Genomic DNA, 56,499 nt, shown 5'->3' on the forward strand with positions numbered 1-56,499 from the left:
CTGGCAGCTAGAATCTGCCGCCTAACAATTCGTTCAAGCCGACCCAGCTTCGCGGCGGCAATGTGCTAAGGTTGGGTCGTTCTTGTTTGCCGCCGCTACGCCGGTCGGCTTAACTCAGGCGTTAGCTGCCCATTGTTGCTGTTTCGCCATCCCGGGGAACTCGCATGACTCAGGCACCAAAGTGGTTCAGGGTTGCTGCCATCGTCGCCCTACTCTGGAATATCCTGGGCTGTCTTGCTTTCGTTGCTGACCTGCAACTCAAGCCCGAGGACATCGCCAAACTTCCAGAGGCCCAACAAGCGCTGTACGCGTCTCGTCCCGCTTGGTCAATTGCTGCAACGGCCATTGCAGTCTTTGGTGGCACACTGGGCTGCATCGGTCTCATCCTTAAACGCAGGTGGGCGTTTGTCCTGCTTCTGCTGTCCCTACTTGGCATCCTCGGTCAAGACATCGCAATGTTCGTGCTGGCCAATACCGCAGAGGCTGCGGGAACCTTCGCGGTCGTCCTGCAATCCGTTGTGCTCATCGTTGGTGTCTGGCTGGTACTCCTCAGCCGCAAGGCAATGGCCAGCGGCTGGATTTCAAAGTCGGGCAGCTAACAATTCGTTCAAGCCGACCCAGCTTCGCGGCGGCAACGTGCTAAGGTTGGTTCGTTCTTTTCTGCCGCCGCTACGCCGGTCGGCTTAACTCAGGCGTTAGGCGCCGCTGGTGAAAAAAATTTTGCAATACAAAGTGGGTGTTTTGCGTAGTCAGTGGTTTCGCCCGTGTAGTCGCGCATAGCCAGCGCCGTTTCATCGGGCGCGGCCAGCACAGCGCACGCGTTGTCAGCACTCTCGCTCAGGCTAGGCACGCTCACCACGCTACCTTCGCACTGCGTGTTTCAGGCTCGCTCACTCAGCACTTTGGCGGCTAAGCGCGTAGGCCGTACGTTCGGGCTCGCGCCGCACGTCACGCAGCAGGTCAGCGCCATCCAAGCACTGTGGCTGCGGCTTCGGTTCATCTGGCTGCGGCAGCAGCAAAATCGGCCAGCCCGCGCCTAACAATTCGTTCAAGCCGACCCCGCTTCACGACGGCAATTTTTTCAGGTATGTTCGTGCTCTATTGCCGCCGTGCAGCGGGGCGGCTTAACTCAGGCGTTAGGGCGCTAGGAATTGTCACGCAAAATCGGATTGACACCACCGGTTCGAATGAATACTATACGTAGCTATGACAAGATCCGCATTTGAAGAAGCAGTATCTGCACTCGGCCAACCTGCGTACTTGGCAAATCGAGTAGCGATCTATCATGCCGATTGCTTGGAGGCAATGAGCAACTTGCCTACAAACTTGGTAGATCTAACTGTAACGTCACCACCTTATAATATTGGGAAGGAATACGAGTTCATCGCTGATCTTTCAAACTATATTTCTTGGTGCGCAAATGGATTGCACAGATCCACAGATCTCAAAAGCTAATGCTGCATTTGAAGAAGCTAATCTCGGCTATTTGACGGTACCGGAACATGGCCTTGCGGTTCCAATCCCATACCTCTTATGGGATAAGACCCCATTTTACTTTCTCCAAGAAGTAGTCTGGAATTATGGCGCTGGAGTTGCTTGCCGAACACACTTTTCCCAAGCTGCTTTGGTATGTAAAAAACCCAGACGACTACGTATTTAACTTGGACGACGTTCGAGATCCTGACGTTAAGTATCCAAATCAAAAAAAGAACGGCAAACTAAAGTGCAATCCAAACGGTAAGAATCCGAGTGATGTTTGGCGAATTCCAAAAGTAACGTCTGGCGCAAACCGAGCTTCCAAAGAGCGTACGCCTCATCCCGCACAGTTTCCTATCGAAATGATCACAAGGATTGTGAAGGCGAGTTCAAACAAGTCTGGCCTGATCCTTGACCCTTTTATGGGGTCTGGAAGCACTGCTGAGGTGGCACTCCGAGAAGGTCGATACGTAATAGGTTTTGAACTGGAAAAGCGCTACATCAAATACGCGGCAGAACGTCTTGACGAAGTCTCTGAGCGTATCGAAATGGCTAAAGCGCAAGGCACTTTATTTCGCAGTGAAAAGCGTCTCGAACTTTAGCTGGTAGGTTTCAGGAGCGAGTCTGGCTTGTTGCCCGGTCGCAGCAGCCTGCCCAATCCAGTCGGTGTGATCTAACCACCCAAAGCGGATTAAAAGAATCCTTGGCGCTCGCTCGCCTGGCAAAAACTGTTCAAAATTAACAGCAAGATAATAGCCATCTTTACTCTTGCTCTTTCCCGTTGGCTTCTGGGCATAACTGCGATTCCCAAAGATCTGGGTTGCATTTGACGATGTCTTGAGCTCAATCGAAAACTTATCGTCACTAATGCAAACAATATCTTTATCGTCCTTTTCCTCTTCTCTACGCCATTTCTTTGGGTGGGTCGCAACAACCTCAGCGGGAACTAGCTCATGAAGCAGCGCCCCGATAATTTGAGGCTTAGGAAAAATATGCTTTCCAATTTTTAGCCCATGCTTCCCTATAGAAGAGCTGAAGAGCGCCTCCCAAGCTTCGAGAACAAAGCCAGAAATCTCTTTCCGTTTCAGTGGGTGTTGATCGATCAGCTCCGAGGTCACCGACTTCCAATCGGCCTTTTTTCTCTTAGAGTACGGGGAGGCCATGGCGTTCAAAGTCCAATAAGCAAATCTGCGGGGGTTGCCTTCAGAGCCCGTGCAATCGAGACGATATTTTGAAGGCTAATATTTCTCTCGCCGCGTTCGACGGAGCCAATGTAAGTCCTATGTAGCGAACAGGCATCAGCGAGCTCTTCTTGGGAGAGCCCTAGCTTCGCTCTAAGCTCACGAACTTTGGCACCAAATGCAGCTTGGGGATTAGTCATGACGCGCAGTCTGCTTTCTGTGATAACTATAGGTCTACAGACTATGAGTAGCGCCCTAACAATTCGTTCAAGCCGAACCCGCTTCGCTCCGGCAACAGCGTGGCAGGTTAAGCTTGCCACGCCGTTGCCGGAGCTACGCAGGTCGGCTTAACTCAGGCGTTAGGCACCCAAAGAAAGAGCCCGCCGATCAAGGCGGGCCTTTCCGTATTACGCCCTATTTCTTCCCAGGCTTCGTCGGAGGGGGACGATTATGCTCCTTCTCCGTTTTCGCCGGGTGCGCTTTCGCATACTGCTCAGTCACAAAACGACCATTCACAGCACTGCGATAGTCCGCTGGACCCTTTGCCTTGCTCATGCTTGATTCTCCATGCCACGACAGTCCACGGTTTCGCCAGTTGTTGCGTACTCGCCCAAGGCATGCAACATTGCTCGGACGTGAGCTACCACGTACGCACCACCATGTCAGTTGGTAAGGATGCAGCTGCCATGCATACCAAACCCCCGGCCTAGGCTCCTATAGCGCGCCAACGCTGCAGGAGACATTCAATTAGTATCATTACTACTAACAAGCATGGGGCGCACAATTCCAGTATGCAAGGCTTGACTCTTCACTTGATTTCTGGTAGGGCGGCGCCTAACAATTCGTTCAAGCCGAAACTGCTTCGCTCCGGCAACGGCGTGGCAGAGAAAGCTTGCCACGCCGTTCCCTGCGCTACGCAGTTCGGCTTAACTCAGGCGTTAGGTTGCAATGGCAGATTTCAGGCGGCTCAAAGTGCAGACATCCCCATCGGCCAGGTGCCTGTTTTCTTCCAGCGTCAGCCTGATTTCGCGCTTGAGCCTTTGCACTTCATCGGCCAGTTCGTCCGGCGTGTCGCAGCCAAGGAACGTAACGCCAGCGCGCTCGGCGGCAATACGCATCCGTTCCTCGTCTGCCTTCAATGCGCCGCGCAGCTCTCGACCCGCCATTTCGGCAATCACGCCTGCGAAGATCAGCATGCTTGTCGTCGTGACATATGTCCTGTCATCGCTTGGCCATTCAAAAAATGCGTCGGCCTCTTCTTTGATTCGTTGCTTATCCATGTGGTTTCTCGCGTTGCAACCTAACAACTCGTTCAAGCCGACCCAGCTTCGCGGCGGCAACGTGCTAAGGCTGGGTCGTTCTTATCTGCCGCCGCTACGCGGGTCGGCTTAACTCAGGCGTTAGCTACTTATGAGACTCCTCAACATCCTGTTGGCAACAGCAACCCTAATCATGAGTTCCGGCGCCCTAGCCGACGGGTGGCGAGACAGGGAGGGCAATCCAGTTCCTGATTCGGCTTCATCAAAATCCAAGGACGGGTTCGCAGCCATGTTGCTGGTGACGCCGGACAAGGACTGGCAAGAAAAATGGAATACACCACCAGAAGTAGCCCCGCACTTCTCCACCGCCAAGGAAGTAGAGGCAGGAGGTGAGGTGTTCATTCTTTCATTCCTCGCCAACCCACGGCTTGACGTGAATGGAATGGCAAACGTCACATGTGATTTCTGTCGTCATTCGACCGGATGGATCAAGCATCAACGAACTCGACATGCCTTGCTGTCTCAAGCTGACCACAGATCCGAAAAAGCGTCTATTTGTCGTCTGCGTCACTCAAGTACATAGCTGAGCCGCAAGATCCCCGTGGAAAGTGGCTAGTCAACGTCAAGTTGCGTGACAATATCCGCGGGATCGAGATTCCGTTAGAGACATCCTTTACGGTTTTGATAAGCATTAACTCCGGAAATATCTATATTCAAGCCGACGCCGCTTCGCGGCGCAAAACACTCAGGTGAGGCCAAAGGAAACTTCGTGGCAATGCAGGCTATTTCACGAGCAGTCACTGGTCATATCGGGCTTGGCGCTGCATTTACGTTCCTAGTTGTAGGTGCGGTAGCAATTTCTTTCGCACTGTCTGCAGGTATCTATCTCGCAGCAAAAGGCAATGGAGCATCAACGACTGCCGTCGGGTTGCTCTTGTTTAGCCCTCTGGTGGCTGGTGCGGCTCATTCAATCCTTTCTGCCCGCGTCGCCGTTCATTAAGACTTCCTCATCAAAACCGCCACTCATGCGCACGTTCGCAATATTTGCTGCTGGCGCGTATTGTTTGCTTCAGTTCGCAACGCTTGCTGTGGGCTTGTTTGCGATTCACGAGTTTGGCCTCTAACAATTCGTTCAAGCCGAACCCGCTTCACGGCGGCAAATTTTTCAGGTATGTTCGTGCTCTATTGCCGCCGTGCAGCGGGTCGGCTTAACTCAGGCGTTAGGCACTACTAATGAGCAATGACGTAATCTCACACAACGAAATGTGCCGCCGCGAGGGCGTAAGCCTTCAGCGTGGCATGAATTTCGGATTACGCGGCAATCACTCCGTGATCCTTGCCTCGGTCAGGCCAAACTCCCCTTATGCTGACCGACTCGAGGACGAGGGCTCTACTCTTATCTATGAAGGACATGACCATCCTCGCGGAGTAGCCTCCCCAAATCCCAAGCTCCTAGATCAACCGGAGTTCCTGCCCTCTGGCCGGCCAACGGAAAATGGAAAGTTTCATGCTGCAGCGCAAGCGTTCAAGCGCGGACAGCGGCCGCCTGAACGGGTTCGTGTCTACGAAAAACTAAAGAAAGGCATCTGGTCATATAACGTGTCTTCCACTTAGTTGACTCATGGGTGGAGCGAGACGCCCACCGAGCCGTATTTAGGTTTAATTAGTGGCCGTCGAATCGGACGAAAACTTTTGACCTGCCGCCAGGCCTACCGCCGAACATCGCCGGCTAATCCCTACCGAGGTTAAAGTCAAAGTCTGGAAGCGTGATGGCGGGAGGTGCCAAGAGTGTGGTGCCACCGATGAGCTGCACTTCGACCATGTACTTCCATTCTCACTTGGTGGGTCATCAATCACGGCTGAGAACGTGCAATTGCTATGCGCAAGGCACAACATCGCCGACAACAAGATGTCTAAGAGTGTAGTGCTACTTCACAATTCGTTCAAGCCGACGCCGCTTCGTGGCAACTCTCGCGTGCTTACGCTACGCTGGCACGTTCGCCGCCGCTACGCAGCGCGGCTTAACTCAGGCGTTAGCCCTAGGTGAGGCAATGAGAGCCGGTGACGAGAGGTGGCACGAGGTATTCGAGCGAGATCGAGGTCACTGCCGTTACTGTGGCTGCGACTTGCTGGCGACCTTCGAGCATTACTACTTCGCGGAGGTAAGACCATCTTCTCCCTTGGTCGGCCCCGGATAGAGATGCTCTGGTCAATCTTGTACTAGCTTGCCGCTTGTAATGGACGGCTCTCAAGAGCGCACTCTCTTGGCCACATCACATTTGAGTCGCGCAAAGCCTATCTTCAGCAAGACCATCTGAGCATCGGCACTAGGAGAATGTATGGGGTTCACCCCCGTTTTCACGGACACTTACGAGAAGGCCGATCGAGGCCCTGAGGAGTGTTCATGTCGAAGCGAAGGAAGTTCAGCACTGAGTTCAAGCGTGGTGCGGTTGAGCAAGCCAGCCGGCCAGGCGTCAGCTGTGCCCAGGTGGCGCGGGAACTGGGGATCCGGGATAACCTGCTGACCCGTTGGAAGCGGGAAGCCCAGATGCAGGGCAAGACCGCATTCGGTGGCACCGGGACGCCCCGGGACGAGGAAGTGGCGCGTCTCAAACGCGAACTGGCCCGGGTGCAGAAGGAGCGGGATTTTTTGCGCGAAGCGGCGACGTTCTTTGCCAAGGGATCGTCCCGAGGTATCGGGTGATCGAACGTTGCCGCGATGAGTTTCCGATTCGACTGATGTGCCGCTGCCTGAAGGTATCGGCCAGCGGCTACTACGACTGGAGCAAGCGCTTGCCCAGTGCCCGCCAGCATGACAACGCACGCTTGCTCAGGCGCATTCGGGAGTTGCACACGGACAGCCGAGGCACCTTGGGTGCCGGTCGGATGCAGGAAGATCTTGCCGATGAAGGCGAGACGGCAAGCCTGAACCGGGTGGCTCGGATCATGGCTGCCGACGGACTGCAAGGCTGGCCGCGACGAAACGGCGTGGTCAGCGCGGGAACCCGCGCGCTGACGCCCTTGGTGTCGCAGCCACCTGGAACGGGACTTCACCGCGCTGGAGCCGGAGACCAAATGGGTCATCGACATCACCGAGATCAAGACGGCCGAAGGCAAGCTGTACCCGTGCATCGTCTTGGACTTGTTCGACCAGCGCGTCGGGCTGGTCAGTACCGCGGCAGGATCGACAGATGGTGATCCAGATTGCGAATGTCTGGCAGCGTCAGGACAACCATCCGGTCATCCCTGCGCTCCGACCGCGGCAGCCAGTTCCGAAGCGGCGGCTACCAGAACTATCTGGTGGCAAACAAGCTCGTGTGCTCGATGAGTGCCGTGGGCCATTGTGGCGACAACGCCGCCTGCGAGGGGTTCTTCGGCCTGCTCAAGCGCGGCGTCATATACCGATCCAGAGTATCCAACGCTCGCTGCCGCCCGGGCTGGATGTGTTCGGCTACATCGAGCGACGCCATAACCCAAGGATGCGACGCAGAGTCATCAGACAAGATCAGAAGTTTTCAGCTCTTTCCAAACCGTCCGTGATTTCGGGGTAGAACCCAAGTTCTACTTCTCAGGTGTGCGCGATAGGGTGGAGCTTACGCATCGACCACACCTGGTTGATCGCGGTCGGCACCGCCAGCGGCTGCGGCGTCTCCCGCACCAGACGTTTCCTCGGCTTGATCCGCAGGTTCAACTCCAGCTCACGGTAGATGCGATACACGCGTTTGTGGTTCCAGCCGAAGCCCTTGACGTTGCGCAGGTGCAAGAAGCACAACCCGAAGCCCCAGTCACGGAACGCCGTGGTCAGTCGGAGCAACCAGTCGGCGATCACCGCGTCCTCGTCCGGACGCTGCGCCACATAGCGGTAGCAGGTCTCGCTGACGGTGAACGCATGGCAGGCCTGCCGGATGTTCATGGCCTTGTGTTCCACCGCCCATCGGGCCATCTCCCGGCGCTGAGATGGCCTCACCATTTTTTTGACATCGCCTCCCGAAGCACATCCGCGGTCATCTGTGACTCGGCGTACATCTTCTTCAGGCGTCGGTTCTCGTCCTCGAGTTCCTTGAGCCGCGCCATCAGCGAGGCGTCCATGCCGCCGAACTTGCTGCGCCACTTGTAGAACGTCGCCGAACTGATGCCGTGCTCGCGGCACAGCTCCGGCACGGGTGTGCCGACCTCGGCCTGCTTGAGTACGGCAATGATCTGGCTGTCGGTGAAACGGGACTTCTTCATGGAACCTCCTCGGGAAAGACTACGAGAAAATTCCACTTCTGACGTCAGCTAATTGGTGGGGGGATTACCCGGGAGCCGAACCGCGCAGACATAGCCGGTGCTGCGCTCCACCAAGGTCAGGAGGCGGGGGCGTTCTCTGCTGGGGCCCATGACCGTATCGCCTCCCCAGTGGCCAATCTCCTGTCGTTCCTCGACCGCAGCAGGGCGGCTGTCAATCATCGGCTTGCCGCCAAGTTCCCATTTATTTTTACGTTCGATTGCGGCGGCATTTGCCGCCTTGCCGGAGCTGTTTGAACAGGGCGTGCTTAGCCTGTCCCGCATGCAGCATGTCTGGAGTGTAAAAACCCCGATGTTCTATGCCCCCGGTTTGACACTGCGCCGCAGCTGCGTGGTCGCCGCTCGCATGCCTCCGGCGGCGCGAAGTTGTGCGTCCACGGCCACAACTGCGGTCATGTTCACGACACGGCGCGAACTGGAGGCCGGCGTCAGGATGTGCGCGGCTTGATCCAGGCCCATCAGGATCGGGCCGATCGCCACGCCGCCGGTCATCACCCGGATCAGGTTGTAGGCAATGTTGGCGGCATCAAGGTTGGGCAGTACCAGCAGGTTGGCGCGGCCTTTGAGCGTGGTGTTCGGGAAGATGCGCTGGCGCAGGGCTTCGTCCCAGGCCGTGTCGGCCATCATCTCGCCATCGACCTCGAGTTCGGGCGCGCGTTCGCGGAGGATTTCGCAAGCCCGGTGCATCTTGGTGGCACTGGCATCCTGGTGGCTGCCGTAATTGGAATGCGACAACAGCGCCACCTTCGGTTCGATCCCGAACAGCTTGAGCCGCATCGCGGCTTGCAGGGTGGATTCGGCAATTTTCTCCGCTGACGGTTCGAGATGTACGTGGGTATCGACGAAGAACCAGGCACCGGCGTCGTTGAGTACGCCGGTCATCGCGGCGGTGCCCTGGGTGCCAGGTTCGAAGTCGAAAATGCTGTGCAGGTAGCCCAGTTTCTTGTGGTAGCGGCCGACCAATCCGCAGATCAGGGCATCGGCTTCGCCGCGCTCCACCATCATCGCCGCGATCAGGGTCGGGCGCGAACGCATCAGGTTCTTGGCTGCATCCGGGGTCACGCCGCGGCGTTCGGTCAGGGCGTGGTACTGGCGCCAGTACTCGTCGAAACGTGGGTCATCACCGATGTTGGTCAACTCGAAATCCACCCCGGCGCGCATCCGCAGGCCCAACTTTTCGATGCGGCTTCCGATCACCTCCGGACGGCCGATCAGGATCGGGAACGCCAGCTTCTCGTCGATCACGGTCTGCACCGCGCGCAGCACCACGTACTCTTCGCCCTCGGCATAAACCACCCGTTTGAGGTCGGCGCGGGCGCGATCGTAGACCGGTTTCATCATCAGGCTGGTGCGATAGATGAACTGGCCCAGCTTTTCCGTGTAGGCATCGAGATCGGCCAGCGGACGCTCGGCCACGCCGGAGTCCATCGCCGCCTTCGCCACCGCCGGTGCCAGCTTGGTCAACAGGCGCGGGTCGAACGGACGCGGGATCAGGTACTCGCGGCCGAAGCGCGGAATTTCCCCGCCATAGGCGCTGCCGAGGTCGGACGCCTCCTGCCGCGCCAGTTCGGCGATCGCGCGCACGCAGGCCAGCTTCATCGCCTCGGTGATCTCGGTGGCACCGACGTCGAGCGCGCCGCGGAAGATGTAGGGAAAACAGACCGCGTTGTTGACCTGGTTCGGGTAGTCGCTGCGCCCGGTGGCAATGATCGCATCCGGGCGCACTGCAAGGGCGTCTTCGGGAAGAATCTCCGGGTACGGATTGGCCAGCGCGAGGATGATCGGGTTCTCCGCCATCGTCGCCACCATCTCCGGCTTGAGAATGCCACCCGCCGACAGGCCGAGGAACACATCGGCGCCCTCCACGATCTGCGCCAGGGTGCGCTGGTCGGTATTGCGCGCATAGCGCGCCTTGTCGGGGTCAAGATGGTCGCGCCCGACATGGATCACGCCCTCGCGATCGAAGGCCAGGATGTTTTCCGGCCGCATGCCCAGCGCCACCAGCATGTCGAGGCAGGCGATGCCGGCCGCGCCAGCGCCGCTGGTGGCCAGCCGCACGTTCTCGATCTTCTTGCCGGCCACGTGCAGGGCGTTGAGAACGGCGGCGCCGACGATGATCGCGGTGCCGTGCTGGTCGTCGTGGAACACCGGGATGTTCATTCGCTCACGCAGCTTGCGCTCGACGATGAAGCACTCCGGTGCCTTGATGTCCTCGAGGTTGATGCCGCCGAAGGTTGGTTCGAGGCTGGCGATGATGTCGACCAGTTTGTCTGGGTCGCGTTCGTTGATCTCGATGTCGAACACGTCGATGCCGGCGAACTTCTGGAACAGGATGCCCTTGCCTTCCATGACGGGCTTCCCCGCCAGCGGGCCGATGTCACCCAGGCCCAGCACGGCGGTGCCGTTGCTGATGACTGCCACCAGGTTGCCGCGCGCGGTGTACTCGCTGACCAAGCGTGGATTGGCGGCGATTTCCTCGCAGGCGAAGGCCACACCCGGCGAATAGGCCAGCGCCAGGTCGCGCTGGGTCACCATGGGCTTGGTGACGGCGATCTTGATCTTGCCTTTGGGTTCGAGGCGGTGGTAATCGAGGGCGGCCTGCTTGAGGTCTTCGCTCGCGCGGCTGTCTGACATGGGGTCTGTCCGATTTCTGGTCCGGGCCAATGATGATAGCGACTTGGCCGTGGCGGGGCTGAAGCCGGCGCAACGGCCGGCCTTGTTGCCGGCGTTGGCGCGGCATGCCGCAGAGCCGCTGCTGCGGCATCGGGTGCTGTCGCGAAACCGCATGCCCGGGATGTCGAGGGCATCCGAAACAACCCGGACACGGAAAGTTCAGATATCCGTCACCGAATCCATCGCCATGACCTGATCCAGCCGGATCCGGTTGGCGAACAGGGAAAACGCCAGTGCACCGGCCAAGCCGTTTGCGCGCGCCACCCATTCCGGCAGCCAGCGCGGCTCGGCCAACCCGCCCTCGCCGAACAGCGGCGCGAAGCGCTGCACGTCGGCCAGCGTCATCTTGCCGGCGAACAGCATCCGGCACAGGCGCAGTTTCCCGTTCTTGAGCGCCCAGCGGAAGAAGGTGTGGACGCCGATCAGGCCACGCAGGTACACGGTGTCCTTGGTGAAGGCGTAGCCACCGCTGGTGGGGACACCGCGAAAGACCCGCTGCGCCGAGGTGAAGCTCTCGACCTCGGTTTGCCCGGCGTCGAGGAAATAGCGGAACACCGCCATGAAATCGGCGCCTTCCTGCGCCATCGCCACCGCCTCGATGCGCAGGCTGACCCGCTTCATGCGCTCGATATCGATGCTGCCGGTGATCTGCTCGGCGAACACCGCCAGCCCTTCCTGGGTCGCGGTGGTGCGCGGCGAAGACAGCGCCAAACTCGGCAACACGGTCTGTTGCTGGCCGTTGAGTGCGGTCAGCGAATGCACGAAGGCTTCGTGCTGCAGCAATTGCTGCAGGTCGTAATCGGAAAACGCGGCGCCGGTGCGCACGCGGATGCGGGTGGCGCCGGCAGCCGCCTTGGCAATCAAGTCGGGATCCCGCTCGACCGTGATCACGCGGCCATCGAAGAAATCGTCCAGCCTGGCCTGCAATTGCAACACCAGGGCGGTGGCGGAAATTTCCACCTGTTCAGACGGTGCCAGCAGTTCGCGGTCCATTTCATCGGCCACGCTGATGAAGTGGTTGGCCGCTTCCCGCGTGGTCGCGCCGCCCGGAAGCACCCGGTCGGGTCCGCCAAACAGGGACTGCGACAATTCCGCAACCTTCGGCGAACCCAGGCATTCGAGCAGCTGCGCCGCCAGGTCCCAGTCGCGCGCCGATTCGAGAAGGTACTGGCCCAGCGGGTGTTCCGGATCCGCCGCGGCGATGATTGCATCGAACTCGCGTCGGGCCGCGCTGAAGTCGCGCTTCGGATAGTCGTAGGCGGGCAGTTGCGCCTGGCCGCGGGCGTAAGCCGCGAGGAACATGTCACGCTCACTGGCCGGCCAGCTCGCGTAGCTGAGCAGGCGGATGCCCTTGGCCGCGCGTGCCATGCGCGCATCGAGCGCGGCGTGGTGGCTGATGGCGTCAGTGCCGGCCATGTTTGTCGTCCAACCGCTTGTGCAGCGCCTTGGTTTGCACGCGCGCATCGGCTTTTTGCGCCAGTCGCATCGCCAGTCGGCCAGCCGCACCATCCACTTCATCGGACAGTTTCAGGAAATTGGCCACGCGCTCGCCCTCCAATTCACCCCGCTCGACCGCCGCGCGCACCGCGCAGCCAGGCTCCGTCGCGTGCTTGCAGTCGCGGAACCGACACTGCGCTGCCAAGGCCTCGACGTCGACGAAGCTTGCCGCCACGGCTTCCTCGCCGGTGGGTTTGAGCTCGCGCATGCCCGGCGTATCGATGAGGCAGGCGCCCGCGGGCAAGGCAATCAGCGCGCGGTGGGTGGTGGTATGGCGGCCGCGCGCATCGTGCTCGCGCACCGCGCCGGTCTTCATTCTTTCAACCCCAAGCAAGGTATTGGTCAAGGTCGATTTGCCGGCACCGGAACTGCCGACCAGCACGATGCTGCGGCCTGCGCCCAGCCACGGCGCGAGTACGGCGACGCTGGCGCGATCCTTGGCATTCACCGCGTGCACGGGCACGTCCAGCGCACGCAACGCGAGCAGTGCGGCCTCGGCATCGGCACCGTCCTTGTCGGCCTTGGTCAGCACCACGACCGGCTGCACGCCGCTGCCGGCCACCAGAAGAAGGTAGCGTTCGATCCGGCGCGGATTGAAGTCCGCATCCAGCCCGCAGACCACGAACACGGTATCGACGTTGGCGGCGATCACCTGCTGGCGATAGTGCTCGCCGGCGGCGCCGCGCTTGATGGCAGAGTAGCGCGGCAGCAGGGCCACGATCCGCAGCGCGTTCGGCGCCTCGCCTGCCACCAGCACCCAGTCACCCACCGCCGGCCGCGCCTCGGGGCTGAGTGCATCCTTGCGATAGCTGCCGGCGTGCTGCCACTCGGGCAGGGATTCGGCCGGGTGCACCTGGTCGATGCTCTCCGACACGCGATAGCCGCTGCGGTGCTGCGCCACGATTCGTGCCGGACGTGCCTGCGCATGCGCTGCCAGCACCACGTCCCAGCCCGGCGGCAACGCGTCAGGCGTCCAATGCCAGCCGATGGCAGCCAAGGCAGGGGGCGGTGAGCTCAAGGGCATGCAGCATCGGTTTCCGGCAGGGTGTGGGCCCATTGTCATGCAAAAGCGCAGCGCCGGCTGCTCGACACATCAGGCAACGCCGACTTGATCAGCGTTGCCCTCATATCGGGTTGGCCGCACGCGCGACCCGGTTGCGTCCACCGGCCTTGGCCTCATACAGGGCCGCATCCACGATTGCGAGCAGACCATCGACCCGATCATCGCTGTCGGGCACGACGCTGAACACACCTGCACTCATCGTCAGCGTTTCCACATCATTGCCGATTGCCCGCGGCGGCAGCGCTTCCACCGAAGCACGCATCCGCTCTGCCACTTCCATCACCTCCGCAAGCTCTGCCGCCACCAGCAGGCAGACGAACTCTTCGCCACCAAACCGTGCGACCAGGTCGCCGGGCCGCACGACGGCGTTCAACGCATGCGACACCGCCCGCAGCGCGACGTCCCCGGCGAGATGGCCATGCCGGTCGTTGTAGTTCTTGAAGTGGTCGATATCGACCATGATCAGGCCCAGCGGCAGTTTCTGCGCGGCGGCGCGGGCGATTTCCGCTTCCAGCACTTCGGTCAAGCGGCGCCGGTTGGCCACCCCGGTCAATGGATCGAGATAGGACATCGCGGTCAGCCGCTCATTGGCGGCGCGCAGCTCCCGGGTCCGATCGGCCACGATCCGCCGCAGCTGCCGTTGGCGCGACCGCAGTCTTCGGTTGTAGGCCATGACCAAGGCGATGACGGCCAGCAGCGCCAGCAGCGCCAGCACGGCCTGTACCCATCCGCGCTGCCACCACAGTGGCGCGATGGTGATCGCCGGCATCACCAGGGTTCGGGTGCTGCCGTTGAAGTCGCGGGCTTCGATGCGCAGGGCGTAGCGGCCGGGTGGCAGGTTGGTGAACACCCGCCGACGCTCCTCCGACCATGGCGTCATTTCGGTCTCGTAGCCTTGCAGCCGGCTGCGGTACCGGGTTTCGTCCTCGCGCTGGCCGCTGAGCAGGCTGTAGTCGATCTCGACCCGGTGATCGCCGGGCGCCAGGTGCAGCGACGCCCGATCCGGAAGCGCCCGGGTCACGCCATCCACCCCCAGCGCCGTGACCAGAAGCGGCCCCGGAGCGGACGCCGGGCGCGCCTCCAGCGCCGGATCGTACATTCCCAGCCCGCCCATGGTCCCCACCCAGTAGCGGTCATGGACATCGACCTTCTGCGCGCCGATGTTGCACTCCTCGTGGACCAGGCCATCGCGGCGTCGGTACACCCGGGATTGATACCCGCCGCGGCCATCGGGCGTCAGCCGCTGGATGCCGTGGTTGGTGCAGATCCACACCCGTCCCCGGCTGTCGGGCGCGATGCTGTACACCATCCGGTTGGGCGGCGGCGGAATCCCGTTTGGATCCAGCAGCTGCGGGCGCATCGGATCGGTCACATCCAGGCGCGAAATGCCGTTGTGGTTGCTGCCCACCCAAAGCTGCTGCGTCTGGCCCGCGCGGATCAGGGCCATGCCGATGTGCGGACCGCCGGGCAAGCCTGGAACATCCCGGATCAGGGTCCAGGTTTGGCCATCGAAGCGGGCCAACCCTTGCCGCGTCCCCGCCCACAGCCAGGAGCGGCCGCTGGCGTCGATCTGTTCGCTCAGATCGTATACGGTCCACGCTGCCTCCGCCCCCTGCGTCCGATACGCCGTCCAGCGTCCATCGCGCCAGCGGAAGATGCCGCCGCCGCGCACCCCCACCCACCACTCGATCGCTCCGTCGATGCGGCGCGCCAGCATGGAGGAGGCATACACATTGGGCGCAATCGACCAAGGCGTATCGAAAGGAACCAGCTCAAATCGATCATTGATTTCGTACAGCGAAGCCCCGACGAACGCGACCAACCGATGGGGTCTCCCATCCGGACCCGGCAAGCGAAACAAGCCGCTCACCGTGCCCTGCGGCAATGCGCCGTTGGCGGCATTGAAGTGGCGCCATTTGCCCGCATCGAGCAGGGCCAGCCCGGCGACCGGCGCAGCCACCCACAGCCGCTCCCCGCCGCGGCCATCGGGCTCGACGATGACACCGAAAACGCCGTTGCCCTGTTCGCCCATCCGCGTCACCACGGTCCACGGGCCGCGCCCCAGGGTTGCCCGCACCATGCCCTGTTCGGTGGCCAGCCACAGCGCCTGACTGCCATCCGGCAGGGTCTGGACCATGACATCCTTGATGACGTCCGACGGCAGCCCGTCGCGGCGGTCGTAGCGGTCGATCCGCTCTTCCGGCCCATGGATCCGCAGCAGCCCCGCGCGCGTGGCGATCCACAGGTCGCGCTGGCCGGTTGCACCGCGGGTTTCGACCATCTTGTGCATCGAGGTCGCGGGCACGCCCGCTTCACCGGGCTTCCAGACCCGGATGCCGTCATCGCGCAGCCGCACCAGGCCGTTGTTGTAGGGAATGAACCAGAGCTCTTCCTGCCCCGCATCATTGCGGCTTGCAAACAGCCGCCCCGGAATCAACCGGTCGATCACCGGATGGTGGAAACGCTGCCACGGCCCGAATCCCGCCGGTTCGACGCGTCGATACCACAACCCGCCGTTGATATCCCCCAGCCATTGTCGTGGCTCCCCGAACAGACGGCGCGTTTGTGCAAAACCCGACGGCCGGATGCCCGCCTGCGCCGGATCGCCGAAATCCTTGCGCCAACGGTTGCCCTCAAGCTGCCAGACGCCGGTCTGGCCAGTGGCCACCAGAAGCCGGCCGGGACCGCTGCCGACAGCCTGGAAAGACCCGAATTCGTCCGCTTTGCCGCCCGTCGTCCAACGCCGTCCGTCGTAGCGGGCGTAGCCGGAGAACCCCAGCAATGCCCACAGCGCGCCATCCGGGGCGGTTGCCAAGTCCATGATCGGACTGTTCGGGACCGGCAGCGCAGCGGCATGCCAGCGGTAGCCGTCGAACCACGCCAGGCCGTTGTCCGACCCCGTCCAAACCAGCCCGCGCGCGTCTTGCGCCACGGCATTCCAGGCACCGTCCTCGAGGCCGTCCTGGCTGCCGTAGACGGTGAACACAGGCGCTGCGGTGGCCGGCACGACCAAGGGGCGCAGCGCGGTCGGGGCTGCAAGCCGGTCACGCGCGCCGGCAGCACTGACCGCCAGCGCCAACACCAGCGTGCACAGCAAACGCCACAGCACCCATCCCACAATGACACTCCTGCCCATGGACGCCATCGATTATGGCAAAGCTCCTGCGCGGTTGGCTTGATCTGAATCCAGCATTCCCGGCGGGCACAGCGTCCCCTGATCCGGGCGCCGCGGCCTTCATTTCCTGCGGCAGCATTTCCGCTAGGCTATGCGCTCCGATTTTCCTGCCGTTCCCCCATGTCCGCCATCAACCCCCGCCACAAGATCGCCACCCGCACCCGTTTGACCGAAGTTCGCTACGAAATCCGGGGGGAATTGGCGCGGCGCGCGCGCGAGATGGAGGCCAACGGGCGCAAGTTGATCAAGCTGAACATCGGCAACCCCGGCGCGTTCGGCTTCCGCGCGCCCGAGCATCTGCAGAACGCGATCGCCGGCGGCATTGCCCGCACCGATCCGTACACCCACCAGCAAGGCCTGCCGGAAGCGCGCGAGGCGATCGCCGCCTTCCACAAGCAGCGCGGCACGCCCAATGCCTCGCCGGAGCGCGTGTTCGTCGGCAATGGCGTGTCCGAGCTGATCGACATTTCCCTGCGCGCCCTGCTCAACCCCGGCGAGGAAGTGCTGGTGCCCTCGCCCGACTACCCGCTGTGGTCGGCGGCCACCATCCTCAACGACGGTCGCCCGGTCTATTACAAATGTGACCGCGACAACGGCTTCCTGCCCGATCCCGAGCAGATCGAATCGCTGGTGTCCTCGCGCACCCGCGCGATCGTGCTGATCAATCCCAACAACCCGACCGGCGCGAACTACCCGAAGGCGCTGCTGGAGCGGATCGTCGAGATCGCCCGCCGTTACCGTCTGCTGTTGCTGGTCGATGAAATCTACGACGGCATCCTGTACGACGATGCGGTGTTCCAGCCGGTCGCGCCGCTGGCCGGCGACCTGCCGTGCATGAGCTTCGGCGGGCTGTCCAAGGTGCACCGCGCCTGCGGCTGGCGGGTCGGCTGGGCGGTGCTGAGCGGCGATCCGCTGGCCTGCGGAGACTTCCACCACGCGCTCGACCTGCTCGGCGCGCTGCGCCTGTGCGCCAATGTGCCGGGGCAATTCGCGATCGAGCAAGCCCTGCACGGCACCGACACCATCACCCCGTTGTGCCGCCCCGGTGGCCGCCTGTTCGAAACCCGCAAGGCCCTGATCGAGAGCTGCGCCGCCAGCGAGCACCTGTCGCTGGTGGCACCGGCCGGGGCGCTGTACGGCTTCCCGCGCGTGGTCGGCGATGCCGCCCGCGGCTTCGATGACCACGAATTCGCGCTGGACATGCTGGAACAGGAAGACGTGCTGATCGTGCCCGGTACCAGCTTCAACGTGCCCTACCGCGAGCACTTCCGTGTCACGCTGCTGCCGGAAGCGCCGATGCTGCGCGAGGTGTTCACCCGCATCGATCGCGTGCTGGCGCGACGTGCCCAGGGCACTGACGCATGCAGCGCGGTGGCCTGACCCAGGCCCGAGTCAGCGTTCGTCATTTTGCACATCGTAAAATCCACGGTTCGTCTTCCCGGAAATCCCCATGTCCCTTGATTCGGCCCTGCGCGCTCGCATCGAAACGGTGCTGTCCTCCAACCCCGTCGTCCTGTTCCTGAAGGGCACGCCAAGCGCCCCGCAGTGCGGGTTTTCTGCGCGCGCGGTGGCCGCCCTCGACGCCACCGGTGCGGACTATGCCCACGTCAACGTGCTGGCCGACCCGGACATCCGCGAAGGCATCAAGGTCTTCGGCGACTGGCCGACCATCCCGCAGCTGTACGTCCACGGCGAGCTGGTCGGCGGCGCCGACATCATTTCCCAGATGGCCGGCAGCGGCGAACTGCACGCCGCGCTGGGCCTGCCGGCGCCGGACCGCACGCCGCCGCAGATCACCATCACCCCGGCCGCCGCGCAGATGCTGAAGCAGGCGCTGGACAACGCCGGCCCCGGCTATGCGCTGCAAATCGAGATCGATCGCGGTTTCAACGCCAGGTTGCAGCTGGCCGAGCGCGACGACACGGCGATCACCACTGAATCCGAAGGCATCCGCGCCCAGTTCGACCTGGTCAGCGCCCAGCGCGCCCGCGGCATGCAGATCGACTGGGCCGACGATGCCCGCGGCAAGGGGCTGGTGATCGACAACCCCAACGCGCCGCCCAAGGTGGGAACGCTGACCCCGGCCGAGACGCGCGACCGGGTCGCTGCCGGCACCCTGACCCTGGTCGACGTGCGCCCGGCGCAGGAGCGTGCCCTGGCCGAGGTCCCCGTGGCCAGCCGCAATTTCGATGATGGCGTCGAGGACATCGAGGCCCTGCCGAAAGACCAGCCGCTGGCCTTCATTTGCCAGGCCGGGGCGCGCAGCCAACAGGCGGCCGAGCACTTCCGCGCGCTCGGGTTTACCCACGTTTACAACGTCGCCGGCGGCACCAACGCCTGGGCCGAGCTCGACCCGACGGTACCGCGCTACTGAGCGCGGCCGCCCGGCGGCTCAGAATCCCCCGCCCGCGTTCAGCCACGCCTGCTCCTCGGGCGTGCTTTCGCGCCCTAGCGCCCGGTTGCGGTGCGGGAAACGGCCGAACTTGGCGATGACATCGCGGTGGATGACCGCGTAATCCAGATACGCCCCGGGCCCGAGCGACTTGAACAACGCCACCGCGCGGTCCTGGTCCACCATCGCTTCGGAATGCTCGAACGGCAGGTAGAAGAACAGCCGCAGCGCCGGGTCGGCTTGCGCGTCGAACCCTGCGGCAATCGCGCTGGACGCATGCAGGCGCGCCAGCGGGTCGGTCGCAAAGGCGTGCGCACTGCCGCGGAAGATGTTGCGCGGAATCTGGTCCAACAGCAGCAACAGCGCCAGCGCACCCTCAGCGTCGCGCATCCAGCCGTCCAGCTCGCGCTGCGCGGCCAGGTGGTGAAGCTCACCGAAGCGCGTCCGGCAGGCTTCGTCGAACGCGACCCCGCCATTGAACCACTTGCCGGCGCCTGCATCGCGCCAGAAGCCCACCATGTCGGCTGGCGTCATTCCACCGCTCCTGTCAGGTTCAAGCATCGGGCGCCACCGGCGATGGGGATCCACACGACTGGACAAGCTCAATCCTAACCCGGCGGCTTCCGCACCCAGTGCATGCTGCATCGCAATATTCGACAGGCGGACTGCTTCCAAACTGGGACATGCTTCACTCGTTGTTCAAGAAGTCGATGCAAATGCCCGTCAATTGGAGTACGTTCGGCGCAGTATGGTGCCTGAGGGGGTGGTCATGCGTATCGGAATCATCATGGACTCGGCGGTGGACTTGCCCAACGAGTTCATCGAAAAAGAAAACATCACCGTCATGCCGGTGACGATCCAGATCGGCAACGCGGTGCTTGCGGATGTGCGCAGCGAAGAGGCGACGATGGGTTTTCTCACCGGCGAAACCGGCGAGCGCGCGTTCGAAGCCGTCAGCACGCCCTACGGCGTACAGGACGTGCACGACCTGTTCCTGAACAAACTGGTCTTCGATTACGACTACGTTTTTTGCATCACCACCGCGGCCAGCCGCAGCGGCATCTACGACAACGCCGTGCAGGCCAGCTATTCGATCCTGAATGACTACAAGCCGATCCGCGCCCAGGCCGGCAACAACACGCCGTTTTCGCTGCGCGTCGTGGACAGCCAGAACGTGTTCCCCGGCCCCGGCGTGGTGGTGGTTGAAGCCGCGCGCCTGCGCGACGCCGGCGAGGCACCGCCGAAGATCCGCAACAGCCTGGAAGCGCTGGTCCAGAACGTGCACGCCTACATGGTGCCGCGCGACCTCTATTACCTGCGCAACCGCACCCGCATCCGCGGCGATCGCAGCGTGAGCCTGTTCAGCGCCTTCATGGGCACCACGCTCGACATCAAGCCGATCCTGCACGCCAACCGCGGCGAAACCGGGCCGGTCGGCAAGGTGAAGGGCTTCGATCATGCGGTCGAGAAAATGTTCGGGTTCGTCGGCAACCGCGTCCGCGAGGGGCTGCTGACCCCGGCGGTGGTGTTGTCCTACGGCGGCGACCTGGCCGAGATGCGCGCGATGCCCGGCTACACGCGCTTGCGCGAGGTCTGCGGCGAGCACGATGTCACCGTCTACGAGACCTTCATGGGCCTGCCCGGCATCGTGAACGTCGGCAAAGGCGCGCTGGCGGTGGGCTTCGCGGCGGAACACAAGAAATTCGAGTGAGTCGCCGCCCGCGCGCGGTCCTGCCAGCGTGACTCCGGTCCTGCTGGCCTGGAGCGGCGGCAAGGACGCCGCGTGGGCGCTGCACGCGCTGCGCCAGCGGGCCGACGTTGAGGTTGTCGCCCTGCTTTCCACCATCACCCGCGAGTACGGCCGTTCTTCGATGCAAGGCGTGCGGATGGACGTGCTGCAGGCACAGGCGCGGGCTGCCGGACTGCCGCTGCTGCAGGCGTCGATCCCGGCACAATGCGACAACGCCCGCTACGAAACGGCGATGGCCCGGACGCTGCAGCAGGCGCAAGCACGCTGGCCGGAGTTGCGCACCGCCGCGTTCGGCGATTTGTTCCTGACCGAGATTCGCGATTACCGCCAGCAGCAGCTGGAGGCCGTCGGCTGGTCTCTGCTCACCCCGTTGTTCGGCAGCCACACGGCCCGGCTGGCGCGGGAGATGCTCGCCGGTGGCCTGGTCGCCGATCTGTGCTGCGTCGACACGACCCGGCTCGAGGCCAAGTTCTCCGGCCGTCGTTTCGATGCCGACCTGCTGGACGAACTCCCGAACGCGGTCGACCCTTGCGGTGAAAACGGCGAGTTCCACACCTGCGTTTCCGCGGGCCCGATGTTTGCGCAGCCCATCGCACTGGAACGCGGCGAGACCGTGCTGCGCGATGGGCGCTTTGCCTATACCGATTTCACGCTGCGCCTGTAGGAGTGCACCGAGGTCGCAGGCCGAGGGGCGCGAATCCCCTTGCATGATCCGAAAAAGCATCGCGCCCCTGCGGCGCGCTCCTACAACCGCTGCAACGCTTTCGCGTGATGGGCGATGTGTTCACCGATGAAACTGGCGATGAAGTAATAGCTGTGATCGAAGCCGGGTTGCAGGCGCAGGTACAGCGGGTGGCCCACTGCATCGGCCGCTTCCTGCAGCAGCCACGGCCGCAGCTGGAGATCGAGGAATTCGTCGGCCTCGCCCTGGTCAATCAAAATCGGCAGTTTTTCCGCTGCCGTCTTTATCAACGCGCAGGCGTCGTACTGCGCCCAGGTCGCGACGTCATCCCCCAGATACGCGGCAAATGCCTTCTGCCCCCAAGGCACCTGCGAAGGCGCCACGATCGGCGCAAACGCCGACACGCTGCGATAGCGTCCGGGATTGCGCAGCGCGGCGACCAGCGCGCCGTGGCCACCCATGGAATGCCCGCTGATCGCACGCGCGCCCGTCACCGGGAAATGCGCTTCGACCAATGCCGCCAGTTCGTCGACGATGTAGTCGTACATCCGGTAATGCGCCGCCCACGGTGCCTGCGTCGCATTGACGTAGAAACCCGCGCCTAGCCCGAGGTCGTAGCCTTCGGCATCGGCCACGCCATCACCACGCGGGCTGGTGTCCGGGCAGACCAGCGCGATGCCGTGCTCGGCCGCATAGCGCTGGGCGCCGGCCTTCTGGATGAAGTTCTGCTCGGTGCAGGTCAGCCCGGACAGCCAGTACAGCACCGGCACCGGCCCGTGCTGCGCCTGCGGCGGCAGGTAGATGGCAAACCGCATCGTGCAGTCCAGCGCCGTTGATGCGTGTTGGTAGACGTCCTGCCAGCCGCCGAAGCAGGCGCGGTGTTCAACGCGATTCATCTCATCCTCCTTGCCCAGCCGTCTCAGAACTCCGGCATTGCGCGTCGGCCACGCATGCCGAATCAGGCGGTCACCCGAATCTGGGCGGCTCGGCTTTGAGCGTCTTGCATCATCGCCGACGTGAGCAGCACCCGTCCGCGCGCGTTTGGCACGGTCGCCGCCAGCGCAGCGGCCACGTCGCTGCCGTCGATGGCGCGCAGACCACGCGGCAGCAGCGGTCGCAGCAGGGCATCGACTTTCGCCCAACGCAGCTCGCCGGCGCGCAGCGGCTGACCCAACGCGGTGCGGTTGCCGCGCAGCAACGATGGCCGTGCGATCACCAGCCCGTCAAACCCGAGCACTGCCAGCGCCGCTTCCAGCTCACCCTTGACCCGGTTGTAGAACACCTGTGAGCGCGTATTGGCGCCCATCGCGCTGACCAGCCCGAGGCGACGCGCACCGGCCGCCTGCGCTGCTCGCGCGACCGCCAGATTGGCGTCGAAATCGACCGCGCGAAATGCGGCCTGGCTTCCGGCCACCGCGATCGTGGTCCCCAGCGCCAGATAAACCTCATCCACGGGCGGCAGCGCTGGCAGCGCCGCAAAGTCCACCCGATGCACCCGCAGCGTCGGGTGTGCGCATGGCAAGTCGCGCCGCGCCAGCGCATGCACTTCCGCCACGCCCGGATCCTCGCACAGGCAGGCCACCAGACTGGCGCCCACCAGCCCGGTGGCACCCGCCACCAGAACTCGGCGGCGAGGCGTGTTCAAAAATGCACCACGCTGCGGATCGAGTGCCCGTCGTGCATCAAATCGAACGCGTCGTTGATCTTGTCCAGCTCCATCGTATGGGTGACGAAGGGCGCCAGCTCGATTTCCTCGCGCATCGCAGCCTCCACCATCCCCGGCAACTGGCTGCGGCCTTTCACGCCACCGAACGCCGTGCCCAGCCACTTGCGCCCCGTCACCAGCTGGAACGGACGGGTGGAAATCTCCTGCCCGGCGCCAGCCACGCCGATGATCACGCTCTGGCCCCAGCCGCGGTGCGCGCATTCCAATGCCGCGCGCATCACGCCCACGTTGCCGATGCACTCGAATGAGTGATCCACGCCCCAGCCGGTCATCTCCACGACCACCTGCTGGATCGGCTTGTCGAAATCGTCTGGATTCACGCAATCGGTGGCACCGAAATGCCGCGCCAGTTCGAACTTGCCCGGGTTGCGGTCAATCGCGATGATCCGCCCCGCCCTTGCCTGATGGGCGCCGTGGATTACCGACAGCCCCAGGCAGCCCAGTCCGAATACCGCGACGGTATCGCCTTCAGCCACCTTGGCCGTGTTCTTTACCGCACCCAGGCCCGTCGTCACGCCACAGCCCAGCAGGCACACCTGCTCGTGGTTGGCCTCTGGATTGATCTTCGCCAGCGAGACCTCGGCCACCACCGTGTATTCGGAAAAGGTCGAACACCCCATGTAGTGGTAAATCGGCTGGCTGTTGTAGCTGAAACGGGTGGTGCCATCGGGCATCACGCCCTTGCCCTGGGTGGCGCGCACCGCCGTGCACAGGTTGGTCTTGCCGGATTGGCAGAACAGGCACTGCCCGCATTCGGCCGTATACAGCGGAATCACGTGATCGCCCGGCTTCACCGACGTGATGCCCTCGCCCACTTCGACCACCACGCCCGCGCCTTCGTGACCCAGTACGCAGGGGAACAAGCCTTCCGGATCATCGCCGGACAGCGTGAACGCATCGGTATGGCAAACGCCGGTATGGGTGATTTTGATCAGCACTTCGCCGGCTTTCGGTGGGGCCACGTCGATCTCGACGATCTGCAAAGGCTGGCCTGCGGCAAAGGCGACGGCGGCGCGGGATTTCATGAGCGGACTCCTGATACTACTGTGCAAATGGCGATGTGTGCGATGGGCGAGGCCGGTGACGATCTCAGGACATCGGCTCGGGCTCCCGCAATTCGCCGATCCGTGGCGGCAGCGGGATGAACTCGCCATTGTCCAGATCCGGCAGTTTCATGCGGCCGGCCTGCCAGTCCTCGCGCGCCTGCTCGATGCGTTCTTTCGATGAGGACACGAAATTCCAGTCGATGTAACGCGGCCCCACCGTCTCGCCGCCCAGCGCCATGACCGCAGCGTCGCTGGTTGCCATGATGGTGACCGGCTTGCCCGCAGTCAGCACCGCCATGCTGCCGGGCGCGATCTGCTGGCCGTCGATCTCGACCTCGCCGTGCACCACGTACACCGCGCGCTCGGAGTATTCGGCCGGCAGCGATACGCGCGCGCCGGCCTTGAGTTGCCAATGCACGTAGAACTGCGGCGAATCGACGGCAACGGGCGACTGCACGCCAGCGAGCTGACCTGCGATCAGGCGACCGCGCGCGCCGTTTTCGCCAATCTCGGGCAGGGCATCGGCGGCGTAGTGCCAGAAGCCGGGGTCGATCTCCTCGCGCTCGGTCGGCAGCGCCACCCAGGCCTGGATGCCGTCCATCAGTCCGCCCTCGAGGCGCAGGCGTTCGAAGCGTTCGGAATGGGTGATGCCGCTCCCGGCGGTCATCCAGTTGACTTCGCCGGGCTGGATCGGCTGCTCCGAGCCGAGGCTGTCGCGGTGCATGATCTCGCCGGCGAACAGGTAGGTGATCGTGGACAGGCCGATATGCGGATGCGGACGCACGTCGGCCTCGCGCGGCAAGCCGGGTGCCAGATCCTTCGGCCCCATGCGGTCGAAGAATATGTACGGACCGACCATGCGGCGCCTGGCGAACGGCAGCACCCGGCCGACTTCGAAACTGCCCAGATCCCGACGGCGTTGTTCGATGACAAGCTCGATCATGGCGCGCCTCCAATGGCGATCAATATGCGAATTCGCAAAACACCGGATCCACGCTGCCGTACCACTCGCCGTTGAACAGTTCGAGCTTGCGTTCGGCCGGGGTCTGTCCGGATTCGACGATTTCCAGCAGCGGATCGAGGAAGCGGGTTTCATCCGCGCCTTTTGCGTTCAAGCAGGCGCGTCGCGCCAGACCGTGCGCGGAAATCTTCAACGCCTCGCGCGCCAGTTCGCGCACACTGCCGCCGCGGAATGGCAATTTCAGCGCGTGCCTGGGCACGCCATCGCGCAACGCGTGGCGCTCCTCCATCGAAAAATCCTTGACCAGATCCCAGGCCGCATCCAGCGCAGTCTGGTCGTACAGCAGCCCGACCCAGAATGCCGGCAGCGCGCACAGCCGGTTCCACGGCCCGCCGTCGGCGCCGCGCATCTCGAGAAAGCTCTTCAGCCGCACCTCGGGAAAGGCCGTGGTCATGTGGTCGTTCCAGTCGCGCAGGGTCGGCAGCGCGCCCGGCAGCACGTCGAGCCTGCCGGCAAGGAAATCGCGGAACGACTTGCCGCTGGCGTCGATGTAGCGACCCTCGCGATAGCTGAAATACATCGGCACGTCGAGCAGGTAATCGACATAGCGCTCGTAGCCGAAGCCGTCCTCGAACACGAAGTCGAGCATGCCGGTGCGGTCGGGATCGGTATCGGTCCAGATGTGCGAGCGGTAGCTGAGGTAGCCGTTGGGCTGGCCTTCGGTGAACGGCGAGTCGGCGAACAGGGCGGTGGCAATCGGCTGCAATGCCAGCGAGACGCGGAACTTCTCGACCATGTCCGCTTCGCTGGCATAGTCAAGGTTGACCTGCACGGTGCAGGTGCGCGCCATCATGTCCAGGCCCAGCGCGCCGACCTTGGGCATGTACTCGCGCATGATCTGGTAGCGGCCCTTGGGCATCCAAGGCATCTCGTCGCGACGCCACTTCGGCTGGAAACCCATGCCTAGGAAGCCCAGCTGCAATTCGTCGGCCACTTCGCGCACTTCGCGCAGGTGAGTGCCGACCTCGCGGCAGGTGTCGTGGATCGTGGCCAGCGGCGCGCCCGAGAGCTCGAGCTGGCCGGCCGGCTCCAGGCTCACCGACGCACTGTCGCGGCTCAGCGCAATCGTGCGCCCCGCTTCCTGCTGCGGCTGCCAGCCGAAGCGGATCAGGCCGGTCAGCAGGGCTTCGATGCCACGCTCACCGTCGAAGCTCGGTGGTCGCAGGTCGTCCAGCCGAAATCCGAACTTTTCGTGCTCGGTACCGATCCGCCACGCGTCGCGCGGCTTTTCGCCTTTGGCCATCACCCCGGCCAATTGCTGTCGGTCGGTGATCGGCGTGTCGCTGGCGTGGCTGGGGCCGGACATCGAGGATTCCTGAAATGAACGGTTCAGGATACCGGGAACAATGTCAATGCGACGACACGCTGGCACGACCGCAGCGTTCCAACCGTGGGTGTAAAATCGCTACAGTTCCAGCCAGCTCGCCACCACCGCGCGCAGCTCGTCCACGCCCAGTCTGGATTGCGCCGAAAACAGCTGCAGGCTCACCCCCTCCCCGTACACCCGCCACAGCTCCATCCGCACCGCCTGCTTGGTGTTGCCGGCGGCGCCGCGGCTGAGTTTGTCGGCCTTGGTCAGCAGTACGTGGGCCGGCAGGCCGCGGTCGCGGGCGTGGGCCAGCATCATCCGGTCATAGTCCTTGAGCGGATGGCGCACGTCCATTACCACCACCAGCCCGCGCAGCGCGAACCGGTCGCGGAAATAATCGCCAAGGAACGCCTGCCAGTGCGCCTGCAAGTCCTGCGGCACCTTGGCGTAGCCATAGCCTGGCAGATCCACCAGATAGCGCGCGTCCTTGGGCGGAACGCCGAAATACACCAGTTGCTGGGTCCGGCCCGGGGTCTTGGAGACCCGCGCCAGCGCATTTTGCTGGCACAGGGCGTTGAGCGCCGAGGATTTCCCGGCGTTGGAGCGGCCCGCAAATGCCACTTCGAAGCCCCCGTCGGGCGGCAGCTGCTGCGTGGTGTGCGCCGCCAGCAGATAGCGCGCGCCGGTAAACGGGTTCGGGGTAGCCATTGGCATAGCATCGCACGAGCCGGCACCCTGACCGCACCGGTTTGACCGCAGATGCCCTGCCGACCATAATTTCCGCGTCACGCGGCCACCGGCCGCCCTTACGCTTCGGGGTTACGCATGCGTCTTGCCCATGCCTTTGCCGGCCTTGCCTGTCTCGCCCTCGCGGCGGTCGCCTATGCCCAGAGCACGGCCATCCCCGCGCCCGACGCGGCGCCGGTCCAAGCCGCACCGCTGACCGAAGCGCCGGCGCACTGGGGCGATGCCAAGGCCGGCCAGGCCAAGGCCGCCATCTGCGCCGCCTGCCACGGCCTCGACGGCAACGCGATGCAGCAGAATGCCCCGCGCCTGGCCGGCATGCCCGAACGCTACATCGCCGACCAGCTCCATCTGTTCAAAAGCGGCCAGCGCACCAGCGGCCTGGCGGCGGTGATGGCCCCCTTTGCCGGCATCCTCAGTGCACAGGACATGCGCAACGTCGGTGCCTGGTACGCCGGCCAGAAATCCGGCGCCGGCATCGCCGATGACAGCGTCATCGCCAGCGGCCCGAACAAGGGGATGAAGTTCTACGAAGTGGGTGAACGCCTGTTCCGCGGCGGTGACGCGGCGCGCGGCCTGCCGGCCTGCATGGCCTGCCACGGCGCGACCGGCGCCGGCAATCCAGGCCCGGCCTATCCGTCGCTGCACGGCCAGGACGCGGCTTATGTGACGCGCCGGCTCGAGGAGTACCGCACCGGCACGACGAACTATGCCAATCCGGCGCATTTCGCGCTGATGGCCAGCGTCGCCAAAACCCTGACCGACGAAGAGATCCATTCGCTGGCCAGCTACGTGCAAGGCCTGCACGCACGCACGGCGCAGTGATTGCCGCGCATTCATCCGCCGTTCGCCGGCAATCGCGCAGGCTGACTTCCCTGACTTGAACCCGGAGACGGATTCGATGCGTGCGCTACTGTTGTTCATTGCCCTGTTCCTGACCAGCGCACCGTTCGCGGCACAGGCCCAGGCGAAGCTTGCCGGCCTGACCGAAGGCGTCGAATACACCCGCATCGAAGGTGGCCAGCCTTACCGGCAATTGCCACCGGGCATGGTGGAAGTGGCCGAGGTGTTTGCCTACACCTGCCCGCACTGCGCGCACTTCGCGCCGATGATCGAGGCTTGGGCCAAGACGCTGCCGCCGCACGCGCGCGTGGTGTACGTCCCCGGCGTGTTCGGCCGGGACGACGCCTGGGCGCGGGCCTACTTCGCCGAAGAAGCGACCAAAACCATCCCGCTGCTGCACCGCAGTTTCTTCACCGCGATCCACGAATCCGGCGAACTGCCGCAGAACGCCGGCACCGCCCAGATCGGTCAGTACGCCGGCCGCGTTCGCGGCGTGAATGCGGCTGCGTTCAACGCCGCGCTGACCAATGACGCCGCGCTGGTGCCCAAGCTGCGCGCCGCCTACGAGTTCGCGCAGCGCAGTGGCGTCGAAGGCACCCCCTCGATCATCGTTGCCGGCCGCTACATGATCCGCGGCAACAGCTACGAAAGCCTGCTGGCCAATGCCCGCAAAGTAGTGAACGCGCTGGCGCCGCGCCGCGCCGCCGCACCGGCCCGCCCCGCCGCCGCACCGGCGGCCAAGCGCCCCTGATCCCGCCCGAGGAAGCTGCCATGATCCGCCTGCGCCACGTCCTGCTCCTGCTCGCCCTGCTGCCGCTGGCAGCCTGCAACCGCGAAACGCCGGCGCCGGTGACCGGCAGCGGCTCCGCAGCGACGGCCGGCGCCGGCGCAACCGTCGCCGCGGCCAGTGCGGAAGACCCGCAGCGCGCCGCTGCCGCCGCTGCGGCGATCAAGAAAGCCGAAGAGGAGGCCGCACGCCTGCCGCCGCCGGTCGAGGGCACCGACTATGTGGTGATCCCCAACGGCCAGCCCTATGACACGCCGCCGGGCAAGGTCGAACTGGCCGAATTCTTCGGCTATGTCTGCCCGTTCTGCGCCGCGGTCGAACCGACGGTGGCCGCGATGCGCGACAAGCTGCCGCCCGACGTGCACTTCGTCTCCATCCCGGCGCCATTCGGCGGACCGTGGGAGAACTACGCCAAGGCGTTCTACGCCGCCGATGCGCTGGGCATCGTGCCGCAGACCCACGAGGAGATGTTCCGCGCCATCCACATCGACCGCAGCCTCAAGGGCGAGCGCGGCATGGATTCGCCCGAAGACATCGCCGCGTTCTACGCCAACTACGGCGCCGACCCGAAGCAGTTCCTCAGCAGCATGCAGAGCTTCGCGATCGCCACCAAGGTCAACCGAGCCCGCCAGTACATGACCGCCGCGTTCGCCAACGGCGACCAGATGGGCACGCCGGCCTTCGTCATCAACGGCAAGTACCGGGTCAAGGGCCGGACGGTCGACGACATGTTCCGGATCATCAACCAGCTGGTCCAGATGGAACGCCGCAAGCTGCACGAAACGGGCGCGCCGGCACCGACCGCCGAATCAGCCCCTGCCGCTGCGCCTGCCGCTGCGGCCCCTGCCACCGAAGCGCCGGCGGCCGCCGCGGCCGGGACCAACGGCGGCTGATTCCCGGCTACGCTGATCGTGGACAAACGCCGGCTGCGCCTGCTGAGCGCCAACATCCAGGCCGGCAACAGCACGCGCGGCTACAAGGACTACATCACCCACAGCTGGTCGCACGTCCTGCCCGGTGGCAACAAGCGCAGTGCGCTTGACGCCATCGCCGAGCTCGCCGGCCAGCACGACATCGTCGGCCTGCAGGAGACCGACCCCGGCAGCCTGCGCTCGGGCTTCACCAACCAGACCCACTACCTCGCCGAGCGCGCGGGTTTTTCCTGGTGGAGCCATCAGCCCAACCGCACGATCGGCAAGCTGGCCTCGACCGCGAACGGCCTGCTCAGCCGGATCGAACCCAAGTCGATCGAAGAACACCCGCTGCCGGGGCGGATCAGCGGGCGCGGCGTGCTGCTGGCCAATTTCGGCAGCGACAGCAACGCGCTGGCGGTTGCCATCGCCCATCTGTCACTGGGCAACCAATCGCGCCAGTACCAGCTCGACTTCATCGCCGAGCTGCTCGCGGACAGCCCGAACGCGGTCCTGATGGGCGACTTCAACTGCGATCCCGATTGCCGGGAGATGCATGCGCTGTTCCGCAAAACGCACCTGCAGCCGCCTTCGCAACGCATTCCGACCTTCCCTTCCTGGCGCCCGCTGCGCGCGATCGACCACCTGCTGGTGACGCCGGCGCTGTCGATCGCCGAGATGCGCGCGGTCCCGGCGGCGCAGTCGGACCACCTGGCGCTTTCGGTCGATCTGGACGTTCCCGAGGCCGCGCTGCGCTGAGCGTCGAACGCAACCTCAATCCAGCGCACTGTACGCAAACGCCACGCCCACGCCCAGCAGGAACAGCGCGAACACCCGCCGCAGCATCACGCCGTCGATCGCATGCGCGATTCGCGCGCCCAGCGGCGCGAACAATACCGAGGTGCCGGCCACGCCCAGCGCCGCCGGCAGATAGACGAAGCCCACCGACCACGGCAGCGCCAGGGCACCCGCCGGCGCCTGCAGCGCGTAGCCGAGCGCGCTGCCCAGGCCGATGAAGACGCCGCAGGCCGACGAGGTGCCTACGGCGCGCACCGGCGTCACTCCGCGCCAGACCAGCAGTGGCACGGTCAGGCTGCCGCCGCCGATGCCGACGATGGCGGACAACCCGCCGATCACCCCACCCGCCAGCGCGTAGCCGGGCCCGCGCGGCGCCTCCGCGCGTTCAGCGCGCCCGCCCGCCTTCGGCAACAGCATCTGCACCGCGACGATCAGGCAATAGACCGCCACGCACCAGCGCAGCACCCGACCGTCCAGGCCAATCGCCAGCCGGCTGCCCAGCCAGCCGCCGATCAGGATGCCAGGCACCATCCACGCCACGGTGGGCCACAGCACGCTGCCGCGGCGGTGGTGCGCCCGCGCTGAAGACGCCGCGGTCAGGACGATGCTGGCCAGCGAACTGGCCAGCGCCGCGTGCATCGCCGCGGCTTCGGGCACGCCCATGTGCGGAAACAGCCACGCCAGCGCGGCCACCAGCAGCAGCCCGCCGCCAATGCCCAGCAGGCCGGCCATCACGCCCACGCAGGCGCCCAGCAGCAGGTACAGGGCCAATGCGGTCATCGGGTGTGGCCGGGGAATGCGTTCATTTCTGCTCGGTTATAGTCCGGTCATGCACAAAACCGCGTCGATATTGCTCGCTTTCCTGTTTGGCGTCAGCAGCGCGCCGTCGCTGCCGGCGGCTGCAGCCCCGAATCAGGTCGGCACACTGGCTGCCCGCGCGCCGATCCTGATCCCGCCACCCGATCCGGCGCTGAAAGCCGCCTTCGACGCCGCTGACCGCAGCGGACTGGGCGATCTGGCGCTGGCCGGTTTCCGCAGCCAACCGCTGGCAGGCTGGCTGGAATACGCCGCGCTGCGGCGGCGCCTCGATACCTTGCCGGTCGAACGCGGCAGCGCCTTCCTTGCCGCCCATCCGGGGGAACCGGTCGCCGCGGCCTTCCGCAGCGAATGGCTCGCCGCGCTGGCCAAGCGCAATGCCTGGCAGGCCTTCCTCGCGCAGTGGGACCCTGCGATCGACGACATCACGCTGCGCTGCCTGCGCCTGCAGGCGCTGATGGCCGTCAACCGCACCGATCCGCAATGGACGCAGGAGGCGCAGGCGCTGTGGCGCAGCAGCGGCAAATCACTGCCCGCGCAGTGTGACGCGCCGTTCGCCCTGCTGGCCGCACAGGGTGGCCTGACCGATGCGCTGCGCTGGGAACGCTTCGATCTGGCCGCCGACGTGGTGCAGACCGGCGTCATGCGCGCGATCGCCCGCGACCTGCCTGCGGCGGATGCCGCGCAGGCCAACGCCTGGGCGGCGTATGTCGATGCGCCCAACGGCCAAGTCGGCGGCTGGCCCAAGACCGCGCGCAGCCGTCTGGTGGCCGCGGCGGCGCTGGAAAAATTCGCCCGCAAGAATCCGGGCGCGGCCGAAGCCCTGCTCCCGTCGATCGCTTCAACGCTGCAATTCACCGATGCCGATCGCGGCCGGGTGCTGGCCCAGATCGCGCTGCAGTCGGCGGCCTCCTTCACCCCGGATGCCGCCCGCCGGCTGGCCGCCGTGCCCGCCGTCGGCTATGACGCCACCCTGCACGAATGGCGCGTGCGCGAGGCGATCGCGCGCAGCGACTGGGCCGGCGCACTGGCCGCAATCAAACGCATGCCCGATGCCCAGCGCAACGATTCCCGCTGGCTGTATTTCGCTGCCCGCACCAGCGCCCTGACGGGAGATGCGGCAGGAGCGAAAGCCCTCTACGCGCAGGCCGCACGCAGCAGCGACTACTACGGCTTCCTTGCCGCCGACCGGCTGGACCAACCCTATGCCCTGTGCCCGCTGCAATCGCCTGCGCCGCAGGCAACCAAGCTGACCATCGCCCGCGATCCGGGCCTGGTGCGGGCGCTCCAGCTCCATCAGCTGGGCCGCAAGGCCTGGGCGGTGAAGGAATGGAACGCCGCGGTGGCGCGGTTCAGCGACCCGCAGCGCTGGCTGGCGGTCGAGGTGGCGCAGGACAACGGCTGGTTCGACCGCGGCGTGTTCGGGCTGATCAACGTGGCCGGCAAGCGCCACCCGGACGAGCGGCGGCTGTATTCCTTGCGCTTTCCGCTGCACCACGGCGCCACGATCCGGCGCGAGGCGGCGCGCAACGCGCTCGATCCTTCCTGGATCGCCGCCGAAATCCGCGCCGAATCCATCTTCGATCCGCGCGCGCGCTCACCCGCCGATGCCCGCGGCCTGATGCAGGTGCTGCCGTCCACCGGCGCCACCCTGGCGCGCCGGCTCGGCGTGGCCTTGCCCAGCGCCGAAGCCCTGTACGACGCCGACACCAGCATCACCCTCGGCACCGCCTACCTGCGCCAGCTGATGGACCGCTTCAACGGCAAGCCTTATCTGGTGATCGCCGGCTACAACGCCGGCCCCGGCGCCGCCAACCGCTGGCTCACGCAGCGGCCGAACCTGGAACCGGATTTCTGGATCGAGACCATCGGCTATAAAGAGACCCGCGAATACGTCGCCCGGGTGCTTGGTTTCAGCACCATTTACGACTGGCGGCTGGACGGCAACGCCCGCCGCGTCAGCGACCGCATGCTCGGGATCATCAACGGACCGCGCAAGGGCTTTGCCTGCCCGGAGGCCACGCCTGCCGCAGCCCCGCCGCCTGCGCGGCGCTGAACGGCACCGTCGCCGCGATGCTGCCCGCGCCCGTGCAAACCTACCTCGTCGGCGGCGCGGTCCGCGACGCGCTGCTGGGCCTGCCCCCCGGCGACCGCGATTTCGTGGTGGTAGGCGCAACCGCCCAACAGATGTTGGACGCCGGCTTCAAGCAGGTCGGCCGCGATTTCCCGGTGTTCCTGCATCCGCAGACCGGCGAGGAATACGCGCTGGCGCGCACCGAACGCAAATCCGGGCGCGGCTACACCGGCTTTGCCGTCCACGCCAACCCTTCGGTGACGCTGGAAGAAGACCTGCGTCGGCGCGATTTCACCATCAACGCGATCGCGCGGGCCGAAGACGGCACGCTGGTCGATCCGTTCGGCGGTGCGGGCGACATCGAGGCGCGGGTGCTGCGGCATGTCGGCGATGCGTTCGTCGAAGACCCGCTGCGGGTGCTGCGGGCGGCGCGCTTCATGGCTCGCTTGGCGCCGCTGGGCTTCACCGTGGCACCGGAAACAATCGCGCTGATGCGGCAGATGGCGGCCAGCGGCGAGCTCGACGCGCTGGTACCTGAGCGGGTCTGGCAGGAATTGGGCAAGGCATTGCGCAGCGCAGCGCCCTCCGCCTTCCTGCAATGCCTGCGTGCTGCCGACGCCCTGCGCGTGGTGCTGCCGGAAGTCGATGCCCTGTACGGGGTCCCGCAGCGCGCCGATTACCACCCGGAGATCGATACCGGCACCCACGTCGAGATGGTCTGCGACATGGCTGCACGGCTGACGCCGGGTGACGAGCTGATCGGCTACGGCGCGCTCTGTCATGACCTCGGCAAGGCGCTCACGCCGGCGGCCGAACTGCCGCGCCACGTCATGCACGAACAGCGCGGCGTCGCCGTCGCCAACGCCATGAGCGAGCGCCTGAAGGCGCCGAGCGAGCACCGCGAGCTGGCGGCATTGTGCAGCCGCGAGCACCTGCTGGTGCACCGCATCGCCGAGCTGAAGCCGGCCACGATCCACGACCTGATCGCCCGCTGCGACGGCTTCCGCAAACCCATGCGAATCGATCAGCTCGCCACCGTCTGCGAGGCCGACGCGCGCGGCCGCACCGGGCATGCCGAAACGCCCTACCCCCAGGCCGCCACGCTGCGGCGGCTGTTCGCGGCAGCGCAATCGGTGCGCGGCGATGCGATCGCGGCCAGCGGCCTCAAGGGCCCGGACTTCGGCGCGGCATTGCGCAAGGCGCGGATCGCCGCCATCGCACAGGCAAGGTCACAGCCGGCGATCGAACCTTAGCAACAGGTCGCGCAGCGGCGTGAACGCCGTCGCCAGCCCGATCAACACCCCCACGGTATTGGCCAGTGCATCCATCCGGTCGGCGGCGCGGCCCATTCCCATCGCGCCTTGCAGGTATTCCAAGCCGATCCCGAGAAACACCAGCACCACGCACACGAACCCCCAGGACAGCCGCCGCTGGAACAATTGCACCGCGCCCGCCGACAGCACCGCGTACGCCAGGAAGTGTTCGAACTTGTCGCTGACCCCGACCTCGGGCAGATCCTGCACCGGCAGCAGCGAGCCGAACACCACCACGGCAATGGCCAGCATCCACAGCCCGGTCCATAGCCAGGGCCGCCGGAACGGCTTGAGCGAACGTCCGAACCGGGGCTTTGGCGCGTTCACAGCCGATGGCTCAAGTCGCCCAAGGCAAATGCGGGCTCGAACTCCACGCCGCGCTGGAAGCCCAGGCACTGGAAGCGCTCGCCCATCTCGCTGGGCAGGGTCAGTCGCTTGACCTGCTGGCGCAGGGCATGCCGCGCCGCGTCATTCGCGGCACCCGCCTCGGCGGGCGCCAAGCGTTGGGCCAGACCGTTGCCAAGCAGGAAGCTGGCCTGCGTGCAGTAGCCGGCGAATTCAAACCCGGCGCCGACGCCGGCCTCGGCCAGCGCGGTGAAATCCACCGAAGCGGTGATGTCCTGCAAGCCCGGCCAGGCAAACACGTCCGCCGTCATCCGGTGCTGCCTGTACGCGCGCAAGGTGCCGTCATCGCGTTCGGGCAGATAGTATTCCGAACGCGGGTGGCCGTAGTCGATGAACAACAGCGCGCCGCGCTGCAACCCGCCGACCACCGCCTGCACCCAATACGGAAGCTGGACCAGCACTTCGCTGCGGTAGCCGTCGGCGAACGGCGCGTCCAGCTGTCCTTCGATCCGACGCACCTCCGCGGCCAGCATCGCGTCCGCCGGCTGTTCGCTGCGCACGAAGCGACCCTCGCCATCCAGCGCCACACCCTCTTCCAGCACTTGCCCCTGGCGAATGACGAAACGCGAAGCCGGCAGGGCGTCGATCACCTCGTTGGCAAACACCACGCCTTGCCACGGTTCCTGGATCGGCCCGTCCAACCATTCCACCCGTGCGAACAGATCCGCATCCAGCGCGGCTTCCAGACGCGCGCGCTGGCGTGTGCGCAGGTCGGCGCTTGGTTCGAGGATCGCGTAGCGCGCCGGCAGCGCATCAAGATCGCGCAGCGCTTCCAGACAAGCGTGCGCAAACGCGCCGCTGCCGCCGCCCAGTTCGAAAAACACCGCATCGATGCCCAACTGCTTGAGCACCGGTGCCAGCGCATCGGTCACGGTTGCCGAAAACAACGGCGAGAGCTCCGGCGCGGTGACGAAGTCCCCGCCCGCCCCGAACTTGTGCGCGCCGGCGCTGTAGTAGCCCAGGCCCGGCGCGTACAGCGCCAGCTCCATGAACTTCCAGAACGGGATCGCGCCGCCGGCGGCGATGATCTGCTCCTGGATCAGCTGGCGCAGGCGCGCACTGTGCGCCTGTGCGTCGGCCTCCGGCTCCGGAATTCCTGGCATCATTAGTCGAACCGCGCGCGGCGCCCCGCGCTCTGCCCGGGCGCGGAGGCTACCCGTACCTCGATTTCCTCGATCGCATGCGCGCGCAGCGCAGCGCGATCTTCGCCCAGCCGCGCAAGGAACCAGCCGGCGAACTCTTCCAGGGTCGCATTCTCGATCGGCAGCAGTTTCACGTCCTCGCGCAGGAACGGAATGCGCTGGCCGGCAAACACCGCGATCACGTGATCGCCGTCCTCTTCGATCCGCAGGTGCGGCGATCGCGTCGGCAGGATCATCCACTCGTTCAACTCACGGCACAGCGCGACCACCCGATCCTTGTAGATGCCGTAATCGAAGCAGAGGCCATTGAACTGCATGCGTGCGTGGAGGTCCACTTCGACGAAGAAATTGTGCCCGTGCAGGCGCTCGCGTTCGCTGGCCGAGAAAATCGTGAAATGGCCAGCAGAGAACTTCATGTTCTGCTTGGCAAGGCGAATGGTGACATTCTCGCTCATGCGAAATCCGCCGCACCGATATCACCCAGCTGCGGGCGCATGACGATCTCCTCGACCACCGTGCGCGGCGACAGCGACCACGCCGTCCACGCCATTTCCGCCACGTCCTCGGCGGGCATGAAGCGCTCGGGCGGCAGCGCCACCCCGGCCCAGGAATCGGTATGGGTCGCGCCGGGGATCAGCGCCACCACGCGCACCCCGTGCGGCTTCATTTCCTCGCGCAGATTGCGGGTGAAGCCCAGCAGCGCGTGCTTGGCGATGCTGTAGGAGCCGCCGTTGGAATAGGCCGCGATCGAGGCGGTGCTGCACACGTTGAGCACCATCCCGCTTTGCTTCGCCAGCATCGCCGGCAGCAGCCGGCGGGTCAGCCGATAGGCGCCGAACAGGTTGGCCTGCAGCATCTCCTGCAGCACGCCATCATCCTCCTCGGCAAGCGCCCCCGGCTGGAACGCACCGGCGTTGTTGACCAGCAGCTCGACGCCGCCGTGGCGCTCCAGCACCGCCTGCGCCAGCGCATCCACCGCTGCATCATCGCGCATGTCGCAGGCGAAGCACTCGACCGCCGGCAGGTCTGCCTTGAGCGCATCCAGGCCCGCCTGCCCGCGCGCGCAGGCGATCACCTGCTGCCCTTCGCGGACGAAACGCGCGACGATCGCCCGGCCGATCCCGCGCGACGCGCCGGTGACCAGCACCACGCTCATTCCCCGAAACTCCCGCGCTCGATTTCCACGCCCACCGCTGTCGCGTTCGGCAGCGCTTCGGGCTTGCTCACTTTCAGGTGCACACCGTGGGCGCCGAATTCGTTGAGGATCAGCTCGGCGCAGGCCTCGGCCAGCGTCTCCACCAGCACGTATTCGGTCTGGGTGACGAAATCGGCCAGCCGCTGCGCCACCGCTTCGTAATCCAGGGCGTCGATCAGGGAATCACTGAGCGCGGCGACGCGGGTCTCGAAGCGGATCCGCACGTCCAGCACCAGCGTTTGCGGGGCGAGACGCTCACGCGCGTGCACCCCGATCAGGGCGGGGATGCGCAGGCCTTCGATGAAGAGGGTGTCCACGTGATTCGTGATTCGTGATTCGTGATTCGTGAAGGCTACCTGCTCTTGAAGCTTTTACCAATCACCAATCACCAATCACGAATCACGAATCCCCAATCCCGGCAACAACGCCATGTCCCAGCGCGGGGTCGCCCGGATCGCGGCACCGTCGCGCTGGCCGGCGGCCAACCGCAGCGCGCCGGCGAAGGCGATCATCGCGCCGTTGTCGGTGCACAGCGCGGGGCGCGGGAAGCAGGCGCGGCCGCCGCGTTGTTCGCACATCTGTGTCAAGCGCGCCCGCAGCCGCTTGTTCGCACCGACCCCACCGGCCACGATCAGCACGTCGCAACCGGCTGCATCCAGCGCGCGCTGGCACTTGATCGCCAGGGTATCGACCACTGCATCCTCGAAGCCGCGGGCGATGTCGACGCGGGTCTGCTCGGATTGGTCGCTGTCGCGCCACGCCAGCAGCACCTGGGTCTTCAAGCCGCTGAAGGAAAAATCCAGCCCCGGCCGGTCGGTCATCGGGCGGGCGAACTTGAAGCGCCCCGGCGCGCCCTGTTCGGCCAGTCTGGCCAGCTGCGGCCCGCCCGGATAGGGCAGGCCCATCATCTTGGCGGTCTTGTCGAAAGCCTCGCCGGCGGCATCGTCCAGGGTTTCGCCCAGCAGCCGGTAGCGGCCGATCGCCTCCACACCGATCAGCTGGGTGTGGCCGCCGGAGACCAGCAGCGCCACGAACGGCGGTTCCGGCGCAGCGTCCTCCAGCAGCGGCGCCAGCAGGTGGCCCTCCATGTGGTGGACGGCCAGCGCCGGCACCTCCAGCGCCCACGCCAGCGAGCGGCCGACCGCCGCGCCCACCAGCAGCGCGCCGACCAGGCCGGGGCCGGCCGTGTAGGCCACGCCGTCGATGTCGGCCACGCCCAGCCCCGCCTCGCCCAGGGTCTGCCGGATCAGCGGCAGCAGCTTGCGCACGTGGTCACGGCTGGCCAGCTCCGGCACCACCCCGCCGTATTCCGCGTGCAGCGCGATCTGGCTGTAGACGGCGTGCGCGCGCAGGCCGGCCGCACCGCCCAAGGCGGTGTCGTAGACCGCCACTCCGGTCTCATCGCAGGAGGTTTCGATACCCAGGACTTTCATCCGCCCATCTTGCGCTCAAACCCGAGGCACTGCTACCATGTGCAGCTTCCTGCCGCAAAAGGCAGGCCTTTCGACCACGAGAGTTCCGAATGCCCAGCGTCAAAGTCCGCGAAAACGAGCCGTTCGAGTTTGCCCTGCGTCGCTTCAAGCGCACCTGCGAAAAGGCCGGCGTGCTCGCCGAAACCCGCAAGCGCGAGTTCTACGAGAAGCCGACCCAGGAGCGCAAGCGCAAGGCGGCGGCCGCGGTGAAGCGTCAGGCCCGTCGCGCCGGTCGCGACGTCACCAAGCGCCAGCGCCTGTACTGATCCGGCCGGTTGACGGCAGAAGCCGGCACGCACGCGCGTGGCCGGCTTTTTGCGTTTCTGCGCCCGGCCCTGAACCCAAGGAGATCACCATGACCCTCAAGCAACAGCTCATCGATGACATGAAGACCGCGATGAAGGCCGGCCAAAAAGACCGCCTCGCGGTGATCCGCCTGATCAACGCCGCGATCAAGCAGAAGGAAGTCGACGAGCGCGTGGAGATGACCGATCCGCTGGTGCTGGGCGTGATGGAGAAGATGCTCAAGCAGCGCAAGGATTCGATCACCCAGTACGAGGCCGCCGCGCGCGAGGATCTGGCCGCACAGGAGCGCTACGAAAAGGGCGTGATCGAAGCCTACATGCCTGCCCAGCTCGACGAGGCCGCCATCCTCGCGGAGATCGACAAAGCCATCGCAGCCACCGGCGCCGCCTCCGCCGCCGACATGGGCAAGCTGATGGGCGTGCTCAAGCCCCAGCTTGCCGGCAAGGCCGACATGGGCCTGGTCAGCAAGCTGGTGAAGCAGGCGCTCGCGTCCTGATTCCTGGCGCAGCGCCGCCATCGCGCCCAGCGGCGGCCACGCCCAATGCAATTTTCCGAGCCCGCAGCATGAACGACGCCCTCGTCAGCATCCGCCCCGCCACGCCCGACGACGTGCCGCTGATCCGGCAGCTGATCGCCGAACTGGCCGAATACGAGCGCATGGCCGAAGCCGCGGTGGCCACCGACGCCGGCCTGCGCGCTCAGCTGTTCGGCCCCCAGCCCGCTGCCGAAGTCCTGATCGGCGAAGTGGATGGCGCCGCCGCCGGTTTCGCCCTGTTCTTCCACAATTTCAGCACCTTCACCGGCAAGCGCGGCTTGTATCTGGAAGACATCTTCGTGCGCCCCGCCTTCCGCGGCGCGGGCCTGGGCAAGCAGCTGATGGCCGCGCTGGCGCGGATCGCGGTGCAGCGCGACTGCGCCCGCTTCGAATGGAGCGTGCTGGACTGGAACACCCCGTCGATCGCGTTCTACCGCAGCCTCGGCGCAGTCGGCATGGACAAATGGACGTTGCAGCGGCTGGACGGCACCGCCCTGCACGCGCTGGCGGCGCGCGACGAACTCTGATCAATGGTGATCAAGCGGCTCGGCTGAAACCCGCCTGCGCCAGCAGCCCGCGACTACACTAGCCCTATGGCCCGCATTCCCGACGCCTTCATCGACGACCTGCTGGCGCGCTCCGATATCGTTGAAGTGATCGCCACCCGCGTGCCCCTGAAGAAGCAGGGCCGCGAATACGCCGCCCGCTGCCCGTTCCACGACGAACGCAGCGCCAGCTTCACGGTCTCGCCGACAAAGCAGTTCTACCACTGCTTCGGCTGCGGCGCGCACGGGTCGGCGATCAGCTTCCTGATGCAGTACGACCGGCTGGAATTCCTCGATGCGGTCGAGGAACTGGCTCGGCGGGTGGGCGTGGAAGTGCCGCGCGATACCGCGCAGCGCAATGCCAATCCCGAGACCCGCGACCTGTATGCCGCGATGGACGCGGCCGCCGGTTTCTTCCGGCGCCAGCGCGAGGCCAACGCCAAGGCGCGCGCCTACATCGAGGCACGCGGCATCGCCACCGAGATCGTCGATCGTTACGACATCGGCTATGCGCCCGGCGGTTTCTCGGCGTTGCGCGACGCGCTCGGCACCGACCCGCAGCGGCTGCACCTGTTGGAACGCGGCGGGATGTTCTCGAAGAACGACCGCGGCCACGTCTACGACAAGTTCCGCGACCGCCTGATGTTCCCGATCCACGACCGTCGCGGCCGCGTGATCGCCTTCGGCGGCCGGGTGATCAACCCCGACGATTCGCCGAAGTACCTCAACTCTCCGGAAACCCCGCTGTTCCACAAGGGCCGCGAGCTGTACGGCCTGTGGCAGGCGCGGCAGGCCAACCAGAAGCTGGAACGCCTGATCGTGGTCGAAGGATACATGGACGTGGTGGCGCTGGCGCAATTCGGGGTTTCGCAGGCGGTGGCCACGCTGGGCACCGCGACCACGTCCGAGCACGCCGAACTGCTGTTCCGCAGCGCCGCCGACGTGTACTTCTGCTTCGACGGCGACCGCGCCGGTCGCGCCGCGGCCTGGAAAGCGCTCGAATCGGTGCTGCCGCGCATGAAGGACGGCCGCCAGGCGCTGTTCCTGTTTTTGCCCGACGCTGAGGACCCGGACAGCCTGATCCGCAAGGAGGGCGTGGATGGTTTCGACGCGCGTCTGCGCGCGGCCACGCCGTTGTCCGAATTCTTCTTCAACCAGCTGTCAAGCGACGTCAACCTCGCCAGCCTCGACGGCAAGGCGCGACTGGCCGAACGCTGCAAGCCGCTGCTGGCGCTGATCCCGGATGGCGCGTTCGGCGATTTGATGCGGCAGCGGTTGGGCGAGCTGACCGGCATCAGCGCGCGCGCCGGCGCGGCGCCAACGGCGGCTCCGGCGCGCAGCAGCCGCGTCGCCGCAGGGCCGACGCACAAGCCCAGCCTGGTCCGTACCGCGATCACCCACCTGCTGCAACGTCCGGCGCTGGCCCTGGAGCTGGCGCCGCCGTACCGCTTCGCCAGCCTGCGCCAGCCCGGCATCGAGCTGCTCTCCGAGCTGGTGCTGCTGATCGGCGAGCGCCCGGACATCAGCACTGGCTCCCTGCTCGAACATTTCGAAGGGCGCGACGCGTTGCCCGCGCTGCAACAGCTGGCCGTGCTCGACCTTCCGGGTGAACCGGCCAACCTGCGGGCCGAATTCCTCGACGCCATCGCCCAGCTTGACCGCCAGGTCTCGCAGCAGCGCATCGAGGAACTGCAGCAGCGCCAGCGCGGCGAGGGGCTGGACACGGCAGAAACCCAGGAGCTGCTGGAACTGCTGCGGGCGCGCATTCAGCATTGATCGGTGTCGGCGCCGGCCCTGTCCTTTCCCGTTCGAATTTTCCGTATTCTCTGCTTGACTCCAACCACTCAAGGTTTCCCCGTGCGCATCCTGTCCCTCCTGGCCGGCGCCCTGCTCGCCCTGGCTTCCGTCACCGCCTTCGCCGACGCCACCGTTCCGACCAAGGACATTGCCGGCGCCAGCGACCCGGCCTGGCTCAAGCGCTACGAGGGCAGCTTCATCGTCAGCTACGAGCACCGCCGCTTCGACGCCATCAGTTTTCCGGCCTCGAAACTGCTGCCCAGCGCGGATCCGGAAGAGCGCGACAGCAACAACAATCGCCCTCGGCGCGCCGCCCGCACGGTCAAGGCCGAAGGCGAATACACGCGCCTGCTCTACGTCGCCCCGGAAGACCGCTCGACGCTGGAGGTGATGCGCAACTACATCAGCGAAATCAAATCCGCCGGCGGTCGCCTGCTGTACGGCTGCACCAACCACGAATGTGGTGGCGAGTTCGAAGGCAACGATCACGGCGGCGGCACCCAGGGCCTGCTTGAACAGATTTATCCCGGCAACCGGGTCAAGGACGCCAATTTCAGCAACGGCAAGTGCGCCAGCGGCACCGATCCACAGGAGCAGCGCTATCTGCTGGCCCAGTTGCCCGACGGCAACGGTGGTACCCGCACGCTTGCCGTTTACGTCTACCAGATCGGCGACAAGACCTATTGCTCCGCACTCAAGGATCGCACCGGCGTGCTGGTGGTTGCGGTGTCGCCCAAGCCGATGGACAACAAGATGGTGACCGTCACTTCGGACGAGATGAAGCGGGCGCTGGAGACCGCCGGCCACATCGCCCTGTACGGCATCTATTTCGATACCAACAAATCGCAGGTCAAGCCCGAGTCCAAGCCGACCCTGGAGCAGATCGCCAACTTGCTCAAGCAACTGCCGAACCTGCGTCTGGGCGTGGTCGGGCATACCGATGACGTCGGCGACGACGCCTCCAACCTGCGGCTGTCGCAGCGCCGGGCGGACGCGGTGGTGGCCGCGCTGGTCGAGGACTACGGCATCGCCGAGTCGCGCCTGGCGCCCAGCGGCGCCGGCGAGACCAAGCCCGTCGTGCCCAACAGCAACGACGCCGCGCGGGCGAAGAACCGCCGGGTGGAGCTGGTCAAGCTCTGAAACCCGGCGACGCTGGCGGGCTGGAGTCGTTCGGACGCAACTAGCGCACCTTGCGGAAGGTCAGGTTGAGGCGCTGCTCGCCGAGCAGCGGATGGCGGCCCGGCCGGATCGGCAGCACGCCGTGAAAGCGCATGCGGTCGACGCCGCCCCAGACCACCACGTCACCGTGCCGCAGCGGCACCCGCAGCGCCTTGTCGCCACGGGCAAGGCCACCAAACAGGAACACCGCCGGCAGGCCCAGCGAGACCGAGACGATCGGCGCGATGCGATCGTCCTCGTCACGATCCTGATGCAGGCTCAAGCGCGTGCCGGGTGCATAGCGATTGATCAGGCAGGCGTCGGGCACATGGTCCGCGAAGCCGGCCTCGGCGGCGGCATCACGCGCCAGTTGCAGTAACGCGTCCGGCAGCGCCGGCCACGGCTGGCCCGAGTCCGGATCGTTGCGGTCGTAGCGATAGCCACGGCGGTCGCTGCACCAGCCGTAGGTTCCGCAGTTGCTCATCGCCACCTGCATCACATGCCCGCCGGGGGTTTGCAGATGACGGAACGGCGCGCGTGTGGTGACCGTGTCGATCCCGGCCAGCAGCGCATCGACATGCGGCAGCACGTAGCCATGCAGGACCCAGGCCTGCGTTGCCAAGCGCGTGCGCGCTCCCGCCGATGGCGTGGCAAACAGATCCACTTGCTCGCTCACGACTGCGGCACGAACTCCAGCCCCGGCGGCGGCGCGAACAGCGGCAGCAGCCAGTGGTCGATCAGCAGGAACGCGAACAGCGCCATCAGATACCAGATCGAATACTTGAACGTGCGCATCGCGAAAAACTCGTCCGGCGGATCCAGCAGCTTCCACGCGTACCACAGGAACACCGCGCCCAGCACCAGCGCGCCGCCGAGGTAGAACAGCCCACTCATGTGCACCACCCACGGCAGCACCGAGGCGATCACCAGCAGGATGGTATAGAGCAGGATCTGCCAGCGCGTGTAGACCACGCCGTGGGTGACCGGCAGCATCGGCACCAGCGCGCGCGAATAGTCCTCGCGGCGGAAGATGGCCAGTGCCCAGAAATGCGGCGGCGTCCACACGAACACGATCAGCACCAGCAGCAGCGCATAGCCCCAGTCGGTCTCGTTGCCCATGCCGGTCACCGCCGCCCAGCCCAGCAGCGGCGGCACCGCGCCGGCCAGGCCGCCGATCACGATGTTCTGCGGGGTGGCGCGCTTGAGGAAGCCGGTATAGATGATCGCGTAGCCAATCAGGCCGGCGAACGACAGCAGCGCGCTGATCGGGTTGACCCACAGCAGCAGCACCGCCATCGAGGCGACGCCGAGCACGATGGCGAACGTGAGCACCTGCGCCGGCCGCAGCGCGCCGGTCGGCAGCGGGCGGTCGGCGGTGCGTGCCATGACCTTGTCGATGCGCTGGTCGAGCAGATGGTTGACCGCCGCCGCGCTGGACGCGGACAGCCAGATCCCGATCGTTCCGGCGACGATCCGCAGCCACGGCCAATCCTGGCCGGGCTGGATCGCCAGCAGCATGCCGATGACCGCAGTGAACACGATCAGGGCCACGATCCGCGGCTTGGTCAGCCGCCAGTACTGCGCCGCGATCGAACCGCTCATTCCCAGCCCTCCGGCGGCCGCAGGCGCGCCAGCAGCGCAACCAGCACGAACAGCAGCGCCACCGCGCCGGCATTGTGCAGGATGGCGATCGGCAGCGGCAGCGCCAGCAGCACGTTGCTGATGCCCAGCCCGACCTGAAGACAGACCAGCAGCGCCAGCGCCACCCCCCAGCCGCGCAGGCCGGGGATCCGCAGCAGTTTGGCCGCCATCCCCAGCAGGTAGACGAACACCACGACGGCCGCCAGCCGATGCGCCATCTGGATGGCCACCCGGGCCGGGTTGTCGAGGACGCCGCCTTCGTAATCGACGCCGATGCCGCGCCAGAGCACGAAGCCCTCGCGGAAATCGTGCTGCGGCCACCAGTGGCCGGCGCAGCGCGGGAAATCGGTGCCGCAGGCCAGCGCCGCGTAGTTGGCGCTGGTCCAGCCGCCCAGCGCGATCTGCACCGCCAGCAGCGCCAGACCGATGCCCAGCAGCAGGCGCAGGCGGCGCGCGTCGGCGCTGAGGATCGGTGAGTCGGTGGCCCGCCAGGCGATCCACGCCAGCAGGGCGAAGGTGGTCAGGCCACCGAGCAGATGCCCCATCACCACGATGGGTTTGAGCAGCCAGGTGACGGTCCACATGCCGAGCAGGGCCTGGAACACGATCACCATCAGGGTCAGTGCGCTGGCCCGCGCCAGATCCACGTTCGACCAGCGCAGCACGCCGACCAGCAGCAGCAATTCCCCCACCACCGCCAGCAGGGCCGCCGGCGCGTGCGCGCCGCGCATGTACTGCGGAATCGCCAGCGCCACCAGCCCCGCGGCCAGCGCAATCTGAGCCACGCCGCGGCGGCGGCCGCGCGCGGCCAGCAGCGCCAGCGTCAGCACCAGCACGCCCAGCGCACCGGCAAGCATGCGGTGGACCTGCTCGCGCCAGGCGCGGGTGGGATCGACCGGGCGAATCGCGGTGGCGGCGTGGTCGACCACCTGCGCGGCCGCCGTGGGCCAGGTGGCCTTGCCGTAGCAGGTCGGCCAGTCGGGGCAGCTCAGGCCGGCGTTGGACAGACGCACGAAGGCGCCGAACACGATCAACGCCGCGGCCAGCGCCGTCGCCAGCCAGGCGATGCGGTGGAAGTGGCGGTACAGCTGTGTCCGGGACGTCTGGACCATGGGCTCAATTGATTCTCAGCAGCTTGGCAAGATCGGTGCGCAGATCGCCCGGATCGGCCCCGGGCGCGTAGCGCAGGACCACGAAACCATTCGGGTCCACCAGCCAGACCGGATCGCCGCGGGCGTCGTCGTAGCCCGCCAGCTCCGCCGACAGCCGCGGATCCGAGCGCAGCAGATGCACTTCTCGCAGGGAGGCAACGTCGCTTGGCGGCGCGCCGATCCACAGGACGTGCACCCGGTCGGCATTGCGGCCCATCAGGCGCCAGACCTTGTCGAGGTTGGCCAGCAATCTTGCACATTCGGCGCGCCGGGTACTGGCGCAGTCGCGCGGGGCGACGACCATGCGCCAGGTGCGCGGGCTGTCGTGCCAGCGGTAGGCGCGGCCATCGGCGCGCGTGGGCGTGAAATCCCGCAGGTCGCCGTAGGGCTGCAACAACTGGCCCTTGTTGATCTGCCCGGAAGGGCGCCAACCGGAGAAACGCAGCAGGCCGGCCACCAGCAGCGCACCCAGCGACAGCACCAGGATCAGCAGCAGCGTGCCGCGATTGCGCCGCCGGATGGCGCTGGCCGTCGTCGCTTCGGTCATTTCCGCAACTGCCTGATCGTCAGCAGCAGGGCCACCACCAGCACCGTCAACGCCAGCCCGAACCATTGCACCGCGTAGCCGAGGTGGCGCTCCGGCGGCATCGTATTGGGCAGGATCGCCAGATCGCGTTCGTTCGGCGCCGCCATCACGCCATCGTCGCCTTCCTGCCGCCGCGAATCCAGGCGCAGCACGCGCGGCGCCAGCGCCATCGGCAGCCTGAGCGTCGAGGCAATCGCGGCCATGTCCATGCGCGCGGCCAGCCAGCGCCGGTCCCCGGCGGCGGCCAGCGGCGCCCCGTGTTGCAGGCCTTCCGAGGGCGGCGGTGCCAGCAGGCCGCGCACGGTCTGTTCGCCGCGGGACGGGCAGCCGAACTCCGGCAGCACCCGATCACCGCCCAGCGGCCGCCAGCCGGCATCCACCAGCAGCGCCTGCGCGCCGAAATCCGGCAACAGGACGCAGTACATGCGCACGCCCACCACCCCTTCGCGCTGCTGACCGTCCAGCCACAGGGTGAGGTTGAGGATGCGTCCCTGGCCCTGCGCCCAGTCGTAGGCGCGGGCGCGCTTGGGATCGGAGGCCAGCAGCAGCGGTTGCGGAACGGCGCGGGTCAGCGCACGCGCGGCGTCATCGAGGACCGCCTGCTTTTCGTGCATCCGCGCCAGCTGCCAGCGCCCGGCCTGGGCGAAGCCGCCGGCCACCAGCAGCGCCAGCAGCCACCACAGCAGCAGTCGCACACCGCGCCCACTCATCGTGATGCCCCGCGAGGCTGCGATAATGCCGCCATTGCGCCGGCCCGATCCGGCATCGGAGGCGACATGGGCGGCTCGTTCAAGGCCCTGCTCATCGGTGGATTCCTGCTCCTCATCGTCTGGCACCTCGGCGCCGGGCTGTACTACATGCTCGTCGACAAGGGCAGCAGCAAACGCACCGTCAACGCGCTGACCTGGCGCATCGGCCTGTCCATCCTGCTGGTCCTGCTCCTGCTGCTGGGGATCCATCTTGGCTGGATCACGCCCCACGGCGTCGGCCAGACGCCGGCAGGCTGATCAGGCCAGGCGGCCCCGCCAGAACAAAGGCCGGCATCGCCGGCCTTGGTTGTCTGGATCGCTGCAGGCCAGCTTACAGCACGTAAACGAACACGAACAGGCCAAGCCACACCACGTCCACGAAGTGCCAGTACCAGGCCACGGCTTCGAAACCGAAGTGGTTGTCGGCGCTGAAATGGCCCTTGGCGCAGCGGAACCAGATCACCGCCAGCATGATCGTGCCCAGGGTGACGTGGGCGCCATGGAAGCCGGTCAGCATGAAGAAGGTCGAACCGTAGATCCCCGAGCCCAAGGTCAGGTTGAGCGCGCCGTAGGCATGCGAATACTCCTCGACCTGGAAAAACAGGAACAGCCAGCCCAGCAGCACGGTGGCCGCGAGGAAGAACAGCAGCAGGCCGCGCTTGCCGGCCTTGAGGGCATGGTGGGCGATGGTGATGGTCACGCCCGAGGACAGCAGGATCAGGGTATTGAGCAGCGGCACGCCCCAGGCCGGAACGGTCTGGTAGGCGCCGCCCAGCGCGTTCGGCCCGTTGCTCGGCCAGCCACCGGTGAAGGACGGCCACAGCATGGCGTGGGTTTCCACCCCATGGCCCTGGCCTTCGAGCCACGGGATCACGAACTGGCGCGCGTAGAACAGGGCGCTGAAGAAGGCGGCGAAAAACATCACTTCGGAGAAAATGAACCAGACCATTCCCATCCGGAACGAGACGTCCACCTGCTTGTTGTAGCGCCCGCCCACCGATTCGCGGATCACCTCGCCGAACCATCCGAACGCCGTCACGACCAGCAGCGCGATGCCGAGGAAGAACACCGCGCGGCCCCAGCTCACTTCGTTCAACCAGTTGGCAAACCCGAACATGGTGACGAACAGGGAAATCGAGGCCACCATCGGCCAGCGGCTTTTGCTGGGGACGAAGTAGACGTCCTGGTCGTGGCTGGCGAGTTCGGCGTGGGCGTTGGCCATGTTGATGATCCCGAAGCGTGATTGAAATCAGGGAGCGGCGCGCGCCGCCCCGACCGACCCGCCCCCCGCGGCGAGCGCGGCGGTCTGGGTATCGTTCTTGTAGAAGGTGTAGGACAGCGTCACCGTCTTGATGCCGTGCGGCAACGCCGGATCGACGATGAAGCGCACCGGCATGTCGCGGGATTCCCCCGGAACCAGCGTTTGCGCGGTGAAGCAGAAACACTCGGTCTTGTTGAAATAGCGTGAGGCGCGCGACGGCGCGACCGAGGGCACCGCATTGCCGACGATGGCGCGGTCGGAGTCGTTGCGGGCGGCATACACGGCTTCGTACTGGCGGCCGACCTGCACCCGCATCTGTTGCTGCCTGGGCGCGAACGTCCAGGGCAGCTTGGAATTGACGCTGCCATCGAACTGCACCGTCACCCAGCGCGCATCGGCGGTCGTCGCGGACACGGCGGCCACGTTCGGGCCCTTTTCCAGCCGGATGCCGAAGACCTTTTCGCAGGTGATCCGGTACAGCGGCACCATCGAAAACGCAAAGGCAAAGGCGCCCAGCGCGATGCCGAGCATCTTCCACACCCCCAGTGAACCCAGCGGCGATGCGTTCATTGTCCGGGTGCTCCGCGCAGGAAGACCAGCGCATACAGACCAACCGCCACCAGCGCCAGCAGCCATGCCATGCGCCGAGCGCGCTTGCGTGCGGCTTCGGCGTTTGGATCCTGCCCGGCCTGGCGGTTGTCCACGATCACCTCGGGCTCAGTGCGCCGGATCGCCGTGGGCCAGATCGCCCGGGTGGATCTCCGGCGGCGTCTCGAAGGTGTGGTGCGGCGCCGGCGACGGCACCGTCCACTCCAGGCCGCGCGCGCCTTCCCAGGCGCGGGCCTCGGCCTTGGCGCCGGTCTTGAGCGAACGCCACAGGATGAAGGCCATGAAGAACGGCGTCGGGAACATGCAGAACGCGCCGATCGAGCTCACCAGGTTCCAGTCGGCGAACACCACGTTGTAGTCCGGAATCCGGCGCGGCATGCCGGCCAGGCCGAGGAAGTGCTGCGGGAAGAACACCATGTTGACGAACACGAAAGTCCACCAGAAATGGATCTTGGCCAGGGTCTCGTTGTACATGCGACCCGACCACTTCGGCCACCAGTAGTAGATCGCGCCGATGATGGTGAACAGCGAGCCGGTCACCAGCACGTAGTGGAAGTGGGCGACCACGAAATAGGTGTCGTGGTACTGGTAGTCGGCCGGAACCACCGCCACCATCAGCCCGGAGAAGCCGCCGATCGCGAACAGGACGACGAACGCGATCGCCCACAGCATCGGCGCCTCGAAGGTCATCGAGCCGCGCCACATGGTCGTCACCCAGTTGAAGATCTTCACCCCGGTCGGGATCGAGATCAGCATGGTGGCGAACATGAAGTAGACCTCGCCGCCCAGCGGCATGCCGGCCACGAACATGTGGTGCGCCCAGACGATGAAGGACAGGAACGCGATCGCCACCGTCGCGTACACCATCGCGTTGTAGCCGAACAGCGGCTTGCGCGAGAAGGTCGGGATGATCTCGGACACGATCCCGAACGCCGGCAGGATCATGATGTAGACCTCGGGGTGGCCGAAGAACCAGAAGATGTGCTGGTACATCACCGGGTCGCCGCCGCCGGCGGCATTGAAGAAGCTGGTGTCGAAGAAGCGGTCGGTCAGCAGCATGGTGACCGCGCCGGCCAGCACCGGCATCACCGCCAGCAGCAGGAACGCGGTGATCAGCCAGGTCCAGCAGAAGATCGGCATCTTCAGCAGGTCCATCTGCGGCGCGCGCATGTTGAGGATGGTGGCGATGATGTTGATCGCGCCCATCACCGAGCTGACGCCCATCATGTGGATCGCGAAGATCGCGAAGGCGAGGTTGTAACCACCCTGCAGGGACAGCGGCGGGTACATGGTCCAGCCGCCGGCCGGCGCGCCGCCCGGCAGGAAGAAGGTCAACAGCAGCAGCGCAAAGGCGAACGGCATGATCCAGAACGACCAGTTGTTCATGCGCGGCAGCGCCATGTCCGGCGCGCCGATCTGCAGCGGCACCATCCAGTTGGCGAGGCCGACGAACGACGGCATGATCGCGCCGAAGATCATCACCAGCGCATGCATCGCGGTGAGCTGGTTGAAGAATTCCGGCTTCATGTATTGCAAGCCGGGCTCCGCCAGTTCGGCGCGCAGCCCCACCGACAGCAGCGCGCCCACGATCGCCATCGTGAAGCTGAACACCAGGTACAAGGTGCCGATGTCCTTGTGGTTGGTGGAGAACAGCCAGCGATCGATGAAGCCCTGGTGATGGGCCGCATGGCCGTGCTCGTGGGCTTGGCCGATGGCGTCTGGATGGGTTGCGGACATTGTGCTTGCCTTCTTCGAATGCGGGGCGTGGATCAGCCGGCCGTTGCCGGGGCTGCGGTGGCGTCAACCGAGGCCGTGGCCGGCAGCGCAGGCGCTTCCGCCGGGGCTGCTTCCGGAGCGGCGGCCGGCGGCGGCGCAGGCGGTGCATTCTTCCCCTTCTGCGCGGCCAGCCACGCGGCAAACTCTTCCTTGCTCACCGCCTTGACCACGATCGGCATGAAGCCGTGGTCCTTGCCGCACAGCTCGGCGCATTGGCCGCGGTACACCCCGGGAGTTTCGATCCGCGCCCAGGCTTCATTGACGAAACCGGGCACGGCGTCCTGCTTGAAGCCCAGCGCCGGCACCCACCAGGAGTGGATCACGTCATCGGCGGTCAGCAGGAAACGCACCTTGGTATCGACCGGCAGCACCAGCACGTTGTCCACGTTCAGCAGGTAATGCGGATCGTCCGCCGCGGTGATGACCCGGCCACTCTGGCGCAGGGCGTCGCTGTTGCGGTCGAGGCGACTGGTGAAGGACACCCCTTCGCCGGCGTATTCGTACTTCCACATCCACTGGTAGCCGGTCACCTTGACCGCCATCTCCGAATCGCGGGTGTCGTACATGCGCAGCAAGCCGCTGGTGGCCGGGAACGCCAGGCCGATCAGGGTCAGGATCGGGATTGCCGTCCAGACGATCTCCAGCTTGGTGTTGTGGATGAAGCCGGTATCCGGCACCGCGCCCCTGGACTTGCGGAAGCGGAAGATCGCCACCGCCATCGCGCCGAACACCAGCGCGCCGATCACCACGCAGACCCACAGCACGATCATGTGCGCGTCATAGGCGGCATGCGCCGTGGGCGTGACGCCGCGGACGAGGTTGAGCTGCCAGGGGTGCGGATCGGCCGGACCGGTCGATGCCGGCTGGGCGTGCAGGACCCATGGAGAGGCGGCCAGCGCCGCCGCAAGCAATTTCAAACGACCGGATGTCATCACGTCAGAGCCCTGTATGCAGTCCACCCCGCGAGACGCACGAATGCAGAAGCGCCCGCCGCGCCCGCGGATCCCCGGAAACCTGTCCTTTCGCCTCAGGCACAAAACGCCGATGCCTGACTTGACCTGAATCAAGATTACTGGCGAAGCCCGCCAACGGCAACAACCGGATGCAAAAACGTGCACTCGCTTACACTATGCGGTCCTACCTGCATCCTTCCGCGCGCATGAGCAGCGATTCCGCGCCCCTTCCCGTTTCGGCGATCCTGAGTCCGGAGCTTCCGCCGCCGCCCGCACCCGCGCGCCTGGCCATCACCGACGGCTGGTCCGTGGACGAGGCACGGCACGTGCGCGAACTGCTGGCCGCCGCCGAACTGCCGGCCGCCGATCACGCGCTGGCGCAGGAAACCGCCGCGGATCTGGTCCAGCGGGTGCGCGCCCGGGTACGCGAGCAGGGCGTGGTCGAGGCCTTCATGCGCCAGTACGACCTGGGCAGCGAGGAAGGCGTGCTGTTGATGTGCGTGGCCGAAGCGCTGCTGCGCATCCCCGACCAGGACACCGCCGACGCGCTGATCCGCGACAAGCTCGGCGATGCCAACTGGAAGCGCCACCTCGGCCAGTCCGATTCCATGCTGGTCAACGCCTCCACCTGGGGGCTGATGCTGACAGGCAAGCTGGTCGATCTGGCCGATGACACCAAACGCGACGCCTACGGCGCCTTCCAGCGTCTGATCGGGCGCGCCGGCGAGCCGATGATCCGGCTGGCGGTTCGCCAGGCCATGAAGATCATGGGCCACCAGTTCGTGCTCGGCCGCACCATCGGCGAGGCGCTGGCGCGCAGCCGCAAGGGCGACAGCGCCAACTACCGCTATTCCTTCGACATGCTGGGCGAAGCGGCGCTGACCGCCGCCGACGCGGCCCGCTACCAGAGTGCCTACCGCAGCGCGATCGCGGCGATCGGCGGCACCGGCCCGTTCGCCGACGTCTTTTCCGCGCCGAGCATTTCGATCAAGCTTTCGGCCCTGCATCCGCGCTACGAGCACGCCAAGCGCGCGCGGGTGATGGCCGAGCTGGCGCCGCGCATCCTCGAACTGGCGCAGCAGGCCAAGGCGTTCAACATCGGCTTCACCATCGACGCCGAGGAAACCGACCGCCTCGAACTGTCGCTGGATCTGATCGAAGCCACCCTCATCGACCCCTCGCTGGACGGCTGGAACGGCTACGGCCTGGCCGTGCAGGCCTACCAGAAGCGCGCGCCGCGGGTGATCGACTATCTGGCCGACCTGGCCCGCCGCAGCGGCCATCGGATCCCGGTGCGGCTGGTCAAGGGCGCGTACTGGGACGCCGAGATCAAGCGCGCCCAGGTGGAAGGACTGGGCGAGTATCCGCTGTTCACCCGCAAGCAGAACACCGACGTGAGCTATCTGGCCAACGCGCGCCGGATGCTCGACGCCGGCAGCGCGCTGTATCCGATGTTCGCCACCCACAACGCCCACACCATCGCCAACGTCTACCAGATGGCACGACGGATGGCCGATCGCCGCGATTTCGAATTCCAGAAGCTGCACGGCATGGGCGATGACCTCTACGCCGAGGTCGTTCCGGCCGACCGCCTCGACGTGCCGTGCCGGATGTACGCCCCGGTCGGCAGCCACGAAGACCTGCTGCCCTATCTGGTCCGGCGCCTGCTCGAAAACGGCGCCAACTCCAGCTTCGTCAACCGGATCACCGACGAAACCATCCCGGTCGAGGAACTTGTGCGCGACCCGGCCGAATTCGTGTCCGGGCTGGCCTCCATTCCCCACCCCCGCATTCCGCTGCCGGTCGACCTGTACCGCAGCCAGAACCAGAACCGAGGCAATTCCATGGGCATCAATCTCGCCAACGACGACGCGCTGCGCGCGCTGGCCAGCAGCATCAACAGCGCCGGCGCCGGCAGCTGGACCGCCGGCCCGCTGGTGCCGGGCGCCAGCCCGAGCGGAGCGATTGCCGACGTCACCAACCCGGCCGACCGCCGCGAGGTGGTGGGCCGCTGGCAGGCCACCGACGCCATCACCCTGGAGCGCGCCCTGGCCAATGCCGCCGCCGCGCAGCCGGGCTGGGACGCCACCCCGGCGGCGTCGCGCGCCGCGATCCTGGAACACGCCGCCGGCCTGCTGGAAGCGCGCATGCCGGCGTTCATGGCGATGTGCACCAAGGAAGCCGGCAAGACCCTGGCCGACGGCGTCGCCGAAGTGCGCGAAGCGGTCGATTTCCTGCGCTACTACGCGCTGCAGGCGCGCGAACAGTTCGCACCGTTGGCGCTGCCCGGCCCGACCGGCGAAAGCAACCACCTGCAGCTCTCCGGGCGCGGCGTGTTCGTCTGCATCAGCCCCTGGAACTTCCCGCTGGCCATTTTCCTCGGCCAGATAACGGCGGCGCTGGCCGCCGGCAACGCGGTGATCGCCAAGCCGGCCGAGCAGACCAACCTGATCGGCCACGCCGCCATCAAGCTGCTGCACGAAGCCGGCATCCCCGCCGACGTGCTGCAGTTCGCGCCCGGCGACGGTGCCACCATCGGCGCCGCGCTGACCTCCGACCCGCGCGTGGCCGGCGTGTGCTTCACCGGCTCCACCGACACCGCCCGCGCGATCAACCGCGCGCTGGCGGCGCGCGAGCAGGCTCCCATCGGCGTCTTGATTGCCGAAACCGGCGGCCAGAACGCGATGATCGCCGACAGCTCCTCGCTGCCCGAGCAGGTCATCAAGGACGTGGTCGGCTCGGCCTTCACCTCGGCCGGGCAGCGCTGCTCGGCGGCGCGGGTGCTGCTGGTGCAAGACGACATCGCCGACAAGGTGATGACCATGCTGGCCGGCGCGATGGCCGAATTGAAGGTCGGCGATCCGGGTCTGCTGTCGACCGACGTCGGCCCGGTGATCGACAGCGACGCCCAGTGCCAGCTTGCCGAACACGGCGAGGCCATGGACCAGAGCGCACGCCTGATCGCGCGCGCACCGCTGGGTCCGGACACCGCGCACGGCACCTTCATCGCCCCCAGCGCCTGGGAGCTGCAGTCGATCTCCCAGTTGACCCGGGAAAACTTCGGCCCGGCCCTGCACGTGATCCGCTGGAAGGCGGACGAACTCGACGCGGTGGTCGATGCGATCAACGCCACCGGCTACGGCCTCACCCTGGGCATCCATTCGCGAATCGACGCCACCATCGAACGCATCGTCGCCCGCGCCCGGGTCGGCAACATCTACGTCAACCGCAACCAGATCGGCGCGGTAGTCGGGGTGCAGCCGTTCGGCGGCCAGGGCCTGTCCGGCACCGGCCCCAAGGCCGGCGGCCCGCACTACCTGCTGCGCTTCGTCACCGAAAAAACCGTCACCATCAACACCACCGCCTCTGGTGGCAATGCCAGCCTGCTGACGCTGGGGGATTGAAAGCGGCCCGCAATTGAAGAGCGCCCCTCATCCGGCCCCCGCCTTCGCGGGGGCAGGCTCTGCGGCCATCTTCTCCCCGCCGCGCGGGGAGAAGGAAAAGAAAGCAAGCCTCCCCGCTGCGCGGGGAGAAGGGAATACGCGCATTGTGGCACACGCATTTCCCTCGCTCCGATCCGTTAACCTGCACCCGAGGCACTCGGTTCGGGGAGCGGATCATGGATCGCTGGCGTTTGCTGCGCATCGCCGTCACGGTGCTGGTGCTTGGCCTGCAGCTGGCCTATATCCTGACCGCGGGAAATATCGGACGCTTTCCGCTCCGTTGCGACAACGCTCCGGGACCAGCCGGTCGCTGTGTCGTCCTGCCTCTGGATGACGTCCCGTTGCCGACCGGCCTGCAACCCGGCGATGTCCTGTACGACTCGGAGCTGCCCTTGCGCCAACGTCTGGCGATAGGCGTGCTGCCGGCCGGTCATGCGATCACATTCCAACGACATCGCGGCGCGACGCAGGCATCCGTGCGCCTCACCACAATCCCCAGATCGTGGAATGAGACAACGGAATTCCGGGCTGGACGAGCCCTGAACCTGATCTACCTCGCGCTCGGATTGCTGCTGCTCTGGCGTGGCCGCGATGCAGTGGCATGGAACCTCGCAGGTGCCTGCATGGCCTTGGCGGCCAGTCAGCCGGTCTGGAATATCCCGACCACCTGGGGAGCGCTCGACATCCTGTTCGCCCGCCTCGTGCTCATGCCGTTGAGGGAATATTTTTTCTTCGCTGCCGCACGCAGTCTCGCCGGCAACATTCCCCGCAGGCTCCTGCGCTGGCTCACCTTCGGCATGGCCGGGGCGATCGCCGTGCCGATGCTGGTACGTGCGACCGAATTCGCGGTCGTCGTCCTCGCCGGCCGCCACTTCGATTTCCCCGTCGATGCCATCGGCCGAATCGCCCAGGGCATCACCGGGGCGCTGCCCGCGCTGCTGCTGCTGATCGG

The 56,499-nt window shown here is 65.8% G+C and carries 53 protein-coding genes and 2 pseudogenes (2 of these 55 cut by a window edge); 23 read left to right on the forward strand and 32 right to left on the reverse strand.

Translation table 11 applies throughout. The annotated features are described in order from the left end of the window. The 3 genes from M9902_RS09160 to M9902_RS09170 all read left to right on the forward strand — a co-directional run. Positions 1-25 carry the final stretch of a helix-turn-helix transcriptional regulator gene (locus tag M9902_RS09160; protein ID WP_297222435.1) on the forward strand. It extends 230 nt beyond the left edge of the window, so 25 of the gene's 255 nt are visible here — the last part of the coding sequence; its start codon lies off the left edge, out of view; its stop codon occupies positions 23-25. A gap of 139 nt (positions 26-164) precedes the next feature. After that, positions 165-599: a hypothetical protein gene (locus tag M9902_RS09165; RefSeq protein ID WP_297222436.1), complete on the forward strand. Its 435-nt coding sequence runs from the start codon at positions 165-167 to the stop codon at positions 597-599. Positions 600-1,580: 981 nt separating this feature from the next. Next, entirely contained in the window at positions 1,581-2,078 is a 498-nt protein-coding gene (locus tag M9902_RS09170; protein ID WP_297222438.1) for a site-specific DNA-methyltransferase, read from the forward strand. Here M9902_RS09170 and M9902_RS09175 read toward each other — a convergent pair. From M9902_RS09175 to M9902_RS09185, 3 genes are all read right to left on the reverse strand, one after another. Continuing rightward, positions 2,046-2,639, reverse strand: a complete 594-nt coding sequence (locus tag M9902_RS09175; RefSeq protein ID WP_297222439.1) for a ScaI family restriction endonuclease — start codon at positions 2,637-2,639, stop codon at positions 2,046-2,048. The two genes, M9902_RS09170 and M9902_RS09175, sit on opposite strands and share 33 nt — an antisense overlap. Positions 2,640-2,644: 5 nt before the next feature. Beyond that, positions 2,645-2,857 carry a helix-turn-helix transcriptional regulator gene (locus M9902_RS09180; RefSeq protein WP_297222441.1) on the reverse strand — a complete coding sequence of 71 codons (213 nt, stop codon included), beginning with the start codon at positions 2,855-2,857 and terminating at the stop codon, positions 2,645-2,647. Positions 2,858-3,595: 738 nt separating this feature from the next. Beyond that, a complete protein-coding gene (locus tag M9902_RS09185; protein WP_297222443.1) occupies positions 3,596-3,937 on the reverse strand; it encodes a hypothetical protein in 342 nt (113 codons plus the stop codon). 130 nt (positions 3,938-4,067) lie between these two features. Between M9902_RS09185 and M9902_RS09190 the strand changes: the two genes are divergently transcribed. Both M9902_RS09190 and M9902_RS09195 read left to right on the forward strand, forming a co-directional pair. Continuing rightward, complete coding sequence (locus M9902_RS09190; protein ID WP_297222445.1) at positions 4,068-4,499, forward strand: hypothetical protein; 432 nt, start codon at positions 4,068-4,070, stop codon at positions 4,497-4,499. Positions 4,500-6,320: 1,821 nt separating this feature from the next. Beyond that, positions 6,321-7,467, forward strand: a pseudogene (locus M9902_RS09195) (IS3 family transposase). Positions 7,468-7,514: 47 nt separating this feature from the next. On the opposite strand, the pseudogene M9902_RS09200 reads toward M9902_RS09195, so the two are convergent. From M9902_RS09200 to M9902_RS09220, 5 genes and pseudogenes are all read right to left on the reverse strand, one after another. Then, positions 7,515-8,146 (reverse strand): annotated as a pseudogene (locus tag M9902_RS09200) (transposase); the annotation flags it as partial. A gap of 354 nt (positions 8,147-8,500) precedes the next feature. Further along, on the reverse strand, positions 8,501-10,837 hold the full coding sequence (locus M9902_RS09205) for an NADP-dependent malic enzyme (protein WP_297222448.1): 2,337 nt from the start codon (positions 10,835-10,837) through the stop codon (positions 8,501-8,503). A gap of 198 nt (positions 10,838-11,035) precedes the next feature. Beyond that, positions 11,036-12,292: a flavohemoglobin expression-modulating QEGLA motif protein gene (locus M9902_RS09210; RefSeq protein ID WP_297222450.1), complete on the reverse strand. Its 1,257-nt coding sequence runs from the start codon at positions 12,290-12,292 to the stop codon at positions 11,036-11,038. Next, positions 12,279-13,397 carry a ribosome small subunit-dependent GTPase A gene (gene rsgA, locus M9902_RS09215; protein WP_297222452.1) on the reverse strand — a complete coding sequence of 373 codons (1,119 nt, stop codon included), beginning with the start codon at positions 13,395-13,397 and terminating at the stop codon, positions 12,279-12,281. The genes M9902_RS09210 and rsgA overlap by 14 nt, the downstream gene beginning before the upstream one ends. Before the next feature lie 100 nt (positions 13,398-13,497). Then, positions 13,498-16,554, reverse strand: a complete 3,057-nt coding sequence (locus tag M9902_RS09220) for a ligand-binding sensor domain-containing diguanylate cyclase (protein WP_297222454.1) — start codon at positions 16,552-16,554, stop codon at positions 13,498-13,500. 177 nt (positions 16,555-16,731) lie between these two features. On the opposite strand from M9902_RS09220, the gene M9902_RS09225 reads away from it, so the two are divergent. Both M9902_RS09225 and grxD read left to right on the forward strand, forming a co-directional pair. After that, positions 16,732-17,991 carry a pyridoxal phosphate-dependent aminotransferase gene (locus M9902_RS09225; RefSeq protein ID WP_297222456.1) on the forward strand — a complete coding sequence of 420 codons (1,260 nt, stop codon included), beginning with the start codon at positions 16,732-16,734 and terminating at the stop codon, positions 17,989-17,991. A gap of 70 nt (positions 17,992-18,061) precedes the next feature. After that, a complete protein-coding gene (grxD, locus tag M9902_RS09230) occupies positions 18,062-18,985 on the forward strand; it encodes a Grx4 family monothiol glutaredoxin (RefSeq protein WP_297170540.1) in 924 nt (307 codons plus the stop codon). Between the two features lie 18 nt (positions 18,986-19,003). Here grxD and M9902_RS09235 read toward each other — a convergent pair whose 3' ends face one another. Beyond that, on the reverse strand, positions 19,004-19,537 hold the full coding sequence (locus M9902_RS09235) for a DUF924 family protein (RefSeq protein ID WP_297170538.1): 534 nt from the start codon (positions 19,535-19,537) through the stop codon (positions 19,004-19,006). A gap of 235 nt (positions 19,538-19,772) precedes the next feature. Between M9902_RS09235 and M9902_RS09240 the strand changes: the two genes are divergently transcribed. Continuing rightward, complete coding sequence (locus M9902_RS09240) at positions 19,773-20,714, forward strand: DegV family protein (RefSeq protein ID WP_297170536.1); 942 nt, start codon at positions 19,773-19,775, stop codon at positions 20,712-20,714. A gap of 28 nt (positions 20,715-20,742) precedes the next feature. Continuing rightward, a complete protein-coding gene (locus M9902_RS09245; protein ID WP_297222459.1) occupies positions 20,743-21,417 on the forward strand; it encodes an ATP-binding protein in 675 nt (224 codons plus the stop codon). Positions 21,418-21,497: 80 nt separating this feature from the next. Here the strand turns inward: M9902_RS09245 and fghA are convergent, their stop codons facing one another. The 6 genes from fghA to yihA all read right to left on the reverse strand — a co-directional run bounded on the left by fghA (position 21,498) and on the right by yihA (position 27,245). Next, positions 21,498-22,331, reverse strand: a complete 834-nt coding sequence (gene fghA, locus M9902_RS09250) for an S-formylglutathione hydrolase (protein ID WP_297222461.1) — start codon at positions 22,329-22,331, stop codon at positions 21,498-21,500. Between the two features lie 62 nt (positions 22,332-22,393). Then, positions 22,394-23,080 (reverse strand): NAD(P)H-binding protein, encoded by a 687-nt coding sequence (locus M9902_RS09255; RefSeq protein ID WP_297222463.1) that lies wholly within the window; start codon positions 23,078-23,080, stop codon positions 22,394-22,396. Beyond that, the gene (locus M9902_RS09260; protein WP_297222464.1) at positions 23,077-24,186 is read right to left on the reverse strand and encodes an S-(hydroxymethyl)glutathione dehydrogenase/class III alcohol dehydrogenase; all 1,110 of its coding nucleotides are present in this window, start codon (positions 24,184-24,186) and stop codon (positions 23,077-23,079) included. Before M9902_RS09260 ends, M9902_RS09255 begins: the two co-directional genes overlap by 4 nt. Positions 24,187-24,250: 64 nt before the next feature. Further along, positions 24,251-25,150 carry a pirin family protein gene (locus M9902_RS09265; RefSeq protein ID WP_297222466.1) on the reverse strand — a complete coding sequence of 300 codons (900 nt, stop codon included), beginning with the start codon at positions 25,148-25,150 and terminating at the stop codon, positions 24,251-24,253. A gap of 19 nt (positions 25,151-25,169) precedes the next feature. Then, on the reverse strand, positions 25,170-26,534 hold the full coding sequence (locus M9902_RS09270; protein WP_297222468.1) for a glutamate--cysteine ligase: 1,365 nt from the start codon (positions 26,532-26,534) through the stop codon (positions 25,170-25,172). Positions 26,535-26,633: 99 nt separating this feature from the next. Continuing rightward, the gene (gene yihA / locus M9902_RS09275; protein WP_297222470.1) at positions 26,634-27,245 is read right to left on the reverse strand and encodes a ribosome biogenesis GTP-binding protein YihA/YsxC; all 612 of its coding nucleotides are present in this window, start codon (positions 27,243-27,245) and stop codon (positions 26,634-26,636) included. 117 nt (positions 27,246-27,362) lie between these two features. Between yihA and M9902_RS09280 the strand changes: the two genes are divergently transcribed. The 4 genes from M9902_RS09280 (at position 27,363) to M9902_RS09295 (ending at position 30,581) form a co-directional block, all read left to right on the forward strand. Then, positions 27,363-28,106, forward strand: coding sequence for a cytochrome c4 (locus M9902_RS09280; RefSeq protein ID WP_297170522.1), 744 nt, complete (start codon positions 27,363-27,365; stop codon positions 28,104-28,106). Positions 28,107-28,182: 76 nt separating this feature from the next. Beyond that, complete coding sequence (locus M9902_RS09285) at positions 28,183-28,875, forward strand: thiol:disulfide interchange protein DsbA/DsbL (RefSeq protein WP_297222471.1); 693 nt, start codon at positions 28,183-28,185, stop codon at positions 28,873-28,875. A gap of 23 nt (positions 28,876-28,898) precedes the next feature. Continuing rightward, positions 28,899-29,804, forward strand: a complete 906-nt coding sequence (locus M9902_RS09290; protein ID WP_297222560.1) for a thiol:disulfide interchange protein DsbA/DsbL — start codon at positions 28,899-28,901, stop codon at positions 29,802-29,804. A gap of 39 nt (positions 29,805-29,843) precedes the next feature. After that, positions 29,844-30,581, forward strand: coding sequence for an endonuclease/exonuclease/phosphatase family protein (locus M9902_RS09295; RefSeq protein ID WP_297222563.1), 738 nt, complete (start codon positions 29,844-29,846; stop codon positions 30,579-30,581). 15 nt (positions 30,582-30,596) lie between these two features. Here M9902_RS09295 and M9902_RS09300 read toward each other — a convergent pair whose 3' ends face one another. Beyond that, a complete protein-coding gene (locus M9902_RS09300) occupies positions 30,597-31,400 on the reverse strand; it encodes a sulfite exporter TauE/SafE family protein (RefSeq protein WP_297222473.1) in 804 nt (267 codons plus the stop codon). A 49-nt stretch (positions 31,401-31,449) separates the two neighbouring features. On the opposite strand from M9902_RS09300, the gene M9902_RS09305 reads away from it, so the two are divergent. Both M9902_RS09305 and M9902_RS09310 read left to right on the forward strand, forming a co-directional pair. Beyond that, positions 31,450-33,492, forward strand: a complete 2,043-nt coding sequence (locus M9902_RS09305) for a lytic transglycosylase domain-containing protein (protein ID WP_297222475.1) — start codon at positions 31,450-31,452, stop codon at positions 33,490-33,492. 32 nt (positions 33,493-33,524) lie between these two features. After that, positions 33,525-34,763 (forward strand): multifunctional CCA addition/repair protein, encoded by a 1,239-nt coding sequence (locus M9902_RS09310; RefSeq protein ID WP_297222477.1) that lies wholly within the window; start codon positions 33,525-33,527, stop codon positions 34,761-34,763. Here M9902_RS09310 and M9902_RS09315 read toward each other — a convergent pair. The 6 genes from M9902_RS09315 to tsaD form a co-directional block, all read right to left on the reverse strand. After that, a complete protein-coding gene (locus M9902_RS09315; RefSeq protein ID WP_297222565.1) occupies positions 34,740-35,075 on the reverse strand; it encodes a VanZ family protein in 336 nt (111 codons plus the stop codon). The genes M9902_RS09310 and M9902_RS09315 overlap by 24 nt on opposite strands. Before the next feature lie 71 nt (positions 35,076-35,146). Continuing rightward, complete coding sequence (locus M9902_RS09320) at positions 35,147-36,334, reverse strand: SAM-dependent methyltransferase (RefSeq protein ID WP_297222479.1); 1,188 nt, start codon at positions 36,332-36,334, stop codon at positions 35,147-35,149. After that, on the reverse strand, positions 36,334-36,825 hold the full coding sequence (locus M9902_RS09325) for a 6-carboxytetrahydropterin synthase (protein WP_297222481.1): 492 nt from the start codon (positions 36,823-36,825) through the stop codon (positions 36,334-36,336). The genes M9902_RS09320 and M9902_RS09325 overlap by 1 nt, the downstream gene beginning before the upstream one ends. Next, on the reverse strand, positions 36,822-37,526 hold the full coding sequence (locus M9902_RS09330; protein WP_297222483.1) for an SDR family oxidoreductase: 705 nt from the start codon (positions 37,524-37,526) through the stop codon (positions 36,822-36,824). The genes M9902_RS09325 and M9902_RS09330 overlap by 4 nt, the downstream gene beginning before the upstream one ends. Continuing rightward, positions 37,523-37,882: a dihydroneopterin aldolase gene (gene folB, locus M9902_RS09335; RefSeq protein WP_297170463.1), complete on the reverse strand. Its 360-nt coding sequence runs from the start codon at positions 37,880-37,882 to the stop codon at positions 37,523-37,525. The genes M9902_RS09330 and folB overlap by 4 nt, the downstream gene beginning before the upstream one ends. Before the next feature lie 75 nt (positions 37,883-37,957). Further along, complete coding sequence (tsaD, locus tag M9902_RS09340; RefSeq protein WP_297222485.1) at positions 37,958-38,998, reverse strand: tRNA (adenosine(37)-N6)-threonylcarbamoyltransferase complex transferase subunit TsaD; 1,041 nt, start codon at positions 38,996-38,998, stop codon at positions 37,958-37,960. A gap of 89 nt (positions 38,999-39,087) precedes the next feature. On the opposite strand from tsaD, the gene rpsU reads away from it, so the two are divergent. The 5 genes from rpsU (at position 39,088) to M9902_RS09365 (ending at position 43,360) form a co-directional block, all read left to right on the forward strand. Then, on the forward strand, positions 39,088-39,303 hold the full coding sequence (rpsU, locus tag M9902_RS09345; RefSeq protein WP_139716606.1) for a 30S ribosomal protein S21: 216 nt from the start codon (positions 39,088-39,090) through the stop codon (positions 39,301-39,303). 89 nt (positions 39,304-39,392) lie between these two features. Further along, positions 39,393-39,839, forward strand: coding sequence for a GatB/YqeY domain-containing protein (locus M9902_RS09350; RefSeq protein WP_297222487.1), 447 nt, complete (start codon positions 39,393-39,395; stop codon positions 39,837-39,839). A 68-nt stretch (positions 39,840-39,907) separates the two neighbouring features. Further along, positions 39,908-40,405 (forward strand): GNAT family N-acetyltransferase, encoded by a 498-nt coding sequence (locus tag M9902_RS09355; RefSeq protein WP_297222489.1) that lies wholly within the window; start codon positions 39,908-39,910, stop codon positions 40,403-40,405. 66 nt (positions 40,406-40,471) lie between these two features. Next, a complete protein-coding gene (gene dnaG / locus M9902_RS09360; RefSeq protein WP_297222491.1) occupies positions 40,472-42,199 on the forward strand; it encodes a DNA primase in 1,728 nt (575 codons plus the stop codon). A gap of 81 nt (positions 42,200-42,280) precedes the next feature. Further along, positions 42,281-43,360, forward strand: coding sequence for an OmpA family protein (locus M9902_RS09365; RefSeq protein WP_297222493.1), 1,080 nt, complete (start codon positions 42,281-42,283; stop codon positions 43,358-43,360). Positions 43,361-43,400: 40 nt separating this feature from the next. Here M9902_RS09365 and alkB read toward each other — a convergent pair whose 3' ends face one another. Genes alkB through M9902_RS09390 form a run of 5 tightly spaced genes read right to left on the reverse strand, consistent with a single transcriptional unit; the run spans position 43,401 to position 47,466 of the window. Then, positions 43,401-44,054, reverse strand: coding sequence for a DNA oxidative demethylase AlkB (gene alkB / locus M9902_RS09370; protein WP_297222495.1), 654 nt, complete (start codon positions 44,052-44,054; stop codon positions 43,401-43,403). Continuing rightward, positions 44,051-44,980 carry a heme o synthase gene (cyoE, locus tag M9902_RS09375; protein WP_297170482.1) on the reverse strand — a complete coding sequence of 310 codons (930 nt, stop codon included), beginning with the start codon at positions 44,978-44,980 and terminating at the stop codon, positions 44,051-44,053. The genes alkB and cyoE overlap by 4 nt, the downstream gene beginning before the upstream one ends. After that, positions 44,977-46,131 carry a COX15/CtaA family protein gene (locus M9902_RS09380; protein WP_297222497.1) on the reverse strand — a complete coding sequence of 385 codons (1,155 nt, stop codon included), beginning with the start codon at positions 46,129-46,131 and terminating at the stop codon, positions 44,977-44,979. Before M9902_RS09380 ends, cyoE begins: the two co-directional genes overlap by 4 nt. 4 nt (positions 46,132-46,135) lie before the next feature. Next, on the reverse strand, positions 46,136-46,717 hold the full coding sequence (locus M9902_RS09385; RefSeq protein ID WP_297170486.1) for a hypothetical protein: 582 nt from the start codon (positions 46,715-46,717) through the stop codon (positions 46,136-46,138). Further along, positions 46,714-47,466, reverse strand: coding sequence for an SURF1 family protein (locus M9902_RS09390; protein WP_297170488.1), 753 nt, complete (start codon positions 47,464-47,466; stop codon positions 46,714-46,716). Before M9902_RS09390 ends, M9902_RS09385 begins: the two co-directional genes overlap by 4 nt. 66 nt (positions 47,467-47,532) lie before the next feature. Between M9902_RS09390 and M9902_RS09395 the strand changes: the two genes are divergently transcribed. Further along, on the forward strand, positions 47,533-47,763 hold the full coding sequence (locus M9902_RS09395; RefSeq protein ID WP_297170490.1) for a twin transmembrane helix small protein: 231 nt from the start codon (positions 47,533-47,535) through the stop codon (positions 47,761-47,763). A 73-nt stretch (positions 47,764-47,836) separates the two neighbouring features. Here M9902_RS09395 and M9902_RS09400 read toward each other — a convergent pair whose 3' ends face one another. Genes M9902_RS09400 through coxB form a run of 5 tightly spaced genes read right to left on the reverse strand, consistent with a single transcriptional unit; the run spans position 47,837 to position 52,083 of the window. Beyond that, on the reverse strand, positions 47,837-48,727 hold the full coding sequence (locus tag M9902_RS09400) for a cytochrome c oxidase subunit 3 (RefSeq protein ID WP_297170492.1): 891 nt from the start codon (positions 48,725-48,727) through the stop codon (positions 47,837-47,839). Between the two features lie 27 nt (positions 48,728-48,754). Further along, positions 48,755-49,336 carry a cytochrome c oxidase assembly protein gene (locus tag M9902_RS09405; protein ID WP_297222501.1) on the reverse strand — a complete coding sequence of 194 codons (582 nt, stop codon included), beginning with the start codon at positions 49,334-49,336 and terminating at the stop codon, positions 48,755-48,757. Then, a complete protein-coding gene (locus tag M9902_RS09410; protein WP_297222503.1) occupies positions 49,333-49,470 on the reverse strand; it encodes a hypothetical protein in 138 nt (45 codons plus the stop codon). The genes M9902_RS09405 and M9902_RS09410 overlap by 4 nt, the downstream gene beginning before the upstream one ends. A gap of 13 nt (positions 49,471-49,483) precedes the next feature. After that, positions 49,484-51,112, reverse strand: coding sequence for a cytochrome c oxidase subunit I (gene ctaD / locus M9902_RS09415; RefSeq protein WP_297222504.1), 1,629 nt, complete (start codon positions 51,110-51,112; stop codon positions 49,484-49,486). Between the two features lie 32 nt (positions 51,113-51,144). Further along, on the reverse strand, positions 51,145-52,083 hold the full coding sequence (gene coxB / locus M9902_RS09420; protein WP_297222506.1) for a cytochrome c oxidase subunit II: 939 nt from the start codon (positions 52,081-52,083) through the stop codon (positions 51,145-51,147). Between the two features lie 227 nt (positions 52,084-52,310). Between coxB and putA the strand changes: the two genes are divergently transcribed. Continuing rightward, positions 52,311-55,508, forward strand: a complete 3,198-nt coding sequence (gene putA, locus M9902_RS09425; RefSeq protein ID WP_297222508.1) for a bifunctional proline dehydrogenase/L-glutamate gamma-semialdehyde dehydrogenase PutA — start codon at positions 52,311-52,313, stop codon at positions 55,506-55,508. A 143-nt stretch (positions 55,509-55,651) separates the two neighbouring features. Beyond that, a protein-coding gene (locus tag M9902_RS09430; protein ID WP_297222510.1) for a GAF domain-containing protein crosses the window boundary here: on the forward strand, positions 55,652-56,499 show its start. The gene runs 952 nt beyond the window's last position; 848 of the gene's 1,800 nt are visible here — the first part of the coding sequence; its start codon is at positions 55,652-55,654; its stop codon lies off the right edge, out of view.

Origin of the sequence: Thermomonas sp., from assembly GCF_023953935.1 — a bacterium.
Lineage (GTDB): Bacteria > Pseudomonadota > Gammaproteobacteria > Xanthomonadales > Xanthomonadaceae > Thermomonas.

What these genes read in the sequence shown, in the direction of transcription:
- M9902_RS09175 (WP_297222439.1), bottom strand. Translation starts at nt 2,639, where the DNA reads ATGGCCTCCCCGTACTCTAAGAGAAAAAAGGCCGATTGGAAGTCGGTG.
- M9902_RS09325 (WP_297222481.1), bottom strand. Translation starts at nt 36,825, where the DNA reads ATGAGCGAGAATGTCACCATTCGCCTTGCCAAGCAGAACATGAAGTTC.
- M9902_RS09235 (WP_297170538.1), bottom strand. Translation starts at nt 19,537, where the DNA reads ATGACGCCAGCCGACATGGTGGGCTTCTGGCGCGATGCAGGCGCCGGC.
- M9902_RS09165 (WP_297222436.1), top strand. Translation starts at nt 165, where the DNA reads ATGACTCAGGCACCAAAGTGGTTCAGGGTTGCTGCCATCGTCGCCCTA.
- ctaD (WP_297222504.1), bottom strand. Translation starts at nt 51,112, where the DNA reads ATGTCCGCAACCCATCCAGACGCCATCGGCCAAGCCCACGAGCACGGC.
- M9902_RS09260 (WP_297222464.1), bottom strand. Translation starts at nt 24,186, where the DNA reads ATGAAATCCCGCGCCGCCGTCGCCTTTGCCGCAGGCCAGCCTTTGCAG.
- M9902_RS09270 (WP_297222468.1), bottom strand. Translation starts at nt 26,534, where the DNA reads ATGTCCGGCCCCAGCCACGCCAGCGACACGCCGATCACCGACCGACAG.
- M9902_RS09185 (WP_297222443.1), bottom strand. Translation starts at nt 3,937, where the DNA reads ATGGATAAGCAACGAATCAAAGAAGAGGCCGACGCATTTTTTGAATGG.
- tsaD (WP_297222485.1), bottom strand. Translation starts at nt 38,998, where the DNA reads ATGAAAGTCCTGGGTATCGAAACCTCCTGCGATGAGACCGGAGTGGCG.
- M9902_RS09400 (WP_297170492.1), bottom strand. Translation starts at nt 48,727, where the DNA reads ATGGCCAACGCCCACGCCGAACTCGCCAGCCACGACCAGGACGTCTAC.
- M9902_RS09315 (WP_297222565.1), bottom strand. Translation starts at nt 35,075, where the DNA reads ATGCTGGCCATTGCCGTGGTGGTGTTCGGCTCGCTGCTGCCGGTGCAG.
- M9902_RS09350 (WP_297222487.1), top strand. Translation starts at nt 39,393, where the DNA reads ATGACCCTCAAGCAACAGCTCATCGATGACATGAAGACCGCGATGAAG.
- M9902_RS09385 (WP_297170486.1), bottom strand. Translation starts at nt 46,717, where the DNA reads ATGACCGAAGCGACGACGGCCAGCGCCATCCGGCGGCGCAATCGCGGC.
- M9902_RS09405 (WP_297222501.1), bottom strand. Translation starts at nt 49,336, where the DNA reads ATGAACGCATCGCCGCTGGGTTCACTGGGGGTGTGGAAGATGCTCGGC.
- M9902_RS09390 (WP_297170488.1), bottom strand. Translation starts at nt 47,466, where the DNA reads ATGAGTGGGCGCGGTGTGCGACTGCTGCTGTGGTGGCTGCTGGCGCTG.
- rsgA (WP_297222452.1), bottom strand. Translation starts at nt 13,397, where the DNA reads ATGCCCTTGAGCTCACCGCCCCCTGCCTTGGCTGCCATCGGCTGGCAT.
- M9902_RS09265 (WP_297222466.1), bottom strand. Translation starts at nt 25,150, where the DNA reads ATGATCGAGCTTGTCATCGAACAACGCCGTCGGGATCTGGGCAGTTTC.
- M9902_RS09395 (WP_297170490.1), top strand. Translation starts at nt 47,533, where the DNA reads ATGGGCGGCTCGTTCAAGGCCCTGCTCATCGGTGGATTCCTGCTCCTC.
- cyoE (WP_297170482.1), bottom strand. Translation starts at nt 44,980, where the DNA reads ATGAGCGGTTCGATCGCGGCGCAGTACTGGCGGCTGACCAAGCCGCGG.
- rpsU (WP_139716606.1), top strand. Translation starts at nt 39,088, where the DNA reads ATGCCCAGCGTCAAAGTCCGCGAAAACGAGCCGTTCGAGTTTGCCCTG.
- M9902_RS09190 (WP_297222445.1), top strand. Translation starts at nt 4,068, where the DNA reads ATGAGACTCCTCAACATCCTGTTGGCAACAGCAACCCTAATCATGAGT.
- M9902_RS09210 (WP_297222450.1), bottom strand. Translation starts at nt 12,292, where the DNA reads ATGGCCGGCACTGACGCCATCAGCCACCACGCCGCGCTCGATGCGCGC.
- M9902_RS09320 (WP_297222479.1), bottom strand. Translation starts at nt 36,334, where the DNA reads ATGATGCCAGGAATTCCGGAGCCGGAGGCCGACGCACAGGCGCACAGT.
- M9902_RS09280 (WP_297170522.1), top strand. Translation starts at nt 27,363, where the DNA reads ATGCGTCTTGCCCATGCCTTTGCCGGCCTTGCCTGTCTCGCCCTCGCG.
- dnaG (WP_297222491.1), top strand. Translation starts at nt 40,472, where the DNA reads ATGGCCCGCATTCCCGACGCCTTCATCGACGACCTGCTGGCGCGCTCC.
- M9902_RS09330 (WP_297222483.1), bottom strand. Translation starts at nt 37,526, where the DNA reads ATGAGCGTGGTGCTGGTCACCGGCGCGTCGCGCGGGATCGGCCGGGCG.
- M9902_RS09380 (WP_297222497.1), bottom strand. Translation starts at nt 46,131, where the DNA reads ATGGTCCAGACGTCCCGGACACAGCTGTACCGCCACTTCCACCGCATC.
- fghA (WP_297222461.1), bottom strand. Translation starts at nt 22,331, where the DNA reads ATGAATCGCGTTGAACACCGCGCCTGCTTCGGCGGCTGGCAGGACGTC.
- M9902_RS09180 (WP_297222441.1), bottom strand. Translation starts at nt 2,857, where the DNA reads ATGACTAATCCCCAAGCTGCATTTGGTGCCAAAGTTCGTGAGCTTAGA.
- M9902_RS09170 (WP_297222438.1), top strand. Translation starts at nt 1,581, where the DNA reads ATGGCGCTGGAGTTGCTTGCCGAACACACTTTTCCCAAGCTGCTTTGG.
- M9902_RS09355 (WP_297222489.1), top strand. Translation starts at nt 39,908, where the DNA reads ATGAACGACGCCCTCGTCAGCATCCGCCCCGCCACGCCCGACGACGTG.
- grxD (WP_297170540.1), top strand. Translation starts at nt 18,062, where the DNA reads ATGTCCCTTGATTCGGCCCTGCGCGCTCGCATCGAAACGGTGCTGTCC.
- M9902_RS09285 (WP_297222471.1), top strand. Translation starts at nt 28,183, where the DNA reads ATGCGTGCGCTACTGTTGTTCATTGCCCTGTTCCTGACCAGCGCACCG.
- M9902_RS09300 (WP_297222473.1), bottom strand. Translation starts at nt 31,400, where the DNA reads ATGACCGCATTGGCCCTGTACCTGCTGCTGGGCGCCTGCGTGGGCGTG.
- M9902_RS09305 (WP_297222475.1), top strand. Translation starts at nt 31,450, where the DNA reads ATGCACAAAACCGCGTCGATATTGCTCGCTTTCCTGTTTGGCGTCAGC.
- M9902_RS09225 (WP_297222456.1), top strand. Translation starts at nt 16,732, where the DNA reads ATGTCCGCCATCAACCCCCGCCACAAGATCGCCACCCGCACCCGTTTG.
- M9902_RS09240 (WP_297170536.1), top strand. Translation starts at nt 19,773, where the DNA reads ATGCGTATCGGAATCATCATGGACTCGGCGGTGGACTTGCCCAACGAG.
- M9902_RS09205 (WP_297222448.1), bottom strand. Translation starts at nt 10,837, where the DNA reads ATGTCAGACAGCCGCGCGAGCGAAGACCTCAAGCAGGCCGCCCTCGAT.
- yihA (WP_297222470.1), bottom strand. Translation starts at nt 27,245, where the DNA reads ATGGCTACCCCGAACCCGTTTACCGGCGCGCGCTATCTGCTGGCGGCG.
- putA (WP_297222508.1), top strand. Translation starts at nt 52,311, where the DNA reads ATGAGCAGCGATTCCGCGCCCCTTCCCGTTTCGGCGATCCTGAGTCCG.
- coxB (WP_297222506.1), bottom strand. Translation starts at nt 52,083, where the DNA reads ATGACATCCGGTCGTTTGAAATTGCTTGCGGCGGCGCTGGCCGCCTCT.